Genomic DNA, 43,064 nt, shown 5'->3' with positions numbered 1-43,064 from the left:
GCCCCAGATCCACCCGCGCCACCACCCGCGCCGCCCCGCTCACCACCGCACAGATGACCGTCGTCACGCCCGCCGCCGCCAGGCCGACCCGGCCCCACGGCACCTCCGTGAGCAGGCCGGGGAAGACCGGGTCGCCCTGCGCGTCCACCGTCACCACCGGCATGATCAGCGCGGCGAGCCCCGCTCCGAGAGCCGTGCCCAGGACCGCTGCCGCCCCGGCCAGCGTCAGCTGCTCCGTCCACAGGTACGCGGCGAGCTGTCCCCGCCGTACGCCCAAGGCCCTCAGCAGCGCGAACTCCCGTCTCCTGGCCCGCGCCGAGAGCACCGTGTGCAAGGTGAAGGCGATGACGGCGAACGCCGGTGCCAGTGCGAGGCACAGCACGAGCCCCGCCCGCGCCCCACGCCGCAAGGGGTCCTCGGCGAGCTCCACGCGCGCGTGGGGCACGTCCACGGCCGTGCCGAGGCGAGGCCCGTCCCGCACCGCCTCCCACGCGGCAGTGGCGTCACCCCGCTCCGCCCCCGCCCACCACATGCTCTCCGACCCCGGCAGCGCCCCACTCAGCACCCACTGGGCGGTCATGGCCCGCGAGTCGGCGAGCAGCCGGGGCCGGTCACGCGCGAGGCCCGGCACCGCCGCGATCCGCCCGACGATCTTCAGCCGCGCATCGCCGCCCGTACTCCGCCGCACCGTCACCGTGTCCCCGACCCGCACCGCCCCGGAGTCGAGCAGCGCACGATCGGCGAGCGCGGGCGCGGCAGGGCGCCCCTTGGCACTGTCGGTGCCGAGGCGGACGCTCCACGTCGGGTGCTTGAGCCGCGTATCAGGCCCTCGGAGCACGGCGTCGAGCAGCACACCGGTCTCCTTGGAGCCCTCGCCTGTCCGGTCCGCGCACAGCACCGGACCTGGCGCCTCGCCCACCGCCCCGCGCGGTTCCTCGGCCCCCGGACACCCCGCCCCGTACCGGTCGGGCGCGTCCGCACGCAGGTCGTGCCAGCGAGCCGCCCGGGTGAGACCGGGCACCCGGTCGACGCGGAGCCGGTAGGTGCGCCGTACCGTCTCGCCCACCATGCTCAGGTCGATCTGCAGGATCCGTACGCCACCGCTGCGTACCGGCACCTTCAAGGGAAGCGTCTTGGAGCCACCTTCTTTAAGAAGAGCGGCACTTGAGTGGACGAGACCGTCGTCGTCCTCGAAGAAGACGGTGAGCCGGACGGGCACGGCGCGACCGGGCCCATCGGCCGAAAGCCCCACCCGGAGCGGGAGCCGGCCCTCGGAACGGGCAACCGCGAGCCCATGCGACGGAATCCCCTTCCCCAGCGGCGCGACAAGCTCCCGCAGGGGCCGGTCCGCGAGATCGCCCCGCAGCGAAGGCACCGGACCACGCCCGGTGTTGACCCCCGTGACGGCCACCGCGTCCTGCCCGACATAGCCCTCCGTGGTCACCACGGGAGTGACCGCGGTGACCCCGGGCAGCGCTCCGTATGTCACGCGCCGCGCCCCGGACGGCACGCTCTCGCCCGGCTCGATCCGCAGATCGGCGCCCACCTGGAAGGCGGCCTGGTCCTGGTCCCCCCGGTCAAGAATGGCCAAGGCGGTGCTGCTCAGCCCCGCGACGGCAAGGGCCAGCGTCACCACCAGGGCGGGCCCCGCGTGCCGCGCCGCCCGCCGCCCGATCTGCCACCCGCCGAGCGGCAGCACAAGTCCCTTGCCGCGCCGGGCCAGCGGGTCGATGGCCCGCGTGAGCAGGGGCAGCAGCCGCAGCACAAGGAGCGCGGCCGCGGTGGTCATCACCACGGGCGCGAAGACGAGCACCGGGTCGACGCTGCCACCGCTCACCGGTGACCGGTACTGCCGCAGCTGCAGCCACCCGAGGACCGCCACCGCCGCCAGCGCCCCATCGGCCCCGACCCGCTGCGCCCCCGCGAACCTCCCCACCCGCAGCCGGAGCCGGCTCACCGCCCGCCGGTCCCGCACCGCCCGCGCCGTGGGCAGCAGCACCGCGGCCCCGTGCACCAGGACGGCGAGCCCGGCGGCCACCCATCCGGCGGTGATCGCGGCCGTGTCCGGTACGTCACCGTCCAGCAGCCCGGCCCCTGCGAGCAGCCGCAGCAGCGGCCCGGCGATGAAGGGCGCCGCGACCCCCATCGGCAGGGCGGTCGCCGCCCACTGCACTCCGGCCGACACCACGAGCCGCCGCGTTCCCGCACCCCTCGCGGCGAGCAACGCCAGCTCCGGGCGCCGGTGTTCGGAGAGCTGGCGCCCGGTGAGCACGAGGGCCGCGACCGCGAGGGCGGCAAGCAGCGTGGCGGGGACGTAAAGACCGGCGCGGGCCACGGCGATGGGCGTCGTCAGCCGGTCGACGGCCCTGCGCAGCCCCGCCGACACGGCCAGATCGGCCGCGGGCCCCTTCCCCCGCAGCACCGAAAGGGAGGCATCGCTGCCGCCGAACTGCCGGGCGCGCTCCTCCAAGGGGTCGATGTCACCGAGCCGCAGCCCCCGCACATCGGGCACGCCGAGCCACAACGCCGCGGCGTCCTTCGCGAGCGCCGGCCGCGCCGTGAACGAGCCGCGCGGCACCAGCGCGATGGAGTCGGCCGTCCCGAACGTGCTGCTCAGGCCGGCCCACAGCGCGGGCCCGTGCCCCTCGGTCGCGTAGAGCCCGACCACCCGCATCCGCACCGGCCGCCCACCGGCGCCGCTCACGCGCAGCTCGTCGCCGGTCCGCACCGCGAGTTCGGCCGCGAACGCCTTGGTCAGGACGGTCTCCATGACCTCGGGGCCGGAACCTGAGGAGCCAGAGGAGCCAGAGGAGCCAGAGGAGCCAGAGGAACCTGAGGAGCCATAGGAGCCAGAGGAGCCAGAGGAGCCCGATAAACCCGCAGAGCCGCCGCGCGGCCACCGGCCCGCCACCAGGTCGGCGTGGCGCCGCGCCCCTTCCAGCGCGACCACAGACACGGTGGCGTCCTCGCGGCGGCGCCCCGCGGCCTCGGTCACGGCGAGTTCGTCGTTGCGCGCCGCGGGCGCCCGCAGCGCGAGACGGGTCCGATGGGGTACGTCGCCATAGGTGCGGTCGACCGCGGCCCGCACGTCCGCGTCCCATCGCCGCACAGGGGCGGCCCGGTAGCGCCCGGCCACCTCGACGACGGCCTCCCGGTCCGCGGCGAGCCGCTGCCGCACACCGCCCTCGACCGCGTTCTCGGTCAACGCGGCGAGCGCGGCGAGCACCGTGGCAGCAAGGAGGACCGCGAGCCCGGCGGCCCCGAGCACCATCCCGTGATACCGGCCGCTCCGCACCGCGGCGGGCACGCGCCGTCCGCTCACCGCACCGGTCTCCCCCCGCGTGACCGGCACAGTATGGACGTACGCAAATGTGGCCCGCAACGGTCCGGACGGACCGGATCGCCGCGAGCCACAAGGGAGTTGAGCCGACGTCAGCTCTTGTCGGCGACAAGCTCCTTGAGCGCGATGTTGAGCTGGAGGACATTGACGCGCGGCTCGCCCATGAAGCCGAGGATCCGCCCGTCGACGTGCTCGTCGACCAGCTTCTGGACCTGCTTGACGTCGAGGTGGTTCTTCTCCGCGACCCGGTGGGCCTGCAACTCCGCGTACTCCGGGGAGATGTTCGGGTCCAGGCCGGAGCCGGACGATGTGACGGCCTCGGCCGGTACATCGGACGGTTTGACCTTGAAGTCGGCCGTGGAGTTGTCCTTGACGACGGCGGCCTTGGCGTCCTTCACCTGCTTGATCAGGTCCTTGTTGTCACCGGAGAGGTTGGTGGCGCCGGACAGGATCAGCTTGTACTGCGTGTTGACGCTGTTCTCCCCGAGGCCGTTGGACGGCCGCGGCTGGAACCACTTCAGGTCCGGCTCGGCCGTCTCCTGGCCCCTCTTCAGGGGCAGGTCGTAGCGCTGCCCGATGAGTTCGGAGCCGACGACCCTGCCCTCACTCTTCACCTCCGAGCCGTTGGCCTTGTCGTTGAACAGGCCCTGGGCGATCCCGGTGACCGCGAGCGGGTAGATGGCGCCGCAGATCACGGTCAGGACGAGCAGGGCCCGCAGGCCCGCCCCCAGCAACCGCGCCGTACTAGCCACTGAGTTGTTCATGGTGATCAGCACGCTTTCAAGAAATTACAGCCCGGGGATGAGAGAAATGATCAGGTCAATGATCTTGATACCGATGAACGGGGCGACGAGACCGCCGAGCCCGTAGATCCCGAGGTTGCGCCGCAGCATGCGATCCGCGCTCATCGGCCGGTACCGCACGCCCTTCAGCGCCAGCGGCACCAGAGCGATGATGATCAGCGCGTTGAAGATGACGGCCGAGAGAATCGCCGACTCCGGAGAGGACAGGTTCATGATGTTGAGCTTGTCCAGGCCCGGATAGACCACCGCGAACATCGCCGGAATGATCGCGAAGTACTTCGCGACGTCGTTGGCGATCGAGAACGTCGTCAACGCACCCCGGGTGATCAGCAGTTGCTTGCCGATCTCCACGATCTCGATGAGCTTGGTGGGGTTGGAGTCCAGGTCCACCATGTTCCCGGCCTCCTTGGCGGCCGAGGTGCCGGTGTTCATCGCCACGCCCACATCGGCCTGTGCCAGGGCGGGGGCGTCGTTGGTGCCGTCGCCGGTCATCGCGACGAGCTTGCCGCCGGCCTGCTCGCGCTTGATCAGCGCCATCTTGTCCTCGGGCGTGGCCTCGGCGAGGAAGTCGTCCACGCCCGCCTCGTCCGCGATCGCCTTGGCGGTCAGCGGGTTGTCACCCGTGATCATGACGGTCCTGATGCCCATGCGGCGCAGCTCGTCGAACCGCTCCCGCATGCCCTCCTTGACGACGTCCTTCAGGTGGATGACGCCGAGTACCCGCGCCCCCTTGCCGTCCTCGGCGGCGACAAGGAGTGGTGTGCCACCGGCCTGGGAGATGGTGTCGGTCAGCTCCTGGGCGTCGTCGGAGACCGTGCCGCCGCGCTCGGTGACCCAGGCGACGACCGAACCGGTCGCGCCCTTGCGGACCTTGCGCCCGGCCCCGTTCTCGACGAGGTCGACGCCGGACATCCGGGTCTGCGCGGTGAAGGCAACCCACTCGGCCCCCTCCAACTCGCCCTGGTGTCGCTCGCGAAGCCCGTACTTCTCCTTCGCCAGTACGACGATGGAGCGGCCCTCGGGCGTCTCGTCGGCCAGCGACGAGAGCTGGGCGGCGTCCGCCAGCTCGGCGGCCGTGGTGCCGCGCACCGGCACGAACTCGGCGGCCTGACGGTTGCCCAGCGTGATGGTGCCGGTCTTGTCCAGGAGCAGCGTCGACACGTCACCGGCGGCCTCGACCGCGCGGCCGGACATGGCGAGGACGTTGCGCTGGACCAGGCGGTCCATGCCGGCGATGCCGATGGCCGAGAGCAGGGCGCCGATCGTCGTCGGGATCAGGCACACCAGGAGCGCGGCCAGCACGATCATGGACTGCTCCACACCCGCGTACACGGCGAACGGCTGGAGCGTCACGACCGCGAGCAGGAAGACGATGGTGAGGGACGCGAGCAGGATGTTCAGCGCGATCTCGTTGGGCGTCTTCTGCCGGGCGGCGCCCTCGACCAGGTTGATCATGCGGTCGATGAACGTCTCGCCCGGCTTCGTCGTGATCTTGATGACGATGCGGTCGGAGAGCACCTTCGTGCCGCCCGTGACGGCGGACCGGTCACCGCCCGACTCCCGGATGACCGGGGCCGATTCGCCGGTGATGGCCGACTCGTCGACGCTGGCGACACCCTCGACGACATCACCGTCACCGGGGATGACATCGCCCGCCTCGCACACCACCAGGTCGCCGATGCGCAGCTCCGTGCCCGGCACCTGCTCCTCTGTCGTGCCGGTGAGCCGGCGCGCGACGGTGTCGGTCTTCGCCTTGCGCAGGGTGTCGGCCTGCGCCTTGCCACGGCCCTCGGCCACCGCCTCCGCCAGGTTGGCGAAGATCGTGGTCAGCCACAGCCACACCGCGATCGCCCAGCCGAACCAGTCCCCCGGGTCCTTGACCGCGAGCACGGTGGTGATCACCGAGCCGATCAGGACGACGAACATGACGGGCGACTTGACCATCACCCGCGGGTCGAGCTTCCTCATCGCGTCCGGGAAGGACTTCAGGAGCTGCTTGGGGTCGAACAGACCCCCGCCGACCCGGCCGCCGCCGTCCTTGTGCCCTCCGGGCAGATCCTGGTGCGGCGCACGGGTGGGAGTAGCGGTGGACATGGAGCCGGGCTCCTCTTGCTTCTCAATGTCGGTGGTCATGACGCCAGCCCCTCGGCCAACGGCCCGAGGGCCAGTGCGGGGAAGTAGGTCAGACCGGTGATGATCATGATGGAGCCGACCAACAGGCCGGTGAACAGCGGCTTTTCGGTACGCAGCGTGCCCGCCGTCTCCGGAACGGGCTTCTGCTCGGCGAGCGAACCGGCGAGCGCGAGCACGAACACCATCGGCAGGAACCGGCCGAGGAGCATCGCGATGCCGATCGTGGTGTTGAACCAGTTGGTGTCGGCGCTCAGGCCCGCGAAGGCCGAACCGTTGTTGTTCGCCCCGGACGTGAAGGCGTACAGAATCTCCGAGAAGCCGTGCGCCCCGGAATTCAGCATCGAGTCCTTCGGCGTCGGCAGCGCCATCGACACCGCCGTGAAGCCGAGCACCAGGGCGGGCGTGATGAGGATGTAGCAGGCCGCCAGCTTGATCTCGCGGGTGCCGATCTTCTTGCCCAGGTACTCCGGCGTACGCCCCACCATCAGGCCCGCGATGAACACCGCGATGATCGCCATGATCAGCATGCCGTAGAGCCCCGATCCCGTACCGCCGGGCGCGATCTCGCCGAGCTGCATGCCCAGCAGGTCGATGCCACCGCCGAAACCGGTGTTGGACGAGTGGAAGGAGTTCACCGCACCCGTCGAGGTCAGCGTCGTGGCCACCGAGAAGATCGCCGAACCGCCGATCCCGAACCGCGTCTCCTTGCCCTCCATCGCCCCGCCCGCGACGTCGAACGCCGGGCCGCCGTGGTGGAACTCGGTCCACATCATCAGCGCGGTGAAGCCGATCCAGATCGTCGCCATCGTGGCGAGAATCGCGTACCCCTGCTTGACCGAGCCGACCATCTTGCCGAAGGTCCGCGTCAGCGCGAAGGGGATCACCAGGATCAGGAACACCTCGAAAAGGTTCGAGAAGGCGTTGGGGTTCTCGAAGGGGTGGGCCGAGTTGGCGTTGAAGTAGCCGCCACCGTTGGTGCCCAGCTCCTTGATGACCTCCTGCGAGGCCACCGCCCCGCCGTTCCACTGCTGTTCGCCGCCCATGAACTGGCCGACCCCGTGGATGCCGGAGAAGTTCTGCAGGGCACCACAGGCCACGAGCACGATCGCGCCGATCACCGAGATCGGGATCAGAATGCGTACGACACCACGCACCAGGTCGGCCCAGAAGTTGCCCAACTCCCCCGTACGGGAACGGGCGAAGCCCCGCACCAGCGCGACGGCGACCGCGATGCCCACCGCGGCCGACACGAAGTTCTGCACCGCGAGGCCACCGGTCTGCACGACGTGCCCCATGGCCTGTTCGCCTGAGTACGACTGCCAGTTGGTGTTCGCCACGAACGAGGCCGCCGTGTTGAACGCCTGGTCCGGATCGATCGACTTGAAGCCGAGCGAGCCGGGCAGCGAACCCTGCAGCCGCTGCAGCAGGTAGAGGAAGAGCACACCGACCGCGGAGAAGGCGAGCACGCCGCGCAGATACGCGGGCCAGCGCATCTCGGTGTCGGGGTCGGCGCCGATGGCCTTGTAGATCCACTTCTCGGCACGCAGGTGCTTCTTCGAGCCGTAGACCTTGGCCATGTAATCGCCGAGCGGACGGTATGCCAGGCCCAGCGCCACTATCAGCGCGAGCAACTGGAGCACACCAGCAAGAACGGGGCTCATATCCGTACTCAGAACCTCTCCGGGAACACAAGAGCGAGAACGAGATAGCCCAGCAAGGCGACGGCCACGACAAGACCGACGATGTTTTCGGCAGTCACAGCTTCGTCACCCCCTTGGCGACAAAGGCCACCAGCGCGAATACCGCGATCGTGGTGACGACGAAGGCCACGTCGGCCATCGTGTGCTCCTAGATGAGATTCGGGTTTCCTGACCTCCTGAGCAAACCTCCTCCCTGGCCGAATTCGACCGTCGTTGACGCCTCCCTTACGGCCCTTGGCGCTCCCTTGACGACTCTCTTACGGCTTCCACCGCCGCACCCCCTCCCGCCTGCGAAAACGCCGATGGGCCGCACCCTCAAGGGGTGCGGCCCATCGGCTCGCAACTCATGTCCGGCGCATCTCCGCGCCCCGCGGTACGCCTCAGCGCACCTCGGTGATCTCAGGCCCGCGCGCGAGCTGGCCCATACCGCCCGAGAACCGCGAGCCCTCCTGCTGCTCCTGCTGCACGGCTCCCTCGGCGACCATCTGCGCGTCGTCCGGCAGCTTCAGGACGATCGGGTCACGGGGAGCCATCGGGCCCTCACCGCGCACGACGACCGTGTCCCGGAAGATCTGCTCGAGGAGCCCGGCGGCCTGCGGCTGCACCGCGCCCTGGCCGGAGATGACTCCCCGCAGGAACCACCGCGGGCCGTCGACGCCGATGAAGCGCACGACCTGCACCCCGCCCGTGCCGTCCGGCAGCTGCACCGGGACCTGCGCGCGCAGCTCCCAGCCGAGGGGGCCCTCGACCTCGTCGATCACACCGCCCTGCTGGGTGATGCCGGAAGCGATCTCCTCGCGGACCTCGCCCCAGATCCCCTGCTTCTTGGGGGCGGCGAAGCCCTGCAGCTGGATCGCGCTGTCCTGGAGCACGACGGTCGCCGCGACGATCGCGTCGCCCGCGACCTCCACCCGCAGCTCCATGCCCTCGACACCCGGTACGAAGAGGCCGCCCAGGTCCACCCTGCCCTCTCCGGGCTCACGGACCTCGGAGGCGTCCCAGGGTCCGTCGGGCCGCGGCTCGGGCTCGAGCCTCACACGCTCGGACTGCGCTTCCGCTGCGTCGCCGCTGTCGACGACCTGCTCGGCCTCGCCCGCCGCGTCCTCGGCGGCACTGTCCTTCTTGCGACGTCCGAACACGTCACTGTCCTTCCCGGTCAGATACGACCGATGCGTATCGATTCCCACCCGTTTGTTCACCCGAGCCGGCGCCCACGGCGGCATGGCCGCCGGTGGACCCGAAGCCCCCTTCGGCCCGCGCCGAGTCGGGAAGCTGTGCCACCTCGCGGAAGCGCACCTTCTCGACCTGCTGGACGACCAGTTGGGCGATCCGGTCGAAGCGCTCGAACCGCACACGCTCGCGCGGGTCGAGATTCACCACGATCACCTTGATCTCCCCACGGTACCCGGCATCCACCGTCCCTGGGGCATTCACCAGAGCGACACCGCAGCGGGCGGCGAGGCCGGAGCGCGGGTGCACGAAGGCCGCGTACCCCTCGGGGAGCGCGATGGACACCCCGGTGGGCAGCACCACCCGCTCACCCGGGGCGAGTTCGCACGCCTCGGTGGTCCGCAGATCCGCCCCGGCGTCACCTGGCTGCGCGTAGGCGGGCAGCGGCACTTCGGAGTCGACGCGACGGATCAGGACGTCGAGCTCCGGACGGGGTGCGTAGGTCACGGGTTCACCTCGAAGGCGCGTACACGCCGGATCTGGTCCGGGTCGTCCATGGCGGCCCGGATCTCCTCCGGACGGCCGTTCTCGATGAAGTGGTCGACCTTGACCTCGATGAAGAGGGCGTCGGCGCGGACGGCCACGGGCCCGTCGGGGCCGCCGATCCGGCCGGTGGCCGTGGAGTAGATCTTCCGCCCGGCGACGGCCCTCACCTCGGCCTCCAGGAAGAGCACGGTGCCCACCGGAACGGGCCGTACGAAGTCGGTCTCGAGCCGCCCGGTCACCGCGATCACCCGCAGCAGCCAGTTCAGCGAGCCGAGCGTCTCGTCGAGCGCGGTGGCCAGCACTCCGCCATGGGCGAGTCCCGGTGCGCCCTGGTGCGCCTCCCGGACCGTGAACTCGGCGGTGATGCAGACGCCTTCACCGGCACGTGCCGCGAGATGCAGCCCGTGGGCCTGCCCTTCGCCGCAGCCGAAGCAGTGCTCGTAGTGGGCTCCGATGAGCTCGCCGGGGGCGGGCGCGTCGGGGTGGCGGACGGGCGCTATGGCGTCGGCCGGGGGCGTCAGAGCTGCTGAAATACCACTCACAGCCGCAGACCTTACCCGCGAGTCCAGGCGCACAGCTCATCGTGCCAAGCTGGAGAACATGCAGCCTTACGAAGAACGCCTGACGGCGCCCCGTTCCTGGTGGCTTGTCTCGCTCCTGGTCGGCATCGCGATGGCACTGATCATGCTCCCCTTCGGGACCCTGCCACTGCTCGGCGGCCTGGTCTGCGGGACGGCGGTCGCGGCGGTGGTGACCAGTTCGTACGGCTCTCCCCGCATCCGCGTGATGGCGGACTCCCTGGTCGTCGGCGACGCGAAGATCCCGGTGTCCGCGCTTGGCGAGCCCCAGATCCTCGACGAGGAGGAGGCGCGCGCCTGGCGCGGCCAGAAGGCCGATCCGCGCGCCTACATGCTGCTGCGCGCCTACATCCCGACGGCGCTGCGCGTGGAGATCACGGACCCGCAGGACCCGACCCCGTACGTGTACGTGTCGACGCGGAACCCCGAGGGTCTCGCGGCGGCGCTGACGGCCGTGCGGGCTTCGTAAGGGGCTTCCTGGAGACGGCTCGACGCGAGGCCCTCGCGGGGGCCTCGCGCGTCAGTGCTCCAGCCCCTTGGGCGGCTCGACCGTACGCAGGGCCTCCAAGGGCTTCTCCGGCCCCTCCAGGGTCGGCAGCTCGGGCAGGGCGTCCCAGGGCACCTGCGACTTCCGCAGGTCCGCACGGACCCGCTCAGCCAGCTTCTTGGTGTCACGGCGGTTCATGACCGCCCCGACAGCGGCGCCCACCATGAAGGGCATCAGGTTCGGCAGGTTCCGCACCGTGCGCTTCATGATCTGCTGGCGCAGTTCGCGCTTCATCTGGCCGCCGAGTGCCGCGTTGATCGACGCGGGCTTCGCCACATCGATGCCGCGCTCCTCGGTCCACGCGGTGAGGTAGGCCATGCTGCGCTGTTTCAGGTTGCCCGGCGGACGCACGCCGTAGACCTCGTGGAGTTCGGCGATGAGCTTGAGCTCTATGGCCGCGACGCCGGTGATCTCGGCGGCCAGCTCCGCGGGCATCGCGGGCGGCACGGGCAGCATCGCCGCCGCGCCGACTCCGGCCCCGACCGTGGAGGTCGCGTTGGCCGCGCCGGCGATGAGTTTGTCCGCGAGCTGCTCGGGGCCGAGGCCCGGGAACTGCTTGCGGAGGGTGCCCAGATCGCGGACGGGGACCCGCGGGGCGTTCTCGATGATCCGGTCGGCGAGATAGCCGATGCCGGCCTTGGCGCCGCGCCCGCTCTTGCGCACGCCCGCCATGACTCCGCCGGTGACGGCGGCAACGCGGCGGCCCTTGGACGTATCGGTCCTGGTCCTGGACCTGGACGCCTTGTCGGCCGCCGCCTCGTCGTGTGCCGACTCGATGGCGTTCGTCGGTTCGAGCGAGGCCGTCCCTGTGGGGGAAGAGCCCCGCTCGTCGTCACGTACGCCGTCGGGGACGGCGTTTGCTTCGTCCGCCCCGCGCTTGCGGAAGCGGCGCTTCCTGGGCGGGGTCGAGCCAGTCACGGCCGACCCTGCCCTAGTCGCAGTCGCGGCAGATCGGCTGACCGTTCTTCTCCCTGGCCAGCTGGCTGCGGTGGTGCACCAGGAAGCAGCTCATGCAGGTGAACTCGTCCTGCTGCTTCGGGAGCACCCGAACGGCGAGCTCCTCGTTGGAAAGGTCCGCGCCGGGCAGTTCAAGGCCCTCTGCGGCCTCGAACTCGTCGACGTCGACCGCCGAGGTCGACTTGTCGTTACGCCGAGCCTTCAGCTCCTCGATGCTGTCCTCATTGACGTCATCGTCGGTCTTGCGTGGGGTGTCGTAGTCCGTTGCCATTGTCGCTCTCCCCCTCTGGGTGTCTGCGGTGTCTCAGCGCACGTAACGCGTGAGAGGCCGGACTTGTGCCCGACCTGAGGCGGAGATTTTGCCTCACATCAAGGTCTGTTACTCAATCGACACCCAACCGCACCCCTGAAGAGGTGATCGGTTTGGATGGCGATCGGGACCGTACACGGTCCGAATGTCGCACTTCACAGGCGCCACCCCGTGTACTTCCCGTGATCAAGACCCCCGAAAACCCGGATTTTCCCGGCTTTCCAACGACTTTCACGATCACGGAGAGTAGATGGCCGAATATTCGCCCCTGTGATCGATCACACACGAAATTCCCGGGAACAGGTCCCGAAAATTCCGCGTAAAGCGAACATCGCGGCGCGTCCGCGGCAGCATCTCAGAGGGGCAGGGTGACTCGCATCACGAGCCCACCCCCCTCGCGCGGCTCCGCGATGATACGGCCCCCGTGGGCCCGCGCCACCGACCGGGCGATCGACAGGCCGAGTCCGACGCCCTTGTCGCTGCCCGTGCGCTCCGTCCGCAGCCGCCGGAACGGCTCGAAGAGGTTGTCGATCTCGTACGCCGGGACGACGGGTCCGGTGTTGGACACCACCAGGACCGCCTGGCCGTGCTGGGCCTCCGTGGTGACCTCGACCCAGCCCTCGTCCGGCACGTTGTACCTGACGCCGTTCTGGACGAGGTTCAGGGCGATCCGCTCCAGGAGGACGCCGTTGCCCTGGACGATGGCCAGGCCCCGCTCCCCGCGGATCTCCACGCCCTTGGCGTCGGCCTCCGAGCGCACCTGGTCGACGGCGCGGTCGGCGACCTCGGCGAGGTCGACCGGCTTGCGCTCCACGATCTGGTTGTCGCTGCGGGCGAGCAGCAGCAGGCCCTCCACGAGCTGCTCGCTGCGCTCGTTGGTGGCGAGCAGCGTCTTGCCCAGCTGCTGGAGCTCCGGTGGCGCCGCCGGGTCGGAGAGCTGCACCTCCAGGAGCGTGCGGTTGATAGCCAGCGGTGTGCGCAGCTCGTGCGAGGCGTTGCCGACGAACCGCTGCTGGGCGGTGAAGGCCCGCTCCAGGCGGTCCAGCATGTCGTCGAAGGTGTCCGAGAGCTCCTTCAACTCGTCCTCGGGGCCGTCCAGTTCGATGCGCCGGGACAGGTCCGTGCCGGCCACCCGGCGCGCGGTGCGCGTGATGCGGCCGAGCGGAGACAGGACGCGGCCCGCCATCGCGTACCCGAAGGCGAAAGCGATCACGGCCAGGCCCAGCAGGGCGAGCAGCGAGCGGCTCAGGAGGTTGTCCAGGGCGTGCTGGCGCTGATCGTTGACGCAGGTGTTCATCGCCGCGTTGAACTCGGTCGGCGATGCCTTGTCGGGCAGGTTGCAGACGGTGCTGGTCACCCTGCCCTCGACGATCTTGAACGGCAGGTCACTGCCCACGTTCAGCGCCTGCGCGGCGAGCAGATAGATGATCGAGAGCAGCACGATGCCCGCGATCAGGAACATGCCGCCGTACAGGAGCGTGAGGCGTATACGGATCGTGGGACGCAGCCACGGGAAAGGCACCTCGGCCTTTCTGGGGTCCCAGGTGGGTTTCGGAGGCGCTGCCGGTGGCGCCGGGGTCGCGGCCACCGGGGATCAGATCCGGTAGCCGGAGCCGGGCACCGTCACGATGACGGCGGGCTCGCCGAGCTTCCGCCGCAGCGTCATGACGGTCACCCGGACCACGTTCGTGAACGGGTCCGTGTTCTCGTCCCAGGCCTTCTCCAGGAGCTGCTCCGCGGAGACGACCGCGCCCTCGCTGCGCAGCAGCACTTCGAGGACCGCGAACTCCTTGGGCGCCAGCTGGATCTCCTTGCCGTCGCGGAAGATCTCGCGGCGGTTGGGGTCGAGCTTGATGCCGGCGCGCTCCAGGACGGGCGGCAGCGGCACGCTCGTACGCCGGCCAAGAGCACGCACGCGTGCCGTGAGCTCGCTGAACGCGAAGGGCTTGGGGAGATAGTCGTCGGCGCCGATCTCCAGGCCCTCGACACGGTCGCTGACGTCGCCCGACGCGGTGAGCATCAGGACGCGGGTCGGCATGCCGAGCTCGACGATCTTGCGGCAGACGTCGTCGCCGTGCACGAGCGGGAGGTCCCGGTCGAGCACCACGACGTCGTAGTCGTTGACCCCGATGCGCTCCAGGGCCGCCGCTCCGTCGTACACGACGTCGACGGCCATGGCCTCCCGGCGTAGTCCGGTGGCCACCGCATCGGCGAGCAGCTGCTCGTCCTCGACGACGAGTACGCGCACGGCGCTGTCCTTCCTCTGTGCCCCTGAGGGCAGGTCTGTTCGTGGGTCTGTTCGTGGGGTGTGGCCTCTATCCTGCCCCTTTCGGTCATAAACCGGCTGTAAGGCGGTCTGTCGGCCCGGGAATGCGGGATTTTCTCCGCCGGTTAGGTTTCCGTGGAAGGGAGCCCGGGGAGGACGACCTCACACCCGCGATCACGCTTTGTATGTGGCACGCCACGAACTGCTGTCCCAGCGCGGCGAGAGACGTGATCGCCCCTTCTGAGGGCACACCCCCGTGCCATCGACCCACGACCCAGCCGAGGGGGCGCAACCATGGACGCATTCACCGCAGGACTCCTGCAGCGCATAAAGGCCACGGAGTCCGACCTCACGAAGGCCCGTGAGACAGGCGACGACTTCCTTGCCGAGGTCGAGCAGGCCGAGCTGGAGGACCTCCACCGGCTGGCCGCCGAGCACGGCGTGGAGGTCGGCGCGTTGCGCGCCTGATCCAGCTACGCAAGCGGAATTCAGCTACGAACGCGGAAGGGCCCCGGCATCTGTGGACGAGATGCCGGGGCCCTTCCGTGTGTGTCCGTCGCTCTGCGCGTCAGTCGTGCCAGGCGCCGAGCTCCTCCAGGCGGGCCTGGAGGTCCTCGAAGAGGCCGGGCGGGGCAGCGATCGTCAGCTCGCCCGAAGGGGCCTCTCCGGGGCGTCCACCGGTCAGCGCGCCCGCCTCCCGCGCGACGAGATCACCGGCCGCGAAGTCCCAGGGGTTGAGGCCGCGCTCGTAGTACGCGTCCAGGCGGCCGATCGCCACGTCGCACAGGTCGATGGCAGCCGAACCGCCCCGGCGGATGTCCCTGACCAGCGGGATGAGCTCGCGGGCCACCTCGGCCTGATGGGCGCGGCGCTCGGCGACGTAGCCGAATCCGGTGCCGACCAGGGCCTGTCCGAACGGAGGTGCTGGGCGGGTGTGTGCGGGCTTGTCGTTGACGAAGGCGCCCTCTCCGAGGACCGCCCGGTACGTCTCGCCGCGCATCGGCGCGTACACGACGCCGACGAGCGTCTCGCCGTCCTTGCGGGCCGCGATGGACACCGACCAATCGGGGCGCCCGTACAGGTAGTTGACGGTGCCGTCGATCGGGTCGATCACCCACTGGACACCGCTGCTGCCCTCGGAGCTCGCGCCCTCCTCGCCGAGCACGCCGTCGTCCGGCCTGCGCTCGGCGAAGAAGTCGGTGATCAGCTTCTCGGAGGCGATGTCCATCTCGGTGACGACGTCGACGGCGCTGCTCTTGGTGGCGGCGACGCCCAGATCGTCCGGGCGGCCGTCACGAAGGAAGGCTCCGGCGCGGTGCGCGGCCTCCAGGGCGACGCCGAGGAGTTCTGTCTTCAGGTCGGTCACGTCAACGTCCTTACGCGTACGGGCTGTCGGCGCCCGCGGCCGCGGGCTTCGGGGCGCGTGCCGGGCAGCAGCCGACCGGGCAGAGGTTGTGGCTCGCGCCGAGGGATCCCAGGGCGCAGGGCGTCACGGCCTTGCCGCTCTCGACGGCCGCCCGCTCGATGACGAGTTCCCTGATCGCCCCGGCGAACCGCGGGTCGGCACCCACGGTGGCCGAGCGGCGGACCGGCAGGCCCAGCTCGGCGGCCTTCGCGTCGGCCTCGGTGTCGAGGTCGTACAGGACCTCCATGTGGTCCGAGACGAAGCCGATCGGGACCATCACCACGGCGGGCGCCCCGGCGGCTTGCCGCTCCTCCAGGTGATCACAGATGTCGGGCTCGAGCCACGGGATGTGCGGGGCGCCGCTGCGCGACTGGTAGACGAGCTGCCAGGGGTGCTCGACGCCCGTCTCCGCGCGCACCGCGTCGGCGATGACCCCGGCCACGTCCAGGTGCTCCTTGACGTACGCACCGCCGTCTCCGTGGTCCTCGACGCGCCCCGAGGCGTCGGCGGCCGCGGTCGGGATGGAGTGCGTCGTGAAGGCGAGGTGCGCGCCCTCGCGGACGTCGTCGGGGAGCTCGGCCAGGGACTTCAGGACGCCGTCGATCATGGGGCGGACGAAGCCGGGGTGGTTGAAGTAGTGCCGCAGCTTGTCGACGCGCGGCAGCGCGCTCTTCTCGACGCCCTCGGCCTCCAGGACGGCGAGGGACTCCGCCAGGTTCTCGCGGTACTGCCGGCAGCCCGAGTACGAGGCGTACGCGCTGGTCGCCAGGACGAGCACCCGGCGGTGGCCGTCCCGGACAAGATCGCGCAGGGTGTCGGTCAGGTACGGCGCCCAGTTGCGGTTGCCCCAGTAGACCGGCAGGTCAAGGCCGTGCTCCACGAAGTCCTTGCGCAGGGCGTCGAGCAGGGCGCGGTTCTGGTCGTTGATCGGGCTGACGCCGTCGAACAGGAAGTAGTGCTGCCCCACCTCCTTGAGCCGCTCCTTGGGGATGCCGCGGCCCCGCGTCACGTTCTCCAGGAACGGGACGACGTCGTCGGGGCCTTCGGGGCCGCCGAACGAGAGCAGCAGCAGGGCGTCGTAGGGAGTGGGATCCAGCGCATCGGACATGTCCCCGATCCTGCCACCCGCCACCGACAGCCGGAGAACGGCCTCCGCCGACCGGAAAAACACGGTGCGTTCGGACTCTTCGGAGCCGTAAGCTGTATCGGCCACCTTTACGCCTTACCGGAGCCCCTCCCGCACGGGAGCGGCCCCGGCGCCTCAGCGGAGTCCACGTGCCAAGCCCCTACCGCGCCATCTTCGCCGCCCCCGGCACCAAGGGGTTCTCCACGGCGGGCTTCCTCGGGCGGATGCCGCTGTCGATGATGGGCATCGGCATCGTGACGATGGTGTCCCAGCTCACCGGGCGGTACGGACTCGCGGGCGCGCTCTCGGCGACCGTCGCCCTGTCCGCCGCCGCGATCGGCCCGCAGATCTCCCGCCTCGTCGACCGGCACGGTCAGCGCCGGGTGCTGCGGCCCGCCACCCTGGTGTCCCTGGCCGCGGTCGCCGGGCTGCTGCTGGCCGCGAAGTTCGAGCTCCCGGACTGGACGCTCTTCGTCTTCGCCGCCCTGGTCGGCTGCGTGCCGAGCGTGGGCTCGATGATCAGGGCCCGCTGGGCGGCCATCTACCGGGACACCCCGCAGCTGCACACCGCGTACTCCTTCGAGTCCGTGGTGGACGAGATCTGCTTCATCTTCGGGCCGATCATCTCGATCGGCCTCTCCACGGTGTGGTTCCCCGAGGCCGGGCCTCTCCTCGCCGGGGTCTTCCTCGCCGTCGGGGTCTTCTGGCTGACCGCCCAGCGGGCCACCGAGCCGGTGCCGCATCCGCGGGAGCACCACTCAAAGGGCTCGGCGCTGCGCTCCGGAGGGCTGCAGGTCCTGGTCGCGACCTTCGTGGCGACGGGCGCCATCTTCGGGTCGATCGACGTGGTGACCGTGGCGTACGCCGAGGACCAGGGCCACAAGGCGGCGGCCAGCCTCGTGCTCGCGGTCTACGCGCTCGGCTCCTGCGTGGCGGGAGCGGCCTTCGGGCTCATGCACTTCAAGGGGGCTCCCGCCCCGAGGTGGCTGCTGGGTGTCTGCGCGATGGCCGTGAGTATGATCCCGCTTCAACTGGTCGGGAACCTTCCGTTTCTGGCCGTGGCGTTGTTCATCGCGGGCCTGTCCATCGCGCCGACCATGATCACGACGATGGCCCTCGTCGAACAGCACGTACCACGCGCGAAGCTGACCGAGGGCATGACCTGGGTGAGCACCGGACTCGCGGTCGGCGTCGCGCTCGGCTCGTCCGCGGCCGGCTGGGTCATCGACGCCGCCGGATCGGACGCCGGGTACGGGGTTCCCGGGATCTCCGGGGCCGTCGCGGTGGCGGTCGGGTTCCTGGGGTATCGCCGGCTGAAGAAGCCGGTTCCGCAACGGGGAGGGACCCATGAGCACGGGAACGGGCACGGGCAGCGGGAAGAGCACAGCGGCGTGGCGTAACTGGGCGGGCAACGTCAGCGCGCGGCCGGCCAGGGAGGTCACCCCCGCGTCGGTCGAGGAACTCGCCGCCGAAGTGCGCAGGGCCAAGACGGACGGCCTCAAGGTGAAGCCGGTGGGCACAGGACACTCCTTCACGGCGGCCGCCGCGACCGACGGCGTCCTCGTACGCCCCGAACTCCTCACCGGCATCCGCAAGATCGACCGCGAGGCCGGCACCGTCACCGTGGAAGCGGGCACTCCGCTCAAGCGCCTGAACGCGGCCCTCGCCCGCGAAGGCCTCTCGCTCACGAACATGGGCGACATCATGGAGCAGACGGTCTCCGGAGCGACCAGCACCGGAACCCACGGGACGGGCCGCGAATCGGCGTCGATCTCCGCCCAGATCACGGCACTTGAGCTGGTCACGGCGGACGGCTCGGTCCTCACCTGCTCCGAGAAGGAGAATCCCGAGGTCTTCGCGGCGGCCAGGATCGGCCTCGGCGCGCTCGGCGTGATCAGCGCGATCACCTTCTCCGTAGAGCCCGTCTTCTTCCTCACCGCCCGTGAGGAGCCGATGACCTTCGACAAGGTCACCAGTGAGTTCGACGCGCTCTACGCCGAGAACGAGCACTTCGAGTTCTACTGGTTCCCGCACACCGGCAACTGCACCACCAAGCGCAACAACCGCAGCGCGGGCCCCGCGGCGCCGCCCGGCAAAATCAGCGCCTTCGTAGAGGACGAAATTCTCTCCAACGGCCTCTTCCAGGTGGTCAATTCCCTCGGCAGGGCCGTCCCCGCGACCATCCCGGGCATCGCCAAGATCTCCAGCAAGGCGCTTTCCGCCCGTTCGTACACGGACATCCCCTACAAGGTCTTCACAAGCCCGCGCCGGGTGCGCTTCGTGGAGATGGAGTACGCCGTTCCGCGCGAGGCCCTGGTCGAGACGCTGCGCGAGCTGAAGACGATGGTCGAGCGCTCCGGGCTGCGGATCAGCTTCCCCGTGGAGGTCCGCACGGCGCCCGCCGACGACATCGCGCTCTCCACGGCCTCGGGCAGGGAGAGCGCGTACATCGCCGTACACATGTACCGCGGCACGCCCTACCAGGCGTACTTCACCGCGGCCGAGCGGATCTTCACCGCGCATGAGGGGCGACCGCACTGGGGCAAGATCCACACGCGCGACGCCGACTACTTCGCGCAGGCCTATCCGCGCTTCGGGGAGTTCACCGCCCTGCGCGACCGACTGGATCCGGACCGCCTGTTCGGCAACGACTACCTGCGTCGGGTCCTGGGCGACTGAAGTCCTGGGCGGCTGAACCGCCGCCTACGGATTGGGGGTCTCCCCCTGCTGCTGTGCGTCACTTCCGTCCCCGCTGTCGCCGGTCTCGGTCGGCGTCGGGGTCGGGGTGGGCGTCGGCGTGGGCGTCGGGTCCGTCTTCGAACCCTCGTCTCCGGAGTCGGTGCCCGAGTCCGTGTCCTGGTCCGGATCCGTCTTCGACCCGGAGTCCGAGTCGCCGCCGTTGTCCGGCGTCTGCGAGTCGGCGCCGTCCGGGTCCGGCGACGTGCCGTCGTCGTTCTGTGAACCTTCACCCGAACCCGTGGAAGCGCCGTCCGACGGCTGATCGGAGGGATCGGTCGAGGGCGTGGAGGGCTTCTTCGGCGAGGAGTTGTTGCCCGTGACGCCGTTGCTGATCGTGGTGCCGCTCCCCCCGCTGAAGTCCTCGCCGGAGACGAGCTCGTACGTGGTGATCCCCGCCATCGACACGCCGAAGACCAGCGCGGCCGCGACCAACGGCCGCTTCCAGCTCCGGACTTGCGTGCGATGGGTCGTGCCGTCGGTGAACTCGTCCTGCGGGAGCGGAGGTTCGACCGGCGCGGCGGGAACCACCTGACGCAGCACCCGCGTCACATCGTCTCCCGGCACCACCTGCGTCGCGTCGACCGCGCCGAGCAGCTGGGTCCTCTCGGCGTCGGCGTCCGCCACGGGAAGCACCGTCGTACGGTCGGCGTGACCGGCGGCAGGAAGCACCGTCGTACGGCCAGCGTGACCGGCGGCAGGAAGCACCGTCGTACGGTCGGCGTGACCGGCGGCAGGAAGCACCGTGGTGGCCTCCGCGTCGGCGGCTCTCCCCCACGTCGTGGTGACCGGCCCCGTACCGGAAACAGCCCCCGTGGAAGCCGATGCCCTGAAGGTGTCCGCGACCGGCGCCCCCGTGCCATCGGTCACCGGGACCTGATGTCCCTTCGGCTTGGCCTGCACCGCGACGTCGCGTATCTGCTCGCCCGTGCGCCGGAAGAAGTGCTGGAAGACCGTGCCGCCACAGGTCGCGACCGCGCTCACCACACCGGCGCCGAGGATCGTGCCGTAGACGCCGAAACTCGATGCGAGCTTCGCCGCCACGACCGCGGCCACGGCGCTTCCCGCCACCTGCGGCACGCTCAGGTCGAGGCGCCGCTTCTCCTTCGGCTCCACGTCGGCTTCCGGCTTTTCACCCATCTCCGAACCTTGCCTCCCTTTCTCGACTGACTGCACGAGAAAGGGACGTATGGGCGAAGTCGTTAGTTCCGTTTCTGGTGATTCCGTGAAGTGCGCCACTCGCACACCACCCCGCCCGGGTATGCCGAGGCGCCAACTCCCGCCCCCCGCGAGAAGTTCGGCGGCGCGGCGGACCACCCGCGTGGCCCGAATGGAGTACTGTTGCGAGCCCTGGGTCCGGTCTCCCACCTGGGTGCCCGGAGCCTTCCAGGACCGCCGGGAGGGGGCTCGCTGCACAGGGTGACCAAACTGGTCACTTAGCGTTGCGAAAAGGTAACCGTGCCATAACGGCGCCCCAGGGCCCATGCCCGACACGCCGGGCAACTCGGCAAGGTTGTGGCAGGCTGCACCCGGGCAGGCCACACTCGACTAGCGGAAGCAGCGACGCACGTGACGTCGGCAGGCACCACCCGGGAGGTCCCGATGCCCGAACTGCGTGTCGTGGCCGTCAGCAACGACGGCACACGGCTGGTGCTGAAGGCTGCGGACAGCACGGAGTACACGCTTCCGATCGACGAGCGGCTGCGCGCCGCGGTGCGTGGCGACCGTCCGCGCCTCGGCCAGATCGAGATCGAGGTGGAGAGCCACCTCCGCCCCCGCGACATCCAGGCACGGATACGTGCCGGTGCCAGCGCGGAGGAAGTCGCCTCGCTCGCCGGAATCCCCGTCGATCGCGTCCGCCGCTTCGAAGGACCCGTGCTCGCGGAGCGCGCCTTCATGGCGGAGCGGGCCCGGAAAACCCCCGTGCGCCGCCCCGGCGAGAACACCGGTCCCCAGCTCGGCGAGGCCGTCTCGGAGCGGCTGTTGCTGCGCGGCGCCGACAAGGACACCGTCCAGTGGGACTCCTGGCGCCGCGACGACGGCACCTGGGAGGTCCTGCTCGTCTACCGCGTGGCGACCGAACCGCACTCCGCGAGCTGGACGTACGACCCGCCCCGGCGGCTCGTCCAGGCCGTGGACGACGAGGCCCGCTCGCTGATCGGCGAGACCGACGACATCGCCGCGCCCGAGCCCAGCTTCCCGTTCGTGCCGCGCATCGCCAGGCTGCCCCGCGACAGGCCGTCGCTCGACCGGCCGCTCGACCGCCCCATGGACCGCGCCCTGGACCGGCAGTTGGAGCGCCCGAGCGTGCCGGGGCCGTCCCCGGAGCCCCCCGAGGAGAGCACGGCCACCGCCGCGACGGCGTCCGTCTCCGAAGCGGAGCGCGACTCGCTCACCAGCCTCCTGGAGGCGGTGCCCAGCTTCCGGGGCGACATGGTCGTGCCGGAGCGCCCCGCACCCTCGACGACGGAGCTCCCGCCGGCGGCGGAGGAATCCGAGCAGGACCCGGAGGCCGAGGAGGCCCCGGCGGCGTCCGCAGGCGCGGGTTCCGCGTACGCGGATGTCCTGATGCCGCGCTCGGTGGCCAGCCACCGCGACCGCCTCGTCGGCTCCACGGACCGTCAGGCGGAGGCCGACGGCGTCCGTCCCGGCCGTCGCGCGGCGGTGCCGTCCTGGGACGAGATCGTCTTCGGCACGCGCCGCAAGAAGCAGGAGTAGTTCCTCGTAGCACGTCTCGTAGTACGCGTCGGGGCCCCGCACCGTTCAGGTGCGGGGCCCCGACGACGTTCCGGCTACTGCGGGTCCGGGCCCTTGGCCACCGGGCGGGACTCGTCCGACGACCACTCCGACCAGGAGCCGACGTACAGCGAGGCCGGGATGCCCGCCACCGCGAGCGCGAGCACCTCGTGCGCGCCGGAGACGCCCGAGCCGCAGTACACGCCCACCTCGGAAGTGCCGGACGCGCCCAGGGAGTTGAAGCGTTCCGCGAGGTCGGCGGCGGGCCTGAAAGTGCCGTCCGCCGTGACGTTCTCCGTGGTCGGCGCGGAGACCGCGCCCGGAATGTGGCCGCCCACGCGGTCGATCGGCTCGACGTCACCGCGGTAGCGCTCGGCCGCGCGGGCGTCCAGGAGGAGGCCGGAGCGGGCCAGCGCCGCCGCGGCGTCGGCGTCGAGGAGGTCCGTGGTGTTGGTGACGGGCGCGAAGGTTCCCTCGGCCGGGTGCTCATCGCCCGGCTCCAGCGTCCCGGTCCACGCGGCGAGCCCGCCGTCAAGGACACGCACCGAGGGATGACCCGTCCAGCGCAGCAGCCACCAGGCGCGTGCCGCGGCCCAGCCCTGACCCCCGTCGTACACAACGACGTCCCGGTCCGCCGAGACCCCGGCCGCCCGCATCACCGCTCCGAAGTGCTCCACGTCCGGCAGCGGATGCCGCCCCGCGGAGCCGGCCTTTCCCGCGAGATCGGCGTCGAGGTCGACGAAGACGGCGCCCGGGATGTGCCCTGCCCGGTACTCGGCCCGCCCGTCGAAGGCGGGGGCACCCGCCGCCTTGGCCATGCTGAGCTGCCAGCGGATGTCGAGCAGCACTGGCGGGTTCTCGCCCGTCAGGTCACTCGCGAGTTCGGATGCGGAGATGATGGCATTCATGGGCACCATCCTTGCGTACGGGGTGGCCGCATCGCCCGGGTCCGGCTACCCTGCTCCGCCGGACGACCGCCGAACACGCGGCGTACGGACCCGAGCACGCCGTGTGCAGCCGATCGACACCACCGGGCAATCACGCGTTAACGGATGAGAAACGGCGAACCGGGCATTCTCCGCGCGGAGCCGCGGCACGACGGCGCGGCCGGGACGCGCGGCGACACCGGTGGTGCGAGCATCTGCACGGGCGGGCAAACGCGCCGGATAGATACGCGCGTTCGAGAGCGGAGCCGAGCGGCCACCACGACGGGCCGAGGAGAGAGTGACGATGACGGAGGCACGGGGGTCGACGGGCCAGCGTGACGGCGCGGGGGCCGTCCGCCGCACGCCCGGCACGCCCTGCTGGGTGAGCCTGATGGCGCACGGTCTGGCCACGACCCAGGAGTTCTACGGAGCGTTGTTCGGCTGGCAGTTCCGGCCTGGACCCGGGCAGCTCGGGCCCTACGTGCGGGCGCTGCTCGACGGCCGCGAGGTCGCCGGGATCGGCCAGCTGCCGCCCGACCACCATCTGCCGATCGCCTGGACGCCCTATCTGGCGTCGGACGACGTGGACGCCACCGCCGAGTCGGTGCGGCACTGCTGCGGCACCATCGGCGTCGGCCCGCTGGACGCGGGCCCGGCAGGACGCCTCGCCATCGCGGTCGACCCGGCCGGTGCGGTGTTCGGGATCTGGCAGGCGGCCGAGCATCTGGGCGCCGCGGTCGTCGGGGAGCCCGGCGCGCCCGCCTGGAACGAGCTGGTGACCCCGGAGACGGCGGGTGTCTTGAAGTTCTATCAAGCCGTTTTCGGCTACGAGGAAGAGGCAGTGGTCTCGGCCGACTTCGACTATGTGACGCTCCAGGTCGACGGCCGGCCCGTCGCCTCGGTGCACGGCGTGGGCCAGGCGCTGCCGCAGGACAAGGGCGCGCACTGGATGACGTACTTCGAAGTCGCCGATGTGGACGAGTCGGTGGACCGGCTCACCGAACTCGGCGGCCATGTCATCAAGCCCGCGCGGGTCGGCACCCACGGACGGGTGGCGACGGTCGCCGACCCGGAGGGCGCGGTCTTCACCCTCGTACGGTCGGACCTGCGACCGGAGTCCTGACGCGGGGGCGCCGCGATTCCTGAACCGCGGCACCTAGGCTGTAACGCAATACCGCCGCCGGAATCGAGAGCTGACCATGTCCACGCGCCGGGACTCTGGTCCGCACCGCGTCACTGTCCTGGTGCTCGAGGGTGCCAAGCCGCTCGATGTCGGGATTCCCGCGCAGGTGTTCACGACCCGCCCGAGCATGCCGTACGAGGTACGGGTGTGCGGCGCGACGCCCGGCCTGGTCAGCGGCGGGGACGGCCTCTCGTACTCCGTCGCCCACGGTCTCGAGGCGCTGACATGGGCCGACCTCGTCTTCGTCCCCGGCTACCGCTTCCCCGACCGGGACGATCCGCCGCGGGCCGTGCTCGACGCCCTGGTCGCCGCCCACGCGCGCGGGGCGCGGCTCGCCGCCATCTCGACCGGCGCCTTCGCGCTCGCCGCCACCGGACTGCTCGACGGCAGACGCGCCACCACCCACTGGCACTACGCCCGCGCGCTGCAGGCGAAGTACCCCCTGGTGAAGGTCGACGAGAACGTGCTGTTCGTCGACGAGGGTGCCGTGCTGACGTCGGCCGGCGCCGCCTCGGGCATCGACCTGTGTCTGCACATCTTGCGCGGTGAACTCGGAGTGGCCGCCTCCAACCACACCGCACGCCGCCTGGTCGCCGCCCCCTATCGCAGCGGAGGCCAGGTGCAGTACGTGCCGCGCAGCGTGCCCGAGCCACGCGGCGAGCGGTTCGCCGCGACCCGCGAGTGGGCCCTGCACCGGCTCGCCGAACCGCTCACCCTGGACGTGCTGGCCCGGCGCGCGGCGGTCTCCCCCCGCACGTTCTCGCGGCGCTTCGTCAAGGAGACCGGCTACACCCCGATGCAGTGGGTGATGCGCGCCCGCATCGACACCGCCCGTGAACTGCTCGAACGCTCGGAGCGCAGCGTCGAGCAGATCGCCGCGGATGTCGGCCTGGGCACCAGCGCCAATCTGCGCCGGCACTTCCAGCGCATCCTCGGCACCACACCGAACGACTACCGGCGCACCTTCACGCAGGGCAGCTGAAGGCTGTCCTGATCCTTGCGGATCGTGGCGATCGAGCCGCTGGCACGGGCTCGGACCGCATGCGAATCTCACAACGAACCGAAGGGACACCACAGATGACTCGCATCGCCATCAACGGATTCGGCCGCATCGGACGCAACGTGCTGCGCGCCCTGCTCGAACGCGACACCACTCTCGAAATCGTCGCGGTCAACGACCTCACCGAGCCCGCCGCCCTCGCGCGGCTGCTCGCCTTCGACACGACGGCCGGCCGGCTCGGCCGCCCGGTGACCGTGGACGGCAACGCCCTTGTCGTGGACGGCCGTCGGATCACCGTGCTCGCCGAGCGGGACCCGGCCCAGCTGCCGTGGGGCGAGCTCGGCGTCGAGATCGTGCTGGAGGCGACCGGCCGGTTCACCTCGGCGAAGGCCGCGCGCGCCCACATCGACGCGGGCGCCAAGAAGGTGCTCGTCGGCGCCCCGTCGGACGGTGCCGACGTCACGCTCGCCTACGGCGTCAACTCCGGTGCCTACGACCCCGACACGCACACCATCGTCTCGAACGCGTCGTGCACGACCAACGCGCTGGCCCCGCTGGCCGCGGTCCTGGACGACCTTGCGGGCATCGAGCACGGCTTCATGACGACCGTGCACGCCTACACCCAGGAGCAGAACCTCCAGGACGGCCCGCACCGCGACGCGCGACGCGCCCGTGCCGCCGCCGTCAACATCGCGCCGACCACGACGGGTGCGGCCAAGGCGATCGGGCATGTCCTGCCGAACCTCGACGGCAAGCTGTCGGGCGACTCGATCCGGGTACCCGTACCGGTGGGCTCGTTGGTCGAGCTCAACACGACCGTCTCCCGTGACGTGAGCCGCGACGAGGTGCTCGAGGCCTACCGTGCCGCCGCCGAGGGCCCGTTGGCCGGCGTCCTCGAGTACTCCGAGGACGAGCTGGTGTCGTCCGACATCGTCGGCAACCCCGCCTCGTCGATCTTCGACTCGGCTCTCACCCGGGTCGAAGGACGCCACATCAAGGTGGTCGCCTGGTACGACAACGAGTGGGGCTTCTCCAACCGCGTGGTGGACTCGCTCCAACTCCTGGCCGGCAACTGACCCCGCCTGCTGCGGCTTACTGGACCGGCAGCACGTCCGGGGAGAGCGCCGCCGCCCGCGCCACCGCGCTCGTCACATCAGAAGTCGCCGTCCGCGACCTGAAGGACCGTCAGGCCGATGGCCCGCCAGGCCTGGACGACCTGGCTGCGGTCGTCCAGGACGCACGACACGTCGTACGCGTCACGCACGTGCACGTCGAAAAGCTCGACCTTCACGATCGAGTCCTTCCGGGAGTCCCCAGACGGTCGCATGAACGGGCCCGAGTACGGGACCCCGACGTGCTCGGTCAACCACGCCTCGGTGGCCTCCCGGCAGCCGTGGGTGCGGCCGGACAGGAACACGATCTGGTTGCCCGCTGCGTGCAGCGCCCGTACGACATCGATCACCGGCGGATTCGGCAGGTCCTCGTGCACCCGCGTCTCGTCGAACGGGCTGCGCCCCGCCATCAGCGCGACCGTCCCGTCGACATCCACCAGGACCGCCTTCGGGCTGCCCTGCTTCGGCTCGTACATCCGCCCCACCGGGGCGGCTTCGCGGCTCTCCTCCGGCATCGGCAGCGGCGACCGCTTCCCGGCCAGGAAGCGCAGATGGAGAGCGCGAATGGTGTCCTCGCCCACCGAGGGCTCGCGCGCCGCGTCCCGCCCCAGGCAGGTGTCGAGCGGGACATGGGTGAAGTCGTGCACCCGCAGCTCCGCCCCGGCCCGGTCCGCGAGACGGGCCAAGTCGCGGGCGACCCGCTGCGGCAGATTGGTGTCGTCGCAGACCACGTCGTAGCCGCGGCGCAGGAGATCGAGGATCGCCGCGTCCCGGGCCGCCATGACGCGCTTCTCCGTCACGCCCTTGATGTGCTCACCGAAGTCGAGCATGGCGCGCAGGTCGTCACGGTTGACGCGGGCCCGGCCGCTGCGGTTCTCCGCGGTCCAGGCGCGCGCCCAGGTCGTCTTGCCGCTGGCAGGCAGGCCTCGGGTGAAGTGCAGGGTGGGCATCAGGCGTTGTCCTCGGTGGTGAAGTTGGCGGGGCGGAGGTTGCCCTCCGGGCGCAGGGTGTGCCAGATCCGGGCCGACGGGTCACGGCCGTCCAGGAGCTGGAACAGCCAGGCGCGCAGCGGCGAACGGCCGGCGAGGGTGGCGTACTCCTTGCGCGTCCACCCCTCGGGCAGAGCGCCGAGAATGCGCCGGTGCTCGGCGGTCACCTCGGCGAGGATCACCTCGCGCCGCCCGGTCAGATCGGCCTCGACCTCCTTGACCCAGCCGTGGAATTCGTCAGGCAGCCCGTCGCAGATCTCGGCGACGGTGTCTCCCTCGCCGAGCCGCTCCCAGACCGCTCGCGCATTGAGGCCGGTGATGATCCGGTGCAGAGCCACATAGTCGTCCTGCTTGATTTTGATCATGGTGTGCCCGTGGCCGGGGAAGCGCAGCACAAGGCCTTCGGCGCCCGTGCGCGGCACGGCGGCCAGCGCCTCGGCCAGTGTCGCGAAGTCGAAGGTGCCGACTCGGGGTCCCTCCCACGGCAGTTCGTCCGCGGGAACCGGAGCACCGGTCGCCATATCGACACCGCCGAGCAGCACGAGATCATCCAGCTGTCCGTAATCGCAGACGATCCGGTTCTCCGGGAAGATGATCTCGAAGAGGTAGGTGACACCGGGTTTGATCTCCGCAGTGGCCGCGTACCGCTCCTGCCACACCTTTGTCGCGTGCAGTGCCTGGTCGGAGGCGAAGGAGCCCCGGGTTGCGACCGCGTACCCGCCCTCCGACACCGGGTAGAGGATGCCGAGCGAGCCGTCAAGCTTGTCGGTCGCCACCACGGGGTCGTCCAGGCCGAAGGTCCCCTCGGGATGCTCGGCGAAGTTGAAGAACTTCGCGTACGGCCGGGCCAGGACCTGGCCCTGCCTGTCGACCACCAGCCCGCGGCACTGCCGGGTGGCCTCGTTCCACTCGCGCTCGAACTGGGCCTTCTCGGTGTAGTTGAGAATGCGCAGCGGCAGCGTGGGGTGGATCTGCTCGCGTATGAAGCCCTCGTCGAGGCAGCGCGCGAGCAGGGCAGGGTCGAGCAGGTCACCGAGGTGGGAAAGCATGGCCTCTCCAGACAGGCCGGGGCAAAGGACTCGCCGATCATGTCAGTGACTCGTTGGGCGGCGCCTTTTCTTTTCCCGCCTCCTGTTTCGCACCTCGTGTTTCCTGCTTCCGGCCGGTCGCCGCCCGCAGACGGTAACGGGGGGCGGCGTCACCGGTGTTGCCGCAGCTGTGTGAACTCTGGGGAGTCGACGCGCCGTCGCCGAGCTTCGACGACTTCAACCGACTGGTCGTCGAATGGGGCGAGGTGCTCGGCGAAGCCCACCGGCGCGGCTGGGGCGTCATCGGCTTGCCCATCTGAGGCAACTGGGCGGCCGCCGCGGTGCACGTCGGTCGGCGGCCTGATCGGCCAGGTCAACCAGATCGAGCCGGAGGGCGATCTGCTGACCTGGATCTGCGGCGGACTGAGGCACGGCGGCCGGGCAGGAGTCAGCGGCTCTCGCCCGGCCGTGGCAGTTTCAGTTTCAGCGGGCCGCAGCCGAGGCGGGCGGCCTCGGCCTCGACGTAGCGGGGGAAGAGGGTACGCAGGTCCGCGCCGGCGGTCTCGCGCTCGTTGGCCTGTACGACGAACACGGTCTCGCCCGCCTGGCAACGGGCCTGGAAGACACCGAGGTTGGGGCCGAGGCCGCCGAAGCCGGTGGCGGAGCGCACCCGGTCGCCCTCGTACAGCGCCATCCTCGTGAAGATGCTGGCCAGCCGCGGGTCCTCGACGGTCATCAGGCGCTGCCTCGGCTGCGAGCCGGTGACGTCCCGGTCGCAGGTGCGCACCGGCCCGTGCCCGTTGGTGATCATGGGGTACTTGGTCGGCTTGCGCTTCTTGCCCAGGGTCAGGCCCTTGATGCCGCAGAGCGCGTCCGGCTTCTCGGTGCGGGTGTAGCGGGCGGCCTTCGGCAGGCGTTCGACCGGATCGGCGATCGTGCCGGTGCAGCCCAGGTCCGCGCTGACCTTGTTGGCGAGCTTCACGACCATGCGGGCCATCGCGTCCCGCTCCTTGGTACGCGGCTCCATGTCGGTGATCCAGCTGCCCTTGGCGATGTCCACGACGGTCGGCCCGTCGAGGTCGCCGGGGCGGCCGAGGCAGCCGTCCGGGATGGCGAGCCAGGCGCGGCTGTCCGAGGCCATGCCGAGGAGGCCGCCGCCGAGCGGGGTGAGGCGGGCGGAGAGGAACTCGTCGGCCCACTTGCCGTCGTCGCCGGCCCGGTCGTCAAGGCGGTGCACCCGGGCGGTGAGCGCCCATTCGTCGCCGTCGCTGTTCGTCAACTGGCAGTTGCCGGTGGGGCCGTCCGAAGAGCGCGCACCGTACAGCACCGACGCCTCGACCGCCTTGACGTCCTCCGGCTCGCGGAATATCGGGGCGAGGTCGTCGCGAGACAGCGCGCCCCAGCACAGTTTGTCCGGCGCGAACGGCCCGGCCTGCACCTGCCAGGCCATGCCGCCGACACCGAGCAGCACCCCGGCGAGGCCCGCGGCCAGCAGCGGCCGGACCCGGCCACGCAGCAGCCGGCGCCAGCGCCACCCGCGCCGACGCCGACGCCGCTCGCTGAGCAACTCCCGCTCGGCGGGCAGGGGCTGCTCGTAGCGGTTCGGCTCGTCCTCTGCGCCGCTCACCGGGCGGCTCCCTTCGGGGCGATGGGGGCACAGCCCAGGCGGGCCGCGGCCGCGTTGGCGAAAGCGGCGAGGTGGTCGGGGTCGCTGGAGGAGCCCATCAAGAAGGTGGCGGTCCGGCCGGCGCAGTCGGCCCGCACGATCGCGCGCTTCTCACCGATGGTGCCCGTGCCGCGCCAACCACGGGCCGCGGGGCGCTCGCCCACGATGCCGTCGAACACCGCGGCCAGCCGCGGCTGCGCGACCATGGCCAGGTCCAGGTACGGTACGTCGTCGCGATCGCCGCGGACGCTGCACGTCTGCAGGTCGCGGGTGACCGCGCCGGTCTGGTCCTCGATGTCCTCCGTGCCGAGACGCAGGCCGCGGATGCCGCAGACGTCGTCAGAGGCGCTGAAGATACGGTCCCTCTCGCCCGGCAGGTCGTAGACCGGCGAGCTGACCCTCAGCGGCTCGTCCGGCGCGCAACCGGCCGCCGCCATCCCCCGGTTGGCCGCCGCGACGAGCAGCACCGCCGCCTCCCGGGCGCCGCCCAGGTCGGCCGGATCGTTCTGGGTGTACGAGGGGCCGCTGCTGTACATGCCGGACGCGTCCATGGTGACGACGGTCGGCCGACCGTCCTCCGTATCGCAGGACTTCGGGAGCACGAGCAGGCCGCCGCGCCCGTTGACCGTGCCCGGCAGGCCGTCCGGGAGCGGGACCATGTCACCGCCCAGGAAACCGTCGTGGACCATGGAGAGCCGGGCCTCCGCGGCCTTGGGGACCGGTCCGTACTCGACGGACACCCGCTGGTCGACGGAGACCTCGTCACCGTCGTAACTGCTCTCGTAGTCGCTGTCGATGGCGACCTCACAGCTGCCGGTCGGGCGCTCGCGGGTGGGCGCCGTCTCCTTGGCGGTGCGTGACCCGTCGTCATCGTCACCGAAGGCCTCGTCGCCGAGGAAGCCCGGACCGCTGTCCTCTTCCCAGGCGCCCCAGCAGTAGCGGTCCTTCGGCCACGGCCACGTGTCCGCCGCCCACGTACCGAGCCCGGTGCCCGCAAGCACGAGCACCAGCGCGGATATCAGCAACAACCGGCCGCGCCTGCTGTGCGGCAGCGCCCGGCGCAACCGACCGGGCGCCGCAGGCGCCTCGTCTGTCTCACTCACCCCGTGATCCCCTCCGACGGCGGAGTGTATCCCCCGTCAGGAGCAGCTCACCTCGTCCATACCGAGGCCTGGCGGCTACTCCGCGCAGGGCCGCTCCGCCGGACCGCTCTGCCGGACCGCTCTGCCGGACCGCTCCGCGACCGAAGCCGCTACGGCAAGCCGCCGACAGTGTCAGGCGGAGGTGACCGGCAGCACGTCGGGCGACAGGGCCGCCGCCCGCGCCGCGGCGCTCGTCATCCGCCTGCGGTGATGGCGCCGGCACAACACCTCGTACCCGACCTCCCCAGCCAGCCGGTCCACATCCCCCACCACGACCTGCTCCCCCTCGACCACCATCTCCCCGTCCACCGTACGAGCGTTGTGCGTGGCCCGTGCCCCGCACCAGCACATCGCCTCGACCTGCAACGTCTCGACCCGGTCGGCCAGCTCGATCAAACGCTGCGACCCCGGGAACAGCTTGGTACGGAAGTCCGTGGTGATGCCGAACGCGAAGACGTCCAACTCCAAGTCGTCCACGACACGGGCCAACTGGTCGGTCTGCTCGGGCGCGAGGAACTGGGCCTCATCAACGATCACGTAGTCCACCCGGCGGCCCTGCGACATCTGGTCCACCAGAAACCCATACAGATCCATGCCCGGCGCCGCTTCGACCGCCTCCGTCACCAGGCCAAGCCGCGAGGACAGCTTCCCCTCCCCCGCACGGTCGTCACGGGTGAAGATCACGCCCTGTAGACCCCGCGCCGAACGGTTGTGCCCGATCTGGAGCGCCAGCGTGCTCTTGCTTGGGAATTCGCCACATCCGATGCGCGTCGCTCCGGCGGAGCGCATCGAGGTCGCCGGCATCCGTCCCGAGCGCGTGCCACCGAAAGATCTGGCAACGCCCGAGCCGCCGGACGCAGAATGCCTGCTTCTCTACGACGCCCTCACCAGCCGCTGGGCTTGGCCGGGCGCTCACGCGTTCCCGGGGCTCTACTGGGCCACTGGCTGACCGGCTGCACCGCTACACGCTCGGCCGACGAGTGACCGGCGTGCTCCTCGGCGTGCCCTTGGTCCTGCCCGTCGTCGCTCCGACGCTGCCGGGGTCGTGGCGAAGAGGACGGTGGAGACCCTGGAGTCTCTCCTTCTCGGCGTGGCCGCCCGGTCCAGCAGTCGCCTCTGGAGCGCAACGGCATCCACCTGAACCGCCTCCGCCTTGCACTGCAGTACAGCGGGCGACCGCGCGCGGAGCTGGAGAACCTGAGGGGCGTCGACCGCGGACTCTTGGAATCGGCAACAGACTCGGAGCTCGACGACACCTCCGGATACTCACCGATGACGCGTACCGCCCGCATCCCAATACCGCTGCTCGCGGCGATCGCCCTTTCGGGACTGGCAATTCTCATGGGACGTCTCTGCGCGCTCGGCGAGTTCACTCCGTTCATCCTGGTCTTGCTGTATCCGTACCTCTGCCAGACGGCCTCGAGGTTCGGGGTATCACTTCCGCTCGTGTCCATGGGCGGCACCGCCGATGCCGGAACCGGGGAGCCCGGACTCGTCCCACAGCGCGCAGCCGGTCGGATTGATCCAGGCGCGTGGGTTGGCGATGTCGTGTTCCTCGATCAGGGCAGCCCAGATGACGCTTGCGCCGAGACCGTCAGCGATCATGGCATTGAGTAGTTGACTGATCGGCTCGGTGAAGCCGGCATGCTCGCTCTGGCCGCCTTGATCGCCGTCCCTGCTCTGCGCAGTCTCTGGCTGGTCATCGTCGCTGCACTTCTCACAGCTGCCTACGTTGCGTTGCTGGTACCACGGTTCATACCGCACCATCAGCAGCACATCCCGGCGCAGGCACCCGAGTTGCGTGTGGCCAGCCTCAACGCCCACGTCGGCAGGGCGGATGCGCGTGCGCTGGTACAGCTGGTGAAGTCCGAACGGATAGACGTCTTGGCCGTGCAGGAGCTGCCGTCCGCTGGGATCGACGCGCTCGCCGAAGCCGGCTTGGACAACGTTCTGCCCTACCAGGAGCTCCATCCCGAGAACGACTCCTCGCTCTATTCACGGATTCCACTGACGCACGGCGGCCCGCTGAACGCAGACACCGCCTGGCCCCAGACCACCGCACAGGTGACGGTCGGTGGGCGCGCCGTACAGGTGGTGGCCGTTCACACCTATTACCCGCTGGGTGACGCGAAGCGCTGGACCCGGGACATGACCGCCCTCACCTCCGACGCCCACGACAGCGGCCCGGACACGGTGTTCCTAGGCGATTTCAACGCCTCTCTCGACCACGCTCCGATGCGCGAACTGCTCACCTCCGGTGGGCTCGCGGACACGCATGCCGAACTCGGCAATGGCTGGGCTCGCACCTGGCCCGCCAACAAGAGCCGTTGCCACCCCTGGTACAGCTCGACCACGTGTTGCACGGCTCCGGTCTGACGGGCATCTCGGTGAGCGAACGGACCATTGCGGGCACAGATCACCGGGCAGTCATCGCCACGCTCGCACTGCTGCCCACGAAGGAACGTGCTGGATAGGCCCGCCACCCACCCCGTACTCCTCGGCAGGCTTCTCCACGGGGGTCCTCTCGGCCACCGTCAGGTCGCCGACAAGACCCAATAGTCGGCAAGTTGCCCCGGAACGCTGGGCATAGTGGGGCAGCTCAGCGGTTGGTCTGCTGTCGTGCCAGGCGCCGGGCGCGCTCGCGTCGGGACTTGGAGAGCGGATCCACGGTCGTACCGGCGCCTTGGCCGGCAGGGGACTCGCCCCGACGGAGCTTGCGAGCCACGCCGCGCACGTCGTGACTGTCGGGTCCGCGGTCGATGTAGAAGAGGGCTTCGTCCACCGGGTTGTCGTCGCCGTCATCATCGGCGTCTGGAGTGGGTCTATGCGGGCGTGACGTTCATCTACACCGGCGCCGCCGTCTCTCACCTGGCCGTGGATGACGCCGCTGCGGCGGCCGGGCCGTTCGGATTCGCCGTCATCGCTTTCGTCTCATGGGTCCTCCGCCCGGCATCCCGTCGCACTCTCACATCCTGTACGTCTCCTCGGTCCGTGCCGCTGGTCTTCCGGGCGACCACCGGGATCATTGCGTTCGTCCTGCTGACTGACCGGTGGTGTCGCGGATGTGATCCAGCGCGGGGAGACCGCCGCCGGGGTGATGAAGCTCGGCTGTCCGTCGCAACTTCGCGGGCGCCTTCGCCTCACACATCGTCTCCGGGTCGTCCGCCGACCACCGGGCCTGGACGGACCTCTTCGCCATCTGCACGCTGCCTCATGGGCCACGCGACCGCAGAGCCGGCAATCGTGATCCAGGGCGGCTGACACTCCCTCAAAGACCTGCGGCGCAACCCATGGTGGGCAGCATGGCTTTTCACGGGGACGCCATACGTTCTCCAGTGCGCTGAGCGCGAACGTTCACCGGGCCGACAGCCGCTGGTAGCGGCCCAGCCAGGCGAAACGCCGCTCGATCAACCAGCGGCGCGGGACCACCGCAAAGGTGGGCGCCTCGCGCGGTGGAGCATGTGCTCGTTCCCCGGCCCACAACATGGCGCCGCCGTCGCGGTCTCTTACGTTCGCCGGGCTGACGCAGGCCGCCAGAACCGGGCCAAGGGGGTCGCCCAGGAGGTGGCGCTCGATGGTACGTAGTACGTGGCGGATCGAGGGCCGAATACGTGAGCCGGCTGCCGTCCGCCCATCCCGGCCACCACCAGCGCGGGAACTACCAACTCGGCTGCCTGAGCGGGACTTCTCAGACACCCCCTGGTTGCGCTTCGTGGCAGGACGCGGATGCACAGGAGTTGGAAGGTTCCGCGGCCGTACACCTGGCGGGGCGCAACCGCCGTTGCCTACGGCGTCGGCAGACCAAGCACACCACACCCGAACGCCGTGACCAACAGGCCGACCGCCAACGCCGTGGCAGCGACGGCGGCAGGCCCACCCGCTTGACAACAGGACCTAGCCGTCCACCAACGCGGCCACCAGGCGCGTCATGGAGGGCCGCGGGTCAGGTGTGCCCGGCCAGCCGGTCATCAGGAGGTGGTGGGCGGTGCCGACGATGGCCAGGGCCACGGTGCGTGGGTCGATGGTCTCCGCCACCCGGCCGAGCCCCTGCTCGGCCTTCAGATAGCCGGTGATGGCCTCCTGGATCGCGGTGAAGCCGGGCGCCCCGCTTGCCAGGGCCTCGCGGATGCGCAGCGAGGCGGCGGGGCGGGTCATGGCAAGGCCCGATATGGCGGGGCCGCCGGAGTCGAACAGCGCGAGGGCGACGCCGTCGAGGTTCCGGGCCACCGTGCCCTGCCCGGCGAGCCCCGACAGCGCCTGCGCCTTCACCGCCGTCCGCGCGAACCGGTCGAGGCAGAGCTCGGCCACGAACTCGTCGAACCCCGCGAAGTGCACGTGCAACAGCCCCTTGGCGCAGCCCGCCTCAGTGGTGACGGCCCGGCTGGTGAGCGCGCCGGGCCCACCCCTTTCCACGACGCGCTCGGCGGCCGCGAACAGCCGCTCGCGTACGTCCGGCGTCGCCACTCCGCGCGGTGACATGGGCCTTCCTTCCGTTCCGCCGCCGTCGCCCTCAAGGGGCACAACTCCGTGGATGTTAGCGGGGATTGCCAGTTTGGGCACACGCCCATACTGTTTGGGCGCACGCCCATTCTCGTCATCCACCACAGGAGGCACCCGTGCCGGACGTCGTCAACACCGAGCAGGCACAGGCATGGAACGGCCCCGAAGGCACCCACTGGGCCCGCAACCAGGACCGCTGGAACGCCGTGAACGAGGGCTTCAACGAGCCGCTGCTCGACGCCGCCGAAATCACCGGGGACCACCGGACCCTCGACCTCGGCTGCGGCTCCGGGCAGACCACGCGCCTCGCCGCGCTCCGGGCACCCCAAGGCCGCGCGCTGGGCCTCGACCTGTCCGGCCCGATGCTGGCCGAGGCACGGGCCCGAGCCGAGCGGGAGGGCATCGCCAACGCCTCCTTCACGCAAGGCGACGCGCAGACGTACCCCTTCGAGGCGGGCGCGTTCGACGCAGCGATCAGCCGCTACGGGGTGATGTTCTTCGCCGACCCGGTAGCGGCCTTCGGCAACGTCGGCCGGGCGCTACGACCTGGCGGGCGCCTGGCGTTCATCTGCCCGGCCGATGCCAAGCTCAACGGCTGGGTGACGGCAATGGCGTCACTGCGCGACTTCCTTCCGGTCGGCGACTTCGGGAGGCCGGGGCTGCCCGGCATGTTCTCGCTGGCCGCCCCGGACCGCATCCGCGACGTCCTCGCCACGGCCGGATTCACCGGCATCGCCATCAACCAGGCTCAGGCGTACGGGGCATGGGGACACGGAGCCGAGGACGCGGCGGAGTTCCTGCTGGGCACGGGCCCCGGTCGCCACCTGATGGAGCAGGCCGACACGACCGCACGGGCCCGCGCCCGCCGCACCCTGACCGACCATCTGCGCGACCACGAGGCGACGGACGGCACGGTCCGGCTGCGCAGCACGTCATGGCTGGTCACGGCGGACCGCCCGGTCGATCCAAGGGACAGGCCCTGACTCTCGTGCTCATCGAGCATCGCTTGTGCAGTCACACAGAGGTGCTTGTGCAGTCACACGGAGGTGACCGGCAGCACGTCGGGCGACAGCGCCGCGGCCCGTGCCGCGGCGCTCGTCATCTACCGGCGGTGGTGGCGCCGGCACAGCACCTCGTAGCCGAGGACGCGGGCTTGTTCGGCGGCGAGTTCTTCGCTGCCTGGCGGGGCCGCCGTACCAGCCTTGCCGGTGCTTCGACATGTCGGTGCGCAGGGTGTCCAGGGCCGCCGCGCGTTCCGTCGCCCAGCAGTCCGCGGCGTGTGCTGCGGTACGCAAGTCCTGGTAGGCGGCGAGCGAGCGGTGGGTGCGGAACTGCTCGCGGCGTACGGCGATGACGTCAGCGGTGCGGCCGGCCTGTGTGTAGCGGGCACAGACGTAGTCGGCCGGGCGGCTGTCGGAGTTCGGAGCCTGTGCGGTCTCGCGCAGTCCGCGCTCGGCTCATGCCAGGGCCTCAGCCGTGCGGCCGGTCGCCTCCAGCTCGGAGGCGATCTGCAGGTGGGTGGCGCCGGTCGGGGTCAGGTCGGCGGCGTACACCGCGATCAGCGCGTCCACGTCTCCCTCGGCCTTGACCAGGCGTTCCATCAAGTACTTCGCTGCCCAGCCGGAGGGCGCCCGGTGCCAGGCCTCGGTCGCCAGCTGCCGCACTCTGGCCAGCCCGCTGGCGCCGAGGACGTCCCGGTAGTCGGGCAGGTCGATGCCGGTGGCGTCGTTCCCATCGCCGAGCAGATGTCCGACCAGCCACTCGGCCGTCTCGACCGGGTCCGGCCGCGCCACGTGGCACGCCTCCAGATGGGCCTCGGCAAGTTCCGAGGCGACCGAGCCGACCGAGCCGACCACACCATCGGAGTCGTCGATCTCGCCGTACCGCTGCCCGAGTTCCCTGATCGCGTCCCGGGCCAAGGCCACCGCTTGCGCGGCCTTGCCGCTGTCGGTCAGCGTGCGCAGCACGGTCACCGCCTCCGCGGCCTGCCGCCCATAGGCGTGGGCATCGGCGTACTCGACATACCCGTACCGGGCGAAGGGGCCAGGGTCCAGCAAGGCCATGACGCGGTCGCGGACCGTGCCCATGTCTGAGGAGTCACTCGCCGCACGCAGCTCCAGTCGGCGGCGCAACTCCCGGTCCCCGGCCAGCTGCTCTCGCACCAGATCCAGGAGCTGCTCGCGGGACCGCGACTGCAGCCATGACTCCAGGCCTGCCGCCCGGTCGGCAGCCGCAGCCCGCTGGCGCGGGATCCCCTCCGCCTGCCCCAGTACCGTCAGGCCCACCGCCACGCAGTGCTTGCAGAAGTGGCCCTCCTGCCCGTAGGGGCAGCCACAGGCGCCGAAGACCCCGCCTTCCTGGTTCACGGTGAGCTCGACCTCGTAGGCATCGGTGCCGTACACCGTGGCCGCGATCCAGCCGTCACCGACCTCCAGTCCCGTCACCGCATCCAGACAGCCCAGCCCAGCCCACGCTCGTACGAACGGGACCCGGCCAGAGCCCGCAGGTCTGGCCCGGTGAAACCCAATTCCCTTGCCACACCAGCCATTCAACCGGAGAGGGGAGCCCTGGTGCAGCGGTCGTGTCAGCCGTGCTGTGTGGGCCTCAGAGCGGCAGGTCGTCCGGCAGGACCCTGAATGCCTTGTGGCGGCCGAGTGGGCGCACCGCGCGGAAGTCACGGCGATCGAGGGTGAGGATCGCATCCGTGTCGTAGTCGGCGGCGAGTGCGACATTCACGGCGTCGGCCAGGTCGAGATCGAGGCCTGCGTAGCGGACGCGTACGGCCTGGGCGGCCCCCAGGTGGTCCTCGGTGATCTCCGGCACGGAGATGCGGCCCCGGCGCATCCAGTGCCGAATGTCGTCGACCGCGCTGACCGCGGCCACGCGTCCGAGCTCACGGGTGGCCACATGGTCGATCTCGGCGAGCAGCAGCGGGGACATGACGAGCAGCCCCGCAGCCATGATCGCTTCATTGGCCGCGCGGTGCTCGGGATGCGTGGAGTCGAGCGCGGCCAGCAGGCCGGAGGTGTCGGCCACCACGATGATCACGCGGCGGTCCCGGTCTCCCGCTGGACCGCATCGGCCACCGCATCGCGGACCTCGGACTTGGTGGGCGTGCGCCCCGAGCCTTCGAACGTGCGCGAGAACAGTGGCTCGTCCCAGACCCGATTGGCCATGGCGGCAAGGTGGATGCCCTGCCGGATGATCTCGGCCTCACTGATGCCACGGCGCTTGGCCGCTTCCTTGATGATGGCGAGGTCTTCCGGGTCGGCGTAGACATTGGTTCGCTTCATCGACATGTACCAACAGTAGCCCATACATCAGATTGACCCACGTCATCGACGACGGTTGTACCGCTGTACCGCCGTGGGCTACGGCAGGTCATACCTTGCCGCGATCGTGACCCGTCCACCGGAAACCCGCTGGTCACGCCCATTCCCATCTGTCGGGGACCCCGCCGGGGATTCGAACCTGTGCAGAGTCGTGCACGACGCTTGGGCACCGTCACCGGACCACGTGAACCGGCATCAGCCGGGACCGCACTTCAACCATCGACGTGGCGCACTATGACACGTCACAGATCGCTTCGATCACGATCTGCGCTCCAAGAATCCGCTGGTCACAGCCATTACCACCAGGCCACGACGGATACGCCTGCCGAGCGCGCAATGAGCACCGTCGCCGCAGGCAGAGATCAGGCAGAAGTGACCGGCAGCACGTCAGGCGACAGCACCGCCGCCCTCGCCGCGGCGCTCGTCATCCGCCTGCGGTGGTGACGCCGGCACAACACCTCGTACCCGACCTCCCCAGACAGCCGGTCCACATCCCCCACCACGACCTGCTCACCCTCGACCACCATCCCCCCGTCCAGCGTGCGCGCGTTGTGCGTGGCCCGCGCCCCACACCAGCACATCGCCTCGACCTGCAACGTCTCTATGCGGTCGGCCAGCTCGATCAGCCGCTGCGAACCAGGAAACAGCTTGGTGCGGAAGTCCGTAGTGATACCGAACGCGAAGACGTCCAACTCCAAGTCGTCCACCACCCGGGCCAACTGGTCGATCTGCTCGGGCGCGAGGAACTGGGCCTCATCCACAATGACGTAGTCCACCCGGCGGCCCTGCGACATCTGGTCCACCAGATACCCACACAGATCCATGCCCGGGGCTGCTTCGACCGCCTCCGTCACCAGGCCGAGACGCGACGAGAGCTTCCCCTCTCCCGCACGGTCGTCCCGCGTGTAGATCACACCCTGCAAGCCCCGCGCCGAACGGTTGTGCCCGATCTGAAGCGCCAGGGTGCTCTTTCCGCAGTCCATCGTTCCGGAGAAGAACACCAGCTCGGGCATGGGGAGTTGAGGCCTTTCAGGGGTACGAGAGGGGGTACGAGGTGAGGGCGGGGCGGTCAGGAGCGTACTTCCAGCAGCGGCACCAGCTGCTCGGCAGGGGTCATGGAGCCGTGCATGCCCACCAGGGCGGACTCCTTCGGCTCCTTCTCGGTGGCGATGATCGCCACGTCGTCGTGGGCCGCCGCGATGACGTCGCCGATGCGGCCGTAGACCCGCTCGTCGCAGACACCGGGCGCGCCGAACCAGCCCGCCGCGATCGCCTCGTCCCGGCTCGCCACCCAGAACTGCTCGCCGAGCACCTCGCGCCACACGGTCAGTACGTCGTTCTCGGCGCCCGGCACCGCGTACACATGGCGCGCGCGGCCCTCGCCGCCGAGGAGGGCCACGCCCGCGCGCAGCTCCCAGTCCTCGTCGAAGTCGATGCGGGACTGCTCGTCGAAGGGGATGTCGACCATGCCGTGGTCGGCGGTGACGTACAGGGCGCTGCGCGGCGGGAGTTGCTCGGCGAGGCGCTGGACCAGGCGGTCGACGTACATGAGCTGGCCGCGCCAGGCGTCGGAGTCGACGCCGAAGCGGTGGCCCTTGCCGTCCACCTCCGCGTAGTACGTGTAGACCAACGACCGGTCACCGGCGGCCAGTTGCTCGGCGGCGAGGTCCATGCGGTCCTCGCCGGAGAGCCGGCCGCGGAAGCTGCCGCCGCTCAGGGCGATCTTGGTGAGCGGAGTGTTCTCGAAGGTCGGGGACGAGACCTGGGCGGTGTGCACGCCCGCCGCGTGGGCCTGCTGGAACACCGTGGGGTACGGCTGCCACTTGCGCGGGTCCGTCCAGGGGTTCCAGCGGAGCTGGTTCATCAGCTCGCCGGTGGCGGGGTTGCGGGCGGTGTAGCCGGGCAGGCCGTGCGCGGCGGGCGGCAGGCCCGTGCCGACCGAGGCCAGGGAGGTGGCGGTGGTCGCGGGGAACCCGGCGGTGATCGGGCGTCCGGTGCCGCCACGGGAGGAGCTGATGAGCGAGGCCATGAAGGGGGCCTCTTCGGGGTGGGCGATGAGCTGCTGCCAGCCGAGGCCGTCGATCAGGAAGACGCAGTTCCGGTCGGCCGGGGCGAGCTCGCCGATGACCGGCGCGAAGCCCTCCACGCCCTGGTGGGCCACCAGCGTGGGGAGCAGATCGGCGAGGGAGCCCGCGCCGTACTCGGGCAGGGGCGCGGTGTCGAGGGCGAGCGGCTGTACGTCGTCCCAGGCGGGCAGGGACATCAGCGCGTGGTGTCCGCGGTCGCCTCGGACAGGGCCTGGGCGAAGGCCAGGGTCTGGCGCACGGCGTCCGGGCCGTCACCGGCCTCGCTGACGCGCAGGCTCAGGTCGTCGGCGGTCGAGCTGCCCGTGTAGCCGTGGTCCGCCTCGCAGTTGGGGTCGCCGCAGGCGGCGGGCTCCAGGTCGAGGCGCGATACGGCGCCCCAGCCGATGGTCAGAACGACCTCGCGGGGCAGCGAGCCGGGTACGTACTTCTCCGGGTTGGCGACGACGCGGCTGACGACGACCGACGAGATCCGGCCGATCTTCACCGACTCCGTGGACGTCGTCGCGTACGGCGTCGGGGAGGTGCTGTCCGCCGCCTGCTCGTCCGTGTGGCTCACGATGAAGCGCGTACCGGTCAGGACGAGGACGGTCACATGCCGGCGCACTTCGTTCGCGTCGAACGTGGTCTCCTGGTGGACCAGGTACGACCCGATGGGCTCGCCGCCGATCGCGGCCTCCACCGCCTCGGCCACGAGGGCCGGGTAGTAGCCGCTGCGCTCGATCGCCGCGCGCAGCCCCTGGGTCGTCGTACCGGTCTTTGCCATGCCGTCCATCCTACGACCCGCCGGAGGGCGCACGGTGCCCCAGTCGCCGCGTCAGTACCCGGGAAGCGTGCGCGGACCGAGGTCGCTGCGCGCGGGCGGCGGGGCGAGCCGGACGGAGGCGCCGAGCACGGAGACGCCGCGCTGGGCGACGACCACGGGCTCCAGGGACACGGCGACCACTTCGGGGTGATCGTCCACGAGTCGTGAGACCCGCTGGAGGAGCTCCTCCAGGGCCGGGGTGTCCACGGGCGCCGAGCCGCGCCAGCCGAACAGGAGCGGGGCGGTCCGGATGGATCTGACCAGGGAACCCGCGTCGCGGTCGGTGACCGGAATCAGCCGGTGCGCGGTGTCGCCGAGCAGCTCGGACGCGGCGCCGGCGAGTCCGAACGAGAGCACCGCTCCGGCCGCCGGGTCGATGACCGCGCGGACGACGGTGTCCACTCCGCGCGGCACCATGCCCTGGACGACCGGCCGCAGCTCGGCGGGCTTGCCGAAGGCGTCGGTCAATTCCCGGTACGCCCGGCGCAGTTGCTCCTCGTCCGCGAGGTCGAGCCGCACACCGCCGAGGTCGGCGCGGTGCCGCAGGTGCGGGGCGGTGGTCTTCAGGGCGACCGGGTAGCCGAGCATGCGGGCGGCGGCCACGGCCGCGTCCGGATCCGGCGCGGGCAGCGCCTCGCGTACGGCGATGCCGTACCGCCCGAGCAGTTCATGGGTGTCGGCCGGGGCGAGGGTGGCACCACGCGGGTCCTCGTCCTTGGCGAGCAGCTCCGCGATGCGGCCGGCGGCCCCGCTCTCGTCGATGTCGTCGTACTCGTGCACTTTCCCCGGCTCGGCGGCCTCGCGCCGCCACTGCGCGTACTTCACGGCTTCGGCGAGGGCGCGGACGGCGCGCTCGGCGGCGGGGTAGGCGGGGATGCGGTACGGCTGCGCCGGGCTGGGGGCGACGGCGGGGGCCCGTCTCTTATAGACATCTGACGCTGCCG

The 43,064-nt window shown here is 70.6% G+C and carries 43 protein-coding genes and 2 pseudogenes; 13 read left to right on the top strand and 32 right to left on the bottom strand.

What is annotated here, in order from left to right:
* From E2651_RS12065 to E2651_RS12030, 8 genes are all read right to left on the bottom strand, one after another.
* Nucleotides 1-3,322, bottom strand: a 3,322-nt coding sequence (locus E2651_RS12065) for an ABC transporter permease (protein ID WP_245238756.1), incomplete at its 3' end; no start/stop codon positions are given.
* Nucleotides 3,323-3,432: 110 nt separating this feature from the next.
* Entirely contained in the window at nucleotides 3,433-4,104 is a 672-nt protein-coding gene (locus E2651_RS12060; RefSeq protein WP_209446126.1) for a potassium-transporting ATPase subunit C, read from the bottom strand.
* A gap of 24 nt (nucleotides 4,105-4,128) precedes the next feature.
* Nucleotides 4,129-6,276, bottom strand: coding sequence for a potassium-transporting ATPase subunit KdpB (gene kdpB / locus E2651_RS12055; RefSeq protein ID WP_135331078.1), 2,148 nt, complete (start codon nucleotides 6,274-6,276; stop codon nucleotides 4,129-4,131).
* Entirely contained in the window at nucleotides 6,273-7,937 is a 1,665-nt protein-coding gene (gene kdpA / locus E2651_RS12050; protein ID WP_135331077.1) for a potassium-transporting ATPase subunit KdpA, read from the bottom strand. Before kdpA ends, kdpB begins: the two co-directional genes overlap by 4 nt.
* Nucleotides 7,938-7,945: 8 nt before the next feature.
* Nucleotides 7,946-8,035: a K(+)-transporting ATPase subunit F gene (kdpF, locus tag E2651_RS12045; RefSeq protein WP_033264828.1), complete on the bottom strand. Its 90-nt coding sequence runs from the start codon at nucleotides 8,033-8,035 to the stop codon at nucleotides 7,946-7,948.
* Between the two features lie 321 nt (nucleotides 8,036-8,356).
* The gene (locus E2651_RS12040) at nucleotides 8,357-9,115 is read right to left on the bottom strand and encodes a DUF3710 domain-containing protein (RefSeq protein ID WP_135331076.1); all 759 of its coding nucleotides are present in this window, start codon (nucleotides 9,113-9,115) and stop codon (nucleotides 8,357-8,359) included.
* Nucleotide 9,116: 1 nt separating this feature from the next.
* Entirely contained in the window at nucleotides 9,117-9,653 is a 537-nt protein-coding gene (dut, locus tag E2651_RS12035) for a dUTP diphosphatase (protein ID WP_135331075.1), read from the bottom strand.
* Nucleotides 9,650-10,234: a PaaI family thioesterase gene (locus E2651_RS12030; protein WP_135331074.1), complete on the bottom strand. Its 585-nt coding sequence runs from the start codon at nucleotides 10,232-10,234 to the stop codon at nucleotides 9,650-9,652. The genes dut and E2651_RS12030 overlap by 4 nt, the downstream gene beginning before the upstream one ends.
* A 58-nt stretch (nucleotides 10,235-10,292) precedes the next feature.
* Between E2651_RS12030 and E2651_RS12025 the strand changes: the two genes are divergently transcribed.
* A complete protein-coding gene (locus tag E2651_RS12025; RefSeq protein ID WP_135331073.1) occupies nucleotides 10,293-10,739 on the top strand; it encodes a DUF3093 domain-containing protein in 447 nt (148 codons plus the stop codon).
* A gap of 51 nt (nucleotides 10,740-10,790) precedes the next feature.
* Here the strand turns inward: E2651_RS12025 and E2651_RS12020 are convergent, their stop codons facing one another.
* The 4 genes from E2651_RS12020 to E2651_RS12005 all read right to left on the bottom strand — a co-directional run bounded on the left by E2651_RS12020 (nucleotide 10,791) and on the right by E2651_RS12005 (nucleotide 14,332).
* Entirely contained in the window at nucleotides 10,791-11,735 is a 945-nt protein-coding gene (locus E2651_RS12020; RefSeq protein WP_135331072.1) for a hypothetical protein, read from the bottom strand.
* 13 nt (nucleotides 11,736-11,748) lie between these two features.
* Nucleotides 11,749-12,045, bottom strand: coding sequence for a DUF4193 domain-containing protein (locus E2651_RS12015; RefSeq protein WP_055544889.1), 297 nt, complete (start codon nucleotides 12,043-12,045; stop codon nucleotides 11,749-11,751).
* 394 nt (nucleotides 12,046-12,439) lie between these two features.
* Nucleotides 12,440-13,672, bottom strand: a complete 1,233-nt coding sequence (locus E2651_RS12010; protein WP_135331071.1) for a HAMP domain-containing sensor histidine kinase — start codon at nucleotides 13,670-13,672, stop codon at nucleotides 12,440-12,442.
* A gap of 6 nt (nucleotides 13,673-13,678) precedes the next feature.
* On the bottom strand, nucleotides 13,679-14,332 hold the full coding sequence (locus tag E2651_RS12005; RefSeq protein ID WP_135331070.1) for a response regulator transcription factor: 654 nt from the start codon (nucleotides 14,330-14,332) through the stop codon (nucleotides 13,679-13,681).
* A 312-nt stretch (nucleotides 14,333-14,644) separates the two neighbouring features.
* Here E2651_RS12005 and E2651_RS43905 point away from each other — a divergent pair, with 312 nt between their 5' ends.
* Nucleotides 14,645-14,818, top strand: a complete 174-nt coding sequence (locus tag E2651_RS43905; RefSeq protein ID WP_167828776.1) for a hypothetical protein — start codon at nucleotides 14,645-14,647, stop codon at nucleotides 14,816-14,818.
* A 100-nt stretch (nucleotides 14,819-14,918) separates the two neighbouring features.
* Here E2651_RS43905 and E2651_RS12000 read toward each other — a convergent pair whose 3' ends face one another.
* Nucleotides 14,919-15,716 carry an inositol monophosphatase family protein gene (locus E2651_RS12000; protein WP_135331069.1) on the bottom strand — a complete coding sequence of 266 codons (798 nt, stop codon included), beginning with the start codon at nucleotides 15,714-15,716 and terminating at the stop codon, nucleotides 14,919-14,921.
* Nucleotides 15,717-15,726: 10 nt separating this feature from the next.
* The gene (locus E2651_RS11995) at nucleotides 15,727-16,863 is read right to left on the bottom strand and encodes a ferrochelatase (RefSeq protein WP_135331068.1); all 1,137 of its coding nucleotides are present in this window, start codon (nucleotides 16,861-16,863) and stop codon (nucleotides 15,727-15,729) included.
* A 167-nt stretch (nucleotides 16,864-17,030) separates the two neighbouring features.
* Between E2651_RS11995 and E2651_RS11990 the strand changes: the two genes are divergently transcribed.
* Both E2651_RS11990 and E2651_RS11985 read left to right on the top strand, forming a co-directional pair.
* Nucleotides 17,031-18,281, top strand: coding sequence for an MFS transporter (locus E2651_RS11990; protein ID WP_135331067.1), 1,251 nt, complete (start codon nucleotides 17,031-17,033; stop codon nucleotides 18,279-18,281).
* The gene (locus tag E2651_RS11985; RefSeq protein ID WP_135331066.1) at nucleotides 18,229-19,560 is read left to right on the top strand and encodes a D-arabinono-1,4-lactone oxidase; all 1,332 of its coding nucleotides are present in this window, start codon (nucleotides 18,229-18,231) and stop codon (nucleotides 19,558-19,560) included. Before E2651_RS11990 ends, E2651_RS11985 begins: the two co-directional genes overlap by 53 nt.
* Nucleotides 19,561-19,584: 24 nt before the next feature.
* Here the strand turns inward: E2651_RS11985 and E2651_RS11980 are convergent, their stop codons facing one another.
* Nucleotides 19,585-20,757, bottom strand: coding sequence for a hypothetical protein (locus tag E2651_RS11980; protein ID WP_209446125.1), 1,173 nt, complete (start codon nucleotides 20,755-20,757; stop codon nucleotides 19,585-19,587).
* Between the two features lie 462 nt (nucleotides 20,758-21,219).
* On the opposite strand from E2651_RS11980, the gene sepH reads away from it, so the two are divergent.
* Nucleotides 21,220-22,335: a septation protein SepH gene (sepH, locus tag E2651_RS11975; protein ID WP_135331065.1), complete on the top strand. Its 1,116-nt coding sequence runs from the start codon at nucleotides 21,220-21,222 to the stop codon at nucleotides 22,333-22,335.
* A 74-nt stretch (nucleotides 22,336-22,409) separates the two neighbouring features.
* Here sepH and E2651_RS11970 read toward each other — a convergent pair whose 3' ends face one another.
* Entirely contained in the window at nucleotides 22,410-23,261 is an 852-nt protein-coding gene (locus tag E2651_RS11970) for a sulfurtransferase (protein WP_209446124.1), read from the bottom strand.
* A 322-nt stretch (nucleotides 23,262-23,583) separates the two neighbouring features.
* Between E2651_RS11970 and E2651_RS11965 the strand changes: the two genes are divergently transcribed.
* The 3 genes from E2651_RS11965 to gap all read left to right on the top strand — a co-directional run bounded on the left by E2651_RS11965 (nucleotide 23,584) and on the right by gap (nucleotide 26,538).
* Nucleotides 23,584-24,402: a VOC family protein gene (locus tag E2651_RS11965; protein WP_135331063.1), complete on the top strand. Its 819-nt coding sequence runs from the start codon at nucleotides 23,584-23,586 to the stop codon at nucleotides 24,400-24,402.
* Between the two features lie 76 nt (nucleotides 24,403-24,478).
* Nucleotides 24,479-25,444, top strand: coding sequence for a helix-turn-helix domain-containing protein (locus E2651_RS11960; RefSeq protein ID WP_135331062.1), 966 nt, complete (start codon nucleotides 24,479-24,481; stop codon nucleotides 25,442-25,444).
* 95 nt (nucleotides 25,445-25,539) lie between these two features.
* Entirely contained in the window at nucleotides 25,540-26,538 is a 999-nt protein-coding gene (gene gap, locus E2651_RS11955; protein WP_135331061.1) for a type I glyceraldehyde-3-phosphate dehydrogenase, read from the top strand.
* 77 nt (nucleotides 26,539-26,615) lie between these two features.
* Here the strand turns inward: gap and E2651_RS11950 are convergent, their stop codons facing one another.
* Nucleotides 26,616-27,524 carry an AAA family ATPase gene (locus E2651_RS11950; protein ID WP_135331060.1) on the bottom strand — a complete coding sequence of 303 codons (909 nt, stop codon included), beginning with the start codon at nucleotides 27,522-27,524 and terminating at the stop codon, nucleotides 26,616-26,618.
* A complete protein-coding gene (locus tag E2651_RS11945) occupies nucleotides 27,524-28,612 on the bottom strand; it encodes an RNA ligase (protein WP_135331059.1) in 1,089 nt (362 codons plus the stop codon). Before E2651_RS11945 ends, E2651_RS11950 begins: the two co-directional genes overlap by 1 nt.
* A 155-nt stretch (nucleotides 28,613-28,767) precedes the next feature.
* Between E2651_RS11945 and E2651_RS43900 the strand changes: the two genes are divergently transcribed.
* Nucleotides 28,768-28,911 carry a hypothetical protein gene (locus E2651_RS43900; protein ID WP_167828775.1) on the top strand — a complete coding sequence of 48 codons (144 nt, stop codon included), beginning with the start codon at nucleotides 28,768-28,770 and terminating at the stop codon, nucleotides 28,909-28,911.
* A 128-nt stretch (nucleotides 28,912-29,039) separates the two neighbouring features.
* Here the strand turns inward: E2651_RS43900 and E2651_RS11940 are convergent, their stop codons facing one another.
* The 3 genes from E2651_RS11940 to E2651_RS11930 all read right to left on the bottom strand — a co-directional run bounded on the left by E2651_RS11940 (nucleotide 29,040) and on the right by E2651_RS11930 (nucleotide 32,188).
* A complete protein-coding gene (locus tag E2651_RS11940) occupies nucleotides 29,040-30,218 on the bottom strand; it encodes a hypothetical protein (protein ID WP_135331058.1) in 1,179 nt (392 codons plus the stop codon).
* Nucleotides 30,215-31,360 carry a hypothetical protein gene (locus E2651_RS11935; protein ID WP_245238754.1) on the bottom strand — a complete coding sequence of 382 codons (1,146 nt, stop codon included), beginning with the start codon at nucleotides 31,358-31,360 and terminating at the stop codon, nucleotides 30,215-30,217. The genes E2651_RS11940 and E2651_RS11935 overlap by 4 nt, the downstream gene beginning before the upstream one ends.
* 171 nt (nucleotides 31,361-31,531) lie before the next feature.
* Nucleotides 31,532-32,188, bottom strand: a complete 657-nt coding sequence (locus E2651_RS11930) for a thymidine kinase (RefSeq protein WP_135331081.1) — start codon at nucleotides 32,186-32,188, stop codon at nucleotides 31,532-31,534.
* Here E2651_RS11930 and E2651_RS43895 point away from each other — a divergent pair.
* Nucleotides 32,073-32,348 (top strand): hypothetical protein, encoded by a 276-nt coding sequence (locus E2651_RS43895; protein ID WP_167828771.1) that lies wholly within the window; start codon nucleotides 32,073-32,075, stop codon nucleotides 32,346-32,348. The two genes, E2651_RS11930 and E2651_RS43895, sit on opposite strands and share 116 nt — an antisense overlap.
* Nucleotides 32,349-32,833: 485 nt before the next feature.
* On the opposite strand, the gene E2651_RS43890 is transcribed toward E2651_RS43895, so the two are convergent.
* Entirely contained in the window at nucleotides 32,834-33,004 is a 171-nt protein-coding gene (locus E2651_RS43890; RefSeq protein WP_167828774.1) for a hypothetical protein, read from the bottom strand.
* A 12-nt stretch (nucleotides 33,005-33,016) separates the two neighbouring features.
* Here E2651_RS43890 and E2651_RS11925 point away from each other — a divergent pair, with 12 nt between their 5' ends.
* Entirely contained in the window at nucleotides 33,017-33,775 is a 759-nt protein-coding gene (locus E2651_RS11925; RefSeq protein WP_245238752.1) for an endonuclease/exonuclease/phosphatase family protein, read from the top strand.
* A 223-nt stretch (nucleotides 33,776-33,998) separates the two neighbouring features.
* On the opposite strand, the gene E2651_RS11920 is transcribed toward E2651_RS11925, so the two are convergent.
* Nucleotides 33,999-34,181: a hypothetical protein gene (locus E2651_RS11920; protein ID WP_135331057.1), complete on the bottom strand. Its 183-nt coding sequence runs from the start codon at nucleotides 34,179-34,181 to the stop codon at nucleotides 33,999-34,001.
* Nucleotides 34,182-35,169: 988 nt separating this feature from the next.
* Here E2651_RS11920 and E2651_RS44625 point away from each other — a divergent pair.
* Nucleotides 35,170-35,277: pseudogene (locus tag E2651_RS44625) on the top strand (IS5/IS1182 family transposase); the annotation flags it as partial.
* A gap of 16 nt (nucleotides 35,278-35,293) precedes the next feature.
* On the opposite strand, the gene E2651_RS11910 reads toward E2651_RS44625, so the two are convergent.
* A complete protein-coding gene (locus E2651_RS11910) occupies nucleotides 35,294-35,878 on the bottom strand; it encodes a TetR/AcrR family transcriptional regulator (protein WP_167828773.1) in 585 nt (194 codons plus the stop codon).
* Nucleotides 35,879-36,015: 137 nt separating this feature from the next.
* On the opposite strand from E2651_RS11910, the gene E2651_RS11905 reads away from it, so the two are divergent.
* Nucleotides 36,016-36,882: a class I SAM-dependent methyltransferase gene (locus E2651_RS11905; RefSeq protein WP_135331056.1), complete on the top strand. Its 867-nt coding sequence runs from the start codon at nucleotides 36,016-36,018 to the stop codon at nucleotides 36,880-36,882.
* 53 nt (nucleotides 36,883-36,935) lie between these two features.
* On the opposite strand, the pseudogene E2651_RS11900 reads toward E2651_RS11905, so the two are convergent.
* The 8 genes and pseudogenes from E2651_RS11900 to E2651_RS11865 all read right to left on the bottom strand — a co-directional run.
* Nucleotides 36,936-37,043: pseudogene (locus tag E2651_RS11900) on the bottom strand (thymidine kinase); the annotation flags it as partial.
* Between the two features lie 313 nt (nucleotides 37,044-37,356).
* Nucleotides 37,357-38,343 (bottom strand): SWIM zinc finger family protein, encoded by a 987-nt coding sequence (locus tag E2651_RS11895; RefSeq protein ID WP_167828772.1) that lies wholly within the window; start codon nucleotides 38,341-38,343, stop codon nucleotides 37,357-37,359.
* A gap of 160 nt (nucleotides 38,344-38,503) precedes the next feature.
* Nucleotides 38,504-38,947, bottom strand: coding sequence for a PIN domain-containing protein (locus E2651_RS11890; protein ID WP_135331054.1), 444 nt, complete (start codon nucleotides 38,945-38,947; stop codon nucleotides 38,504-38,506).
* The gene (locus E2651_RS11885; protein ID WP_135331053.1) at nucleotides 38,944-39,198 is read right to left on the bottom strand and encodes a CopG family transcriptional regulator; all 255 of its coding nucleotides are present in this window, start codon (nucleotides 39,196-39,198) and stop codon (nucleotides 38,944-38,946) included. The genes E2651_RS11890 and E2651_RS11885 overlap by 4 nt, the downstream gene beginning before the upstream one ends.
* Before the next feature lie 395 nt (nucleotides 39,199-39,593).
* Nucleotides 39,594-40,244, bottom strand: coding sequence for a thymidine kinase (locus E2651_RS11880; RefSeq protein WP_135331052.1), 651 nt, complete (start codon nucleotides 40,242-40,244; stop codon nucleotides 39,594-39,596).
* Nucleotides 40,245-40,300: 56 nt separating this feature from the next.
* Complete coding sequence (locus tag E2651_RS11875) at nucleotides 40,301-41,494, bottom strand: nucleotide pyrophosphatase/phosphodiesterase family protein (protein ID WP_209446123.1); 1,194 nt, start codon at nucleotides 41,492-41,494, stop codon at nucleotides 40,301-40,303.
* The gene (locus E2651_RS11870) at nucleotides 41,494-42,090 is read right to left on the bottom strand and encodes a DUF5998 family protein (RefSeq protein ID WP_135331050.1); all 597 of its coding nucleotides are present in this window, start codon (nucleotides 42,088-42,090) and stop codon (nucleotides 41,494-41,496) included. The genes E2651_RS11875 and E2651_RS11870 overlap by 1 nt, the downstream gene beginning before the upstream one ends.
* A gap of 42 nt (nucleotides 42,091-42,132) precedes the next feature.
* The coding region (locus tag E2651_RS11865; protein WP_209446122.1) for an acetate--CoA ligase family protein at nucleotides 42,133-43,064 on the bottom strand (932 nt) is incomplete at its 5' end.

This window comes from Streptomyces sp. MZ04, assembly GCF_004684775.1.
Lineage (GTDB): Bacteria > Actinomycetota > Actinomycetes > Streptomycetales > Streptomycetaceae > Streptomyces.
Note: the sequence above shows the minus strand (reverse complement) of the source record. Positions and strands in the feature narration are given on the sequence as shown.

Coding starts and splice junctions, on each gene's coding strand:
- E2651_RS12015 (WP_055544889.1), bottom strand. CDS start 12,045: ATGGCAACGGACTACGACACCCCACGCAAGACCGACGATGACGTCAAT.
- sepH (WP_135331065.1), top strand. CDS start 21,220: ATGCCCGAACTGCGTGTCGTGGCCGTCAGCAACGACGGCACACGGCTG.
- E2651_RS11970 (WP_209446124.1), bottom strand. CDS start 23,261: ATGAATGCCATCATCTCCGCATCCGAACTCGCGAGTGACCTGACGGGC.
- kdpA (WP_135331077.1), bottom strand. CDS start 7,937: ATGAGCCCCGTTCTTGCTGGTGTGCTCCAGTTGCTCGCGCTGATAGTG.
- E2651_RS11995 (WP_135331068.1), bottom strand. CDS start 16,863: ATGTCCGATGCGCTGGATCCCACTCCCTACGACGCCCTGCTGCTGCTC.
- E2651_RS11885 (WP_135331053.1), bottom strand. CDS start 39,198: ATGTCGATGAAGCGAACCAATGTCTACGCCGACCCGGAAGACCTCGCC.
- E2651_RS11870 (WP_135331050.1), bottom strand. CDS start 42,090: ATGGACGGCATGGCAAAGACCGGTACGACGACCCAGGGGCTGCGCGCG.
- E2651_RS11960 (WP_135331062.1), top strand. CDS start 24,479: ATGTCCACGCGCCGGGACTCTGGTCCGCACCGCGTCACTGTCCTGGTG.
- E2651_RS12060 (WP_209446126.1), bottom strand. CDS start 4,104: ATGAACAACTCAGTGGCTAGTACGGCGCGGTTGCTGGGGGCGGGCCTG.
- E2651_RS11875 (WP_209446123.1), bottom strand. CDS start 41,494: ATGTCCCTGCCCGCCTGGGACGACGTACAGCCGCTCGCCCTCGACACC.
- E2651_RS11980 (WP_209446125.1), bottom strand. CDS start 20,757: ATGGGTGAAAAGCCGGAAGCCGACGTGGAGCCGAAGGAGAAGCGGCGC.
- E2651_RS12025 (WP_135331073.1), top strand. CDS start 10,293: ATGCAGCCTTACGAAGAACGCCTGACGGCGCCCCGTTCCTGGTGGCTT.
- E2651_RS11985 (WP_135331066.1), top strand. CDS start 18,229: ATGAGCACGGGAACGGGCACGGGCAGCGGGAAGAGCACAGCGGCGTGG.
- E2651_RS43890 (WP_167828774.1), bottom strand. CDS start 33,004: ATGATCGCTGACGGTCTCGGCGCAAGCGTCATCTGGGCTGCCCTGATC.
- E2651_RS11910 (WP_167828773.1), bottom strand. CDS start 35,878: ATGTCACCGCGCGGAGTGGCGACGCCGGACGTACGCGAGCGGCTGTTC.
- E2651_RS11880 (WP_135331052.1), bottom strand. CDS start 40,244: ATGCCCGAGCTGGTGTTCTTCTCCGGAACGATGGACTGCGGAAAGAGC.
- E2651_RS11950 (WP_135331060.1), bottom strand. CDS start 27,524: ATGCCCACCCTGCACTTCACCCGAGGCCTGCCTGCCAGCGGCAAGACG.
- E2651_RS43905 (WP_167828776.1), top strand. CDS start 14,645: ATGGACGCATTCACCGCAGGACTCCTGCAGCGCATAAAGGCCACGGAG.
- gap (WP_135331061.1), top strand. CDS start 25,540: ATGACTCGCATCGCCATCAACGGATTCGGCCGCATCGGACGCAACGTG.
- E2651_RS11965 (WP_135331063.1), top strand. CDS start 23,584: ATGACGGAGGCACGGGGGTCGACGGGCCAGCGTGACGGCGCGGGGGCC.
- E2651_RS11930 (WP_135331081.1), bottom strand. CDS start 32,188: ATGCGCTCCGCCGGAGCGACGCGCATCGGATGTGGCGAATTCCCAAGC.
- E2651_RS11945 (WP_135331059.1), bottom strand. CDS start 28,612: ATGCTTTCCCACCTCGGTGACCTGCTCGACCCTGCCCTGCTCGCGCGC.
- kdpB (WP_135331078.1), bottom strand. CDS start 6,276: ATGACCACCGACATTGAGAAGCAAGAGGAGCCCGGCTCCATGTCCACC.